The organism is Streptomyces sp. JLSY215, from assembly GCF_059682825.1.
Genome location: NZ_CM185022.1, coordinates 6,817,891 through 6,875,561, shown reverse-complemented (window position 1 = coordinate 6,875,561; position 57,671 = coordinate 6,817,891). Strand labels below are relative to the sequence as shown.

Below are 57,671 nucleotides of genomic sequence, written 5' to 3'. Positions count from 1 at the left end.
CTGCGCTCCGCCTTCGCTCTCTGATTCTTCCTCGGATGCGAAGCCGGCGCCGATTTCCAGGGTCGTGGTGCGCCCGGCGTCCAGCAGGGCGCGGGCTTCCTCGACCACCGTGTGGTCGAGGGCGGGGTGGCCGCCGAAGGTGCCGGTGTGGCTGCCGTCGGGGCGTACGAGCAGGGCACGGCCGACCAGTTCGGCCGGGCCCTCGATGATCCGCGCGACCGCCGCCGCCTCCCCACGGGCGGCGACGGCCAGCGCGGCGGCGAGCGTCTCGGCGGTGCTGTCCACCGGGGTGCCGCTCCGCTGCGCTCCGCCTTCGCTCCTTGATTCTTCCTCGGATGCGAAGCCGAATCCGCTGTCAGGGGCGGATCCTCGGCCGCTCGTCCGTACCGGGGTGATGAGGATGTCGATGATGCCGCCGCAGGTCAGGCCGACGGCAAAGGCATCCTCATCGCTGTAGCCGAAGCGTTCGAGGACCGGCTTGCCGGTCTCCAGCGCCTCCTGGCACAGCTCGTAGACGGCGCCCTCCACACATCCGCCGGAGACCGACCCGATCGCCGTGCCGTCGGTGTCGACGGCAAGGGCGGCGCCGGGCTGGCGGGGAGCGCTTCCGTTGGTGGCCACGACGGTGGCCACCGCGAAATCGCGTCCCTGCTCGACCCACCGGTGCAGCTCTTCGGCGATGTCCAGCATGTCGGTCTCCTAACGGATGACGGATTATTGGGAGGGCGGATCAGTGATGCACGCCCAGGAACTGCTCGATCGGGCTGAGCGCGAAGTAGGCCAGGAACACCGCGGAGAGCACCCACATCAGCCAGCCGGGCTCGCGCCACTTGCCCTGGACGGCCTTGATGAGGACGTAAGCGATGCAACCGGCGGCGATACCGGCGGTGATGGAGTAGGTGAACGGCATCAGGACGGTCGTCAGGAAGACCGGGATGGAGGTCGCCGGGTCGTCCCAGTTGATGTGCTTGGCGTTGGTCAGCATCATCGAGCCGATCACCACCAGGGCGGCGGCCGCGACCTGGGTCGGGATGACCTGCGCCAGCGGGGTGAAGAAGAGGCACAGGGCGAAGCCGAGGCCGGTGATGACGCTGGCGAAGCCGGTGCGTGCACCGTCGCCGACGCCCGCGGTCGACTCGACGAACACGGTCTGGCCGGAGGCTCCGGCGAGACCGCCGACGATGCCGCCGGCACCGTCGATGGCCAGGGCCTTGTTCAGGCCCGGCATCTTGCCGTCCTTGTCGGCGAGACCGGCCTGCTGGCCGATGCCGATGATGGTGCCCATGGCGTCGAAGAAGCCCGCCAGGACGAGGGTGAAGACGATGACGCCGATGGTGATGCCACCGACGTTGCCCAGGCCGCTGAAGGACACATGGCCGAGCAGGCCGAAGTCGGGGGTGGAGACTACGGAGCCGGAGAGCACCGGGGCGTTGGTGCCGCCCCAGTCCTTGGGAGTCAGGCCGGCCAGCTGGTGGACGATCGCGGCGACGACGGTGCCGCCGACGATGCCGATGAGGATGGCGCCGGGGACCTTGCGGATCTGGAGGAGGAAGATCAGCAGGACGGTGAAGCAGAAGCAGGCGACGGGCCAGCCGGTGAGCATGTCGGTGGTGCCGAGCTGGATCGGCTTGGCACCCGCTATGCCGCCGGGGCCGGGCATGGAGGTGACGAAGCCCGCCTGGACCAGGCCGATAAGGCAGACGAACAGACCGATGCCCATGGTGATCGCGTGCTTGAGGGGCAACGGAATGGCGTTCATGATCAGTTCACGAAGGCCGGTGACGACGAGGAGGACGATCACGGCACCGTAAATGATGCACATCGCCCAGGCGTTGTCCCAGGTCATCGTGGGAGCGACCTGGAAGGCCATCACGGCGGAAACGCTCAGCCCCGCAGCCAGGGCGAGGGGAACGTTGCCGAGGAAGCCCATGGCGATGGTGGTGACTGCGGCGGCCAGTGCCGTCGCGGTGGTCACCTGGCCGGCGTCCAGGTGGGCCTTGGTGATGTCCTGGGCGCTGGTGAGGATCACCGGGTTCAGGAGGACGATGTAGACCATCGCCATGAAGGTGGTGACGCCGCCACGCACCTCCCGGCCGATCGTCGATCCGCGGTCGGAGATGTGGAAGTACCGGTCGAGCCAAGAGCGGCCGGCGGGCTGACGCGAGCCGGTGCCCGCGTCTTCCGCCACCGTCTTCGGCTCAGTGGACTGCTGGGTCATGGTGCCTGAACTCCCAAGGTTCAAAGGGGCCCTCGCATCGACTGCGAGATTTGGGACAACATCGGCTGCACGACCCGGGGGACGGCCCGAGACGAACGCACTGGGGTACTGATTCCGGCCTGGCGCCGGAACAGCGACTGCGTGGTGCGGGGGTTCTACGAGGTGATGCGGGATCCGGGCAGCACGCGGAGGAGGACGGACAGGGACACCCCTTGTCGCGTACTGCCCGGAACCGGTTGTCCGGGGGTCACGCCCCGGACGGCTCAGGTGCCGGTGAGGTGCTCGGGGCGCACCGGCGTCTTGTTGAGCTCCAGCCCGGTCGCGTTCCGGATCGCCGCGAGGACGGCCGGAGTGGACGACAGGGTCGGGGCCTCGCCGAGACCGCGCAGACCGTACGGCGCGTTCGGGTCGGCGAGTTCGAGCACATCGACCGGGATGGTCGGGGTGTCGAGAATCGTGGGGATCAGGTAGTCCGTGAAGGAGGGGTTGCGCACCTTCGCGGTCTTCGGGTCGACGATGATCTCCTCCATGACCGCCACGCCCAGGCCCTGGGTGGTACCACCCTGGATCTGGCCGACGACGGACAGCGGGTTGAGCGCCTTGCCGACGTCCTGGGCGACGGCCAGCTCGATGACCTTGACCAGGCCGAGTTCGGTGTCCACCTCCACGACCGCGCGGTGCGCGGCGAAGGAGTACTGGACGTGGCCGAAGCCCTGGCCGGTCTTCAGGTCGAACGCCTCGGTGGGCCGGTGCCGGAACTCCAGCTCCAGGTCGACCGCCTCGCCCTCCAGGACGTCCGCGATCTCCGCGAGGACCTCGCCGCCGTCGGTGACGACCTTGCCGCCCTCCAGCAGCAGTTCGGCGGTGGCCCACGCGGGGTGGTACGTACCGAACTTGGCGCGGCCGATCTCCAGGACCTTCTCGCGCACGGCCTCGCAGGTGTTCTTCACCGCGCCGCCGGTCATGTAGGTCTGCCGGGAGGCGGACGTCGAGCCGGCCGAGCCGACCTGGGTGTCGGCGGGGTGGATGGTGACCTGCTCGACGCCGAGTTCGGTGCGGGCGATCTGGGCGTGGACGGTGATACCGCCCTGGCCGACCTCCGCCATCGCGGTGTGGACGGTGGCGACCGGCTCGCCGGCGATGACCTCCATCCGCACCCGGGCGGTGGAGTAGTCGTCGAAGCCCTCGGAGAAGCCGACGTTCTTGATGCCGACGGCGTAGCCGATACCGCGGACGACGCCCTCACCGTGCGTGGTGTTGGACAGACCGCCGGGCAGGGCACGGACGTCCGCGCCCTCGCCGGCCGCCAGCCACTGCTGCTCCGGGGGAAGCGGCATCGCCTTGATGCGCCGGAGCAGTTCGGCGACCGGGGCCGGCGAGTCCACGGGCTGGCCGGTGGGCATGAGCGTGCCCTGTTCCATGGCGTTGAGCTGCCGGAACTCGACCGGGTCCATGCCCAGCTTCTTGGCGAGCTTGTCCATCTGCGCCTCGTAGGCGAAGCACGCCTGGACCGCGCCGAAGCCGCGCATCGCGCCGCAGGGCGGGTTGTTCGAGTAGAGCGCGATGGCCTCGATCTCGACGTCGTCGACGACGTACGGGCCGACCGAGAGGGACGAGGCGTTGCCGACGACGGCCGGGGAGGCGGAGGCGTAGGCGCCGCCGTCCAGCACGATCCGGCACTTCATGTGGGTGAGCTTGCCGTCCTTGGTGGCGCCGTGCTCGTACCAGAGCTTGGCCGGGTGCCGGTGGACGTGTCCGAAGAAGGACTCGAACCGGTTGTAGACGATCTTGACGGGCTTGTTGGTGCGCATCGCCAGGAGGCAGGCGTGGATCTGCATCGAGATGTCCTCGCGGCCGCCGAAGGCACCGCCGACGCCGGAGAGCGTCATGCGGACCTTCTCCTCGGGCAGGCCGACGACCGGGGCGATCTGCTTGAGGTCCGAGTGCAGCCACTGGGTGGCGACGTAGAGGTCGACGCCGCCGTCCTCGCCGGGCACCGCGAGGCCGGACTCCGGGCCGAGGAAGGCCTGGTCCTGCATGCCGAAGACGTACTCGCCGGAGACGATGACGTCGGCCTTCTTGGCGGCCTCGTCGGCGTTGCCGCGGATGATCGGCTGGCGGTGGACGATGTTGGGGTGCGGGACGTGCCCGGAGTGGTGGTCGTCGCGGCCCTCGTGGACCAGGATCGCGTCCTCGGCGAGGGCGGACGCCTCGTCGGTGATGACCGGGAGTTCCTTGTACTCGATCTTGATCTTGGCGGCGGCGCGGCGCGCGGTCTCCGGGTGGTCGGCGGCGACCAGCGCCACCGGCTCGCCGTGGTGACGTACCTTGCCGTGCGCGAGAACCGGCGTGTCCTGGATCTCCAGGCCGTAGTTCTTCACGTCGGTGGGCAGGTCGTCGTAGGTGAGAACCGCATAGACACCGGAGGTCTTCAGCGCCTCGGAGGTGTCGATGGAGACGATCTCGGCGTGCGCGGTGGTGGAGCGGAGCGTGAAGCCCCACAGCATGTCCTCGTGCCACATGTCCGAGGAGTACGCGAACTCGCCGGTCACCTTGAGGGTGCCGTCGGGGCGGAGCGTGGAGGCGCCGATACCGGCGTCCGTCTTGCCGCCCTGGGTGAGGTTGGTGGGTGTACGGGTGGCACCAGCCATGGCGTTCAGGCCCCCTGTCCGGCGGTCTGGTTCTCGCCGCGGGCGGCCGCCAGCCGGACCGCGTCGAGGATCTTCTCGTAGCCCGTGCAGCGGCACAGGTTGCCCGACAGGGCCTCACGGATGTCGGCGTCCGACGGGGAGTCGTTGCGCTCCAGCAGCTCGTCGGCGGCGACCAGCAGGCCCGGGGTGCAGAAGCCGCACTGGACCGCGCCGGCGTCGATGAACGCCTGCTGGATCGGGGAGAGTTCGGTGTTCTCGCCGGTCTGGGAGTCGGCGGGCCTGGACTGCCACTGCTGGGCGTCCTGCAGGCTCGTCCCGCAGGCCCCCGTGGCGCAGCCGCCCTTCTCGGCGCGCTGCTTGGCGAAGTCCGCCAGTCCCTCGACGGTCACCACCTCGCGGCCCTCGACCTGGCCGGCCGCGACCAGGCAGGAACACACCGGGATGCCGTCCAGACGGACCGTGCAGGAACCGCATTCGCCCTGCTCACAGGCGTTCTTCGAACCAGGCAGGCCCATCCGCTCGCGGAGGACGTACAGCAGGCTCTCGCCTTCCCAGACATCGTCGGCCTCCTGTTGGCGGCCGTTGACGGTGAATGTCACGCGCACTGTGCGCTCCTCTCGTTTCCGCGGTAGGACTCCCAGGTCCAGCCGAGGGTGCGGCGCGCCATGATCCCGACCGCGTGGCGGCGGTACTTGGCGCTGCCGCGCACATCGTCAATGGGGTTGCAGGCGCCGGAGGCGAGCTGCGCGAACTGCTTGGCGACGGACGGCGGGATCGGGGCGCCCGACTCCCAGAAGCCGCCCTCTTCCAGGGCCGCGGCGAGGAAGATCTCGGCGTCCTTGGCGCGGATCGGGGTGGGCGCGGCCGAGCCGATGCCGGTGCGGACCGTACGGGTCTCGGGGTGCAGCGCGATACCGAACGCGCAGACCGCGATGACCATGGCGTTACGGGTGCCGACCTTGGAGAACTGCTGCGGGCCGTCGGCCTTGGGCAGGTGCACCGAGCGGATCAGCTCGTCGGGCTTCAGGGCGTTGCGCTTGACGCCGAGGTAGAACTCGTCGATCGGGATCATGCGGACGCCGCGCTCGGCGGACTCGACCTCGACCTCGCAGCCGGAGGCGAGCAGCGCGGGGTGCGCGTCGCCGGCCGGGGAGGCGCAGCCCAGGTTGCCGCCGACGCCGCCGCGGTTGCGGATCTGCGGGGAGGCGACGGTGTGCGACGCCAGCGCCAGGCCCGGGAGTTCGCCCCGCAGGTTCTCCATGATCCTGGTGTAGGAAACGGAGGCGCCCAGCCGTACGGTCTTCTCTCCGACCTCCCACTCGCTCAGGTCACCGATGCGGTTCAGGTCGAGCAGGTACTCGGGGCGGCGGTGGTCGAAGTTGATCTCGACCATCACGTCCGTGCCGCCCGCGATGGGCACAGCGGTGGGGTGCTCGGCCTTAGCGGCGAGCGCCTCCTCCCAGCTGGCGGGGCGAAGGAAGTCCATGGGTGGCCTCTTCTACGAAATCGGGTCGTCCGCAGCTCATGGTGAGGACCTCGGGCCCTGGTCGCCATGGAGCTTGTTCACGTCTTGTTAACGGGTTGGAGCAAGTGAACGCGCCTAGGGCCCACCGGGTGCAGTCACCGAAACCATGAAGCGGTTGGCTGGCCAAGCCACCTGTCTTGTAGATTCGAACGAAAGACGAGGCTCTGAAACCTCGCGGCATTCCACCGGCCACACAAGACAGCAAAGAACGGCGGGCGAGGTCATGCGGCTCCGCGCACTCCTGGAAACCGACACTCTGGGCCTACGGCTGCTCGGAGACGAGGACGAGCTGGACCGAACGGTACGGGGTGTGATGACCACCGACCTCCGCGACCCCAGCCGGTATCTCTCCGGCGGCGAACTGGTCCTGACCGGCCTCGCCTGGCGCCGCGAGGCGGAGGACTCCGAGCGGTTCGTACGGATCCTGGCCTCGGCCGGTGTCGCCGGTCTCGCGGCCGGCGAGGCAGAGCTGGGCGCGGTGCCCGATGACCTCGTACAGGCCTGTCGCCGGCACCGGCTCCCGCTGTTCTCCGTGGTCGAGGACGTGTCGTTCGCCTCCATTACCGAGTATGTCGTACGCCAGGTCTCCAGTGAGCGGGCCGGCGACCTGGCTGCCGTGGTGGACCGACACCGGCGCCTGATGACGTCCGGGCCCACCGGCGGCGGCCCGGAGGTCGTCCTGGACCTGCTGGGATCGGATCTGGACCTGCGGGCCTGGGTCCTGTCCCCCACCGGGCGCCAGATCGCCGGATCCACGCTGGCGGACTCCGGCCCCGAGCTGCCCGCCGAGCTCGGCGCCCGGCTCGCCGGCGAGCATCTCGCCGCCTCCCGCACCGGCCGCCGCGGCCCGCACCGCGTCACCCTCGGCGGCGTGACGTACTCCCTCTTCCCGATCCGTTACGACGGCCGTGACCTGCGCGAAACGCTGCTCTCCGACTGGCTGCTGGCCGTCGAGGCGGACGCCGGCGACTGGCCCGAGGAGCGCCTCGACCTGCTCAACGGCGTCACCCAGCTGATCGCCGTGGAACGCGACCGGCGCGATGCGGCCCGTACGGTGCGCCGGCGCCTCGCCCAGGAGGTGCTGGAGCTCGTCCAGACGGGTGCCCCGCCCGCCGAGATCGCGGCCCGGCTGCGGGTGGCGGCCCCGGTGCTGCTGCCGGGCCTGGGCAGCGCCCCGCACTGGCAGATCGTGGTGGCCCGGGTCGAGTGGGAGTCCGGCGAGGTCCCCGGCGGCCAGGTGGCGCAGACGCTGCTGGAGGAAGTGCTGATCGATCCGGGCACGTTCGGGCCCGAACCGTCGGACCGGATCGCGGTGGCGCACACCGGCGACGAGGCGGTGGCGCTGGTGCCGCTGCCCGCCACGCCGGACGAGTCCGGGGACACCACGGCCACCGGCCTGCACGCCGACGACCTGCTCGCCGTCGTCCAGGAGCCGCTCGGCCGGGGCCTGGACAACGACGGCCGGCTCACCGTCGGCGTCAGCGCGTCGGTGCACTCCGCCGAGGGGCTGCGCGGCGCCCTGGAGGAGGCCCGGCACGCCCGCCGGGTCGCCGCCGCCCGTCCGGGCCGGGTCTGCGCCGCCGGGCACGAGGAGCTGGCCTCGCACGTCCTGCTGCTGCCGTTCGTCCCCGACGACGTCCGGCGCGCCTTCACCGCCCGCCTCCTGGACCCGCTGCGCGACTACGACCGCCGGCACCGCGCCGAGCTGATCCCCACCCTGGAGGCGTTCCTGGACTGCGACGGCTCCTGGACCCGCTGCGCCACCCGTCTGCACCTGCATGTGAACACGCTCCGCTACCGGGTGGGCCGGATCGAGCAGCTCACCGGCCGCGATCTGTCCCGGCTGGAGGACAAGCTCGACTTCTTCCTCGCGCTGCGGATGAGCTGACCCGGCCGAGCCGCACAGAAGCGGTGCCACCCTGCGGATCCCGTCGCCGAGCGACGGGATCCGCGTCATTTCCCGGCGCCCCCGCCCCGCGGACCGCTCTTCGGGTGAACGCACCGCGTTACGCCCTTCGAGGTACCCCGATCGGGCGACGTGACGTCAACGGCGCTTGCCCGTACGGCGGCCGCGCCCCGCGCAGCGCGGCCGATCAGGGCCGGGACGCCGGGGCCGACCGCCCTCCCGGCGATTGTGAAATCATTCACCCACCCCCTTGGCCCGGCGACGGAATTCGTGCTGAGATTCGCCCACGGCACGGCTTCCAGCTCAATGGCGCGCTCGGGGAGGGCAATGTGGCGGATACCGCCATGTCAGGTTCCGCGGAATCCGCGGATGCCGTTAGGTCAGCGGAATCGGCTCCGAAATCCACATCAGCACCGACATCCACCCCGGTATCGAAATCCATCTCGGTATCGGATTCCTCATCGGCATCGGCTTTCCCCTCGGCATCGGTCCCGGCACCCCGTGTGCCGGCCCTCGGACCGGGCGCGAACGACGATCCCCTCGACCGCGCCGTGTGGCGGCTGCGCTCCCGCGGCTGCTGGGACGACGCGGCCGCGCTGCTGGAGCCGCACGCCGCCCGGCACGCCCCCGCCGCGCTGCGCCGCGCCGCGCTCCTCGTCGAGCGCTGCATGTTCACCGCCACCGGGTGGGCCGCGGCCGAGGACGCGCTGCGCGCCGCCGAGGCGCTGGCGGGCGACGACGACGAGCGGGGCGGCGCGGCCTGCGAGCGCGGCCACCTCGCGTACGCGGCCACGGTGCTGGGCGTCCGCGACCGGGCCGACGAGGCGCGTTCGGCGCTGGGCCGGGCCGCCGCGCTGCTCGCCCCCACGGCGGCCGGCCGGCCGCTGCTGGACTTCCGCCGCGGGCTGATGGCCGAGCACGTCGCCGACAGTCCGGACTCGGCACGCGCCGCCTACCGCCGCGCGCATGCGGGCGCCACCGCCCAGGGCGACATTCTGCTGCTGTCCTTCACCTGGCGTCATCTGGCCGGACTCGCCCTGCGCGACGGGGAGTTGACCGAGGCCCGGCACGGCTTCGCCGAGTCGCTGCGGATCCGGGAGGAGCTGGGCTTCCTGGTCGGTACGGCGCCCGCGCTGGCGGCGCTGGCCGACGCGGCGCCGGAGGAGGACGCGCCCCGGCTGCGCGCCGAGGCCGCCCGGCTGTTCCGCCTCATGGGCGGGGTTCCGACATGGCTCGCCGATCACCTCACGCCGGATCCGGCGGCGACGTGAGGCGGCACGGGCGGCAGGGGCGGCACAGGGGGCGTAGGGCGGCGTAGGGCGGCGTAGGGCGGCGTAGGGCGCCACGCATCGGGACGCAGGACAGCGGGCCCGGGAACAGCGGGCCGCAGGACGTCCCACGCCCCGCACGGGGCCGGCGGGCCGGTCGTACGGACCGGGCCCGTCGGCCGGGCGCCGAGGGCCCGCCCACCCGTCAACCCCCCGCCCTCAGCCATGCGGGTCGGCGAGCCGATTGGCCGAAAGCGTGCGGTCACCGCGGCGGATCGGCCGGGGTGCGGTGGCTGTTCCCCTGTGCGAGGCTCGGACACGGGTGCCCCGCCCCCGCCCCACGGGCCCCGAGAATGGCCGCAAGTCGCAGTGCAAGGCGACGGCCGGGCCTGAATGCTGTTCCGGGACCCGCTCCCTTTAGGGGCGCCTTTTCAGGAGGTCCACGTGGCAGCAGGAGTGTCCAATACCAGCGCGTCAACCGACTGGGGCAAGGCGGATTTCGAGGCGATCTACAACTGCCCTGATCCGCGCAGGTACTTCACCACTCTGCAACCGTTCGAATATCAGATACCGCACCACGGCCAGGCGGTCTTCCGCGCCGTGACCGAGGTCCTGCAACGGCGCCGCAGTGACCGTCCGCCGCTGAACGTCGTCGACCTGTGCTGCTCGTACGGGGTCAATGCCGCGCTGCTCAACCACCGGCTGTCCCTGTCCGACCTCTACCGCCGCTACGCCGGGCCCGGCCACGGCGGCCCCGCGACGCCCCGGCTCGCCCAGGAGGACCGGACGTTCTTCGCCACCCGGCGACGCCCCGAGGCGGCCCGGGTGATCGGCCTCGACGCGGCGGAACAGGCGGTCGGCTACGCCCAGTCGGTCGGCCTCCTCGACCGGGGGTTCTCCGAGAACCTGGAACTCGACGACCCGAGCCCCCAACTGCGCGCCTCCCTCGCCGGCATCGACCTGATCACCGTCACCGGCGGCGTCGGCTACATCTCCGAGCGCACCTTCGGCCGTCTCCTCGACTGTGTGTCCGCGCCACCGTGGATCGCGGCGTTCGTGCTCCGTACGGTGTCCTACGAACCGGTCTCCGCGCTGCTGACCCAGGCCGGGCTGGTGACCGAGAAGCTGACCACGCGGACGTTCCGGCAGCGCCGGTTCACCGACGGCGAGGAGCGGCGGGCGACGTTCGCCGCGCTGGCCGCGCGCGGGCTGTCCACCGTCGGCAAGGAGGCCGACGGCTTCTACCACGCCGATCTGTATCTCTCCCGGCCCGCCGCCGATGCCGCGGCGCTGCCGCTGACGGAGCTGCTGCCCGGCTGAGCCCGCGGGCCCACCCCGCTCAGTGCGGGTGCCGGGCCGCCGACAGATGCTCGCGGGCGATGCGCTCGGCGACCGCATGTTCCTGCGCGATCAGCGCGTCCAGCAACGCCGTGTGCTCGGAGGCGTCCGCCAGCAGGTCGGCGGTACGCAGCCGGGAGCCGCCGGCCGGCCACTGGGTGCCGCGCAGCAGATCGTCGCTGACCTGGGTCAGCCGGCGGTTGCCGGTGAGGGACATCAGCGCGTGGTGGAAGGCACGGTCCGCCTCGGCGTAGCCGACCCGGTCGCCGTGCGCCGCGGCGCTCACCCCCGCGTCGGCGAGCGGACGCAGCTCCTCCCAGCGCTCCGGTGGCAACGCCCTGGCCAGCCGGATGATCGCGGGGACCTCCAGCATGGCGCGCACCTCGGCCAGCTCGGCCAGGTCGCGGGAGCTGTGTTCGCAGACCCGGAAGCCCCGGTTGGGCACGACCTCGACGGCGCCCTCGCCCGCGAGCTGCTGCATGGCCTCGCGTACCGGGGTCGCCGAGACGCCGTAGCGCTCGGCGAGCGCGGGCGCGGAGTAGACCTCGCCCGCGACCAGCTCCCCGCCGACCAGCGCCTCGCGCAGCGCGGCCAGCACCTGACCGCGTACGGAGTGCCGCTGGGGCCGGGCCAGCTGCCGGGGCACGATCGGCTGCGGCACGGGGGAACCGGCGTGCGCCGGCGTACGCGTGCGTGCGCGCGGCTCCGGTTCCGCTGTGCCCTGCTCCATTGGGATTCCTCCTGACGGTTCCCAGCACCATAGGCGCACGCAGCGCCGGTTCACACCTCAGCGGGCCCGGGTAGAGTCTGCCGATAAGGTAAGGCTTACCTGCCAACGATCGCGATTCGGTGGTCTCCCGGATGACTTCTGCCCCCGCCGCCCCGCCCCGCACACAGCCGGTGGCCGCCGCGTACGACCGGCTCTTCGAGGTGTTCCCCGGCCTGCAGGTGACCGGATGGGAAACGGCACCACCGAGCGACGACGGCTGGGTGCCCGCGGCCGGTCTCGCGGCCGGCGGTGAGATCCTGGACACGTTCCTCGCCTGGGACGACGCGCAGATCCTCCGCGACTACGGACAGCGCGCCCGCCCCGACGTCATCGCCGGCTTCGCGCTGCACCGCTACGCCTGGCCGGCCTGTCTGCTGATCACCATCCCCTGGTTCCTGCACCGCCGGGTGCCGCGGCTGCCCCTGGCGGACGTCGCCTTCCAGCGGGAGCTGGGCCGGATGGCGGTGCGGGTCCGCTCGTTCGCGTGCCTTCCGGGAGATCCGGCGGCGGCGCTGCCCGGCGCCCGGGTCGTGCCGGACGAGGAGGCGCTACGGGCCGAGGTGCGGGCGGCGGTGGCCGAGCATCTGGAGCCCGTGCTGCACGGTTTCCGGAGCCGGATGCGGCGCGGCCCGCGGGCGCTGTGGGGCATGGCGTCCGACGAGATCGTCGAGGGCCTGTGGTACCTCGGGCATCTGCTGGGCGAGGAGTCGCGCGCGGTCGCCGAACTGGAGCTGCTGCTGCCGGGGGCCACCGCCCCGTACGTCGGCAGCGCGGCATTCCGCACCCTCACCGGCCCGAACGGCGAGGCGCTGCCCACCCGCGACCGCGCCAGCTGCTGCATGTTCTACACGCTGCGGCCCGAGGACACCTGCGTCACCTGCCCCCGCACCTGCGACACGGACCGCATCACCCGCCTCACCGCAACCACCTGACCCACACCCCCCTTTCGGGTCGCCGAAATCGGACTCAACTCCGCGCCCCCGCAAGGGAGTTCATTCGAGGACCAATCACTCATCTGCCGCCACCGGCACCCCCTTGGCGTTCTCTTGCCACGAAACCCCTGGGGGGAGGGACCGATTCCGCCAGGATGTCGTGCGGCCACGTGGCCCGGCACCGCCGGACAACTGCCGTCACCGAGAGTCACCGCCATCGGATAGCACCGTCCGGCAGAAATGTCCGCGAGACGAGACCACAGACTGTGTGTCGTCCGGGGTCGTGCCGGTCTCCGCCGAACAGGACGATCTCGCAGGGGGGGCAGCAGTGCCGCAGGGACCGCGGCTATTTTTCGGCCGGCGCCCGGCCGCCCGGCACCGAGGGAACGCTCCCAGTGCGATGGTCAGGCTTCTGCGAGACGCTGAAACCAGGAGAGCGCGCCTGGCAACGGTGACACGTCTCCGGCGTGACACCGCACCCAGGGAGGAGGGCGAGCGGTGGTGAGCGATACAGAGGCAGAGACAGGCACTGCGGGGCGGAGCGAGGGTGAGACCCGCCTCTCGGCGATCGCGTTGCGCATCAACGGCCAGATGCGGCGGCTCGAGGTGGATCCGCGGACCACGCTGCTCGACGCGCTGCGTGAGCAGCTTCGTCTGAGCGGAACCAAGAAGGGGTGCGACCACGGGCAGTGCGGCGCCTGCACCGTATTGATCAACGGCCGGCGCGTCAACCCCTGTCTGACGCTCGCCGTCATGCACGAGGGCGACGAGGTGGTGACGATCGAGGGCCTGGGCGATCCCGGTGACCTGCACCCCATGCAACGCGCCTTCGTCGAATGTGACGGCTTCCAATGTGGCTACTGCACTCCCGGCCAGATCTGTTCGGCGGTCGGCATGCTCACCGAGGTGGCGGCGGGCTGGCCCAGCCACGCCACCAGTGACGTCGCCTCGCCGCGGATCGCGTTGACCGATGAGGAGATCCGCGAGCGGATGAGCGGCAACATCTGTCGGTGCGCCGCCTATCCGAACATCGTCGCGGCCATCCGCGGTATCGCGAGCGGAGGCCCGGAATGAGGCCTTTCACCTACGAGCGGGCGACGGACGCACAGGCCGCCGTCGCCGCGGCGTCCAGATCCGGCGCGAAGTTCATCAGCGGCGGCACCAATCTGCTCGACCTGATGAAGCTCGACATCGAGCATCCCAGCCATCTGGTCGACATCAGTCGGCTTCCGTTGCAGGACATCGAGGAGCTGCCGGACGGCGGACTGCGCATCGGCGCCCAGGCGGTGAATTCCGATGTGGCCGCCGATGCCCGGGTACGCACCCGCTATCCGGTGCTGTCACAGGCCCTGGTGTCCGGCGCCTCGGGCCAGTTGCGCAACAAGGCGTCCACCGGTGGAAACCTGTTGCAGCGCACTCGCTGCCCCTACTTCTACGACACGGCCGCGGGCTGCAACAAGCGGAATCCCGGATCCGGGTGTTCGGCGATCGGCGGGTTCAACCGGATCCACGCGATCCTCGGCGCCAGCGACTCCTGCATCGCCACCCACCCCTCGGACATGGCCGTCGCGATGACCGCGCTGGAGGCGGAGATCGAGCTGCTCGACGCCGACGAGACGGTACGCCGCGTCGTCATCACGGACTTCTACCGGCTGCCGGGCGATACGCCGCACCGCGAAACGGTGCTGCGTCCGGGAGAGATGATCACGAGCGTCGTCCTGCCACCGCCCCCGCCGGGCCGGCAGCTCTACCGCAAGGTGCGCGACCGGGCATCTTATGAGTTCGCGCTCGTCTCCGTGGCGGCTGTCGTCGCCACCGATCAGGGCACGATCAGCCAGGCGCGGGTTGCGTTCGGCGGTGTGGCGCACAAGCCGTGGCGGTCCATCGAGGCGGAGGCCGCATTGGCCGGCCGCCCCGCCACGATGGCCACGTATCACGCCGCCGCCGAGGCCGCGATGCGCGACGCCGTGGGCCAGGGTCACAACGACTTCAAGATCGAGCTGGCCCGGCGCACGCTGTGCCGCACACTGGCACAGGCGGCCCGGTCGAGCTGAGGAGACGAGATGATCGGGCAAGCAGTCAACCGCGTTGACGGCCCGTTGAAGGTCACCGGCCGGGCCACGTACGCCTACGAGCAGTGGGTGGCCGGCCAACCCCTCTACGGGTTCATCGTCGGCGCGACGATCGGCAAGGGCCGCATCACCCGGATCGACACCGAGAGCGCAGAACGCGCGCCCGGCGTAAAGATGGTGATGACCCATTACAGTGCTCCCGCGCAGGGCGTCCGTGATGAGTCCATTCCCTTCGAATACTGGCGCGCCCAGCCGGTGCTGACCGGCCCCGACATCCACTATTACGGCGAGCCGGTGGCATTCGTCGTCGCCACGTCCCTCGAGCAGGCCCGAGCGGCGGCCGACCTGGTCGAAGTCGAGTACACCGGCGGGCGGGGACGTTTCAACTTTGCCGAGCAGGAAGACGAGGTGTACATCCCGAAGGTGGTCAACGCCGGTCTCCCCACCGACACCGCGGTCGGCGAATTCGATGCCGGGTTCGACGGCGCGGCGGTCACGGTCGACCAGCAGTACACGACGCCGTACGAGCTCTCGATGCCGATGGAACCGCACGCGTGCCTCGTGGAACCGCGCGACGGGGACCTGACCGTCTACGTCAGCTGCCAGATCGTCGACGCGGCGCGGGCCTCGGTCGCGGCCACGCTTCGGCTCGACCCGGAGCGGGTTCATATCGTCACCCCCTTCGTCGGCGGGGGGTTCGGCTCCAAGCTGGGCATCCATTCCGAGACGATCCTGGCGGCGCTCGCCGCTCGCGAGTTGCGCCAACCGGTCAAGGTCGCGATGACCAGGCAGCAGATCTTCCAGCTCGTCGGCAACCGTGCCACCACCAGCCAGCGGGTCCGACTGGGCGCGGAGCAGGACGGACGGCTGAGCGCGATGGCCCATGACGTCACCATGCACACCAACCCCGACCTGGAGTACGCCGAGCAGACCGCCGCCACGACCCGCAGTCTCTACGCCGCGCCCCACCGGTTGACCAGCCACCGGCTGGCGCCGCTCGACCTGCCGCCCGGGACGGACGTCCGCGCGCCGGGCGAAGCGCCGGGCATGCTGGCGGTCGAGTCGGCGATGGACGAGCTGGCCCATGCGCTCGGGATGGACCCCGTCGAGCTGCGGATCCTCAACGAGCCCACCGTCGATCCCGAGCGAGCCGTGCCGTACAGCGACCGGCACCTGGTCGACTGCCTGCGCGAAGGCGCGCGCCGGTTCGGCTGGGAGCACCGCCCCGCCACCCCGGCGAGCATGCGCGACGATCGCCGGCTGGTCGGCTACGGCATGTCGGCCGCCATCCGCGGACACTTCCAAGGGCCGACAGCGGTGCGGGTGCGGTTGGAGGCCGACGGCACCGCCGTCGTCCGGACGGACATGACCGACCTCGGCACGGGCACGTACACCGTCCTGACCCAGGTCGCGGCCGACGGGCTCGGACTGCCGCCGGATCGGGTGCGGATCGAGCTCGGGCGTTCCGACTTTCCCACCAGCTGGGGGTCCGGCGGCTCGTGGGGCGCCGCCAACTCGTGCAATGCGGTGCATGGTGCGTGTATGACCCTGCGCGAGCAGCTCCTGGCCGCGGCGCGCGGCGACACGTGCTCCCCGCTGCACGGCCTGGACCCGGCGGACGCCGTCTTCTCCGATGGCAACGTGGCTGTCGGCGGCGCGTCCGAAGCGCTGAGCGAGATCGTCGCGCGCCACCATCCGGAAGGTGTCGAGGCGGAAGGCGGTACCCGCTTCATGGGCGATGATCCGAACTACACGGACTACTCGATCAACACCTACGGGGCCCATTTCGCTGAAGTGGGAGTCGACGCGGACACCGCCGAGATCCGTCTGCGGCGGATGCTCGGCGTGTTCTCGGTGGGCCGCGTGCTCAACGCGAAGACGGCTCGCTCGCAGCTGATCGGCGGCATGATCTGGGGAGCCGGCGCGGCCCTCGAAGAAGAGGCCGTGGTCGACCTGCGATCCGGCGCCTTCGTCAACCGGGACTTCGCGCAATACCTGGTGCCGGTCCACGCCGACGTCCCCGACGTCGACGCGGTCGTCCTTGACGGGTACGACGACAAGGCCAACGTCCTGGGCGCGAAGGGCGTAGGCGAGCTGGGCATCTGCGGGGCAGGCGCGGCGGTCGCGAACGCGGTGTTCAACGCCACCGGGATACGCGTGCGGGACTTCCCCATCACGCTTGAGAAGGTGCTGCCCGGGCTGCCACCTCTGGACGGGTGAGGAGATCGCCGCGGTCGCACTGCGGCACGGGGACCCCCGGAATCTGCCGGCCGGGATTGGCAGCGGGCCGTGATGAGCGCCGAGCGGAGGAGAACATGACCGCCCCGTACGAGACCATCGGCACCAGGCTGGACGGGAACGTTCTGTTCGCCACCTTCAACGCCCCGCCGATCAACCTCATCGGTCCCGAGGTCGTGCGAGACCTGGTCGGACTGCTCGAGGAGGTTTCCCAACCGGCGAGCGCGCGGGTGGTGGTCTTCGACAGCGCGGATCCCGACTTCTTCTTCCCGCACGTGGATCTGACCAAAGTGCCCGAATACACCGCTGAAGCCGGGAAGGCAGGGGGCCCGGGCGAGGCGTCCCTGGGGATGCTGTTCCGCAAGCTCAGCGAGGTCCCGGCCGTCACGATCGCCAAGCTGCGCGGCCGTGCACGGGGGGCGGGCAGCGAGTTCCTCCTCGCCTGCGACATGCGCTTCGCCTCCCGCGAGAACGCCGTCGTGGGCCAGCCGGAAGTCGGCATCGGTACCCTGCCCGGCGCGGGAGCGATCCAGCACCTCACCCGGCTGCTGGGCCGGGGGCGAGCGCTCGAAGCCGTACTGACATCGGCCGACTTCGATGCCGAACTCGCCGAACGCTACGGATGGATCAACCGCGCGGTGCCCGACACCGAACTGAACGAGCTCGTAGCCGGCCTCGCCGCGCGCATAGGGGACTTCCCCCGCGATGCGCTGATCGCGGCCAAAGCAGCCATCAACGCCATCAGCCTGCCGACTCCAGCGGACGTACGCGCGGATGCCGCCCTGTTCCAGCAGCTCGTGCGGGGTGAGGCAGCGCGGCAACGTACGGCAGAGCTGTTCGAGCGGGGCTTCCAGACCCGTGGCCGTACCGAAATCAACCTCGGTGACGCGCTGGGCAACTTGAAGGCCGTCGACTGAGATCGACGACCAACCATGCATCCGCCCAGGGCCTGCACGTTCGGACTCTTGCCGACTTCGCCCGTTCTCCGGGTACTTCACAAGCCACCGGCTGAGCCTGTCATCAGCCCGTCGGGGGAGCTCCGTCCCGGACTCCGTGATCGAGACCCTCGGGACCTCGCCCTGCTCGCAGGCCTGATCTTTTGAGACGGGACACCCGGCCTGGGCGCCGCGCGGAGGGAACCGGTGAGCCCCTGGGACGTAGGGGAAAGCCCCTAGGGCTCCAGCAGTGGGGCGATCTTCCAGCAGTGGAGATCTTTTGAAGGCTGCGCGCGGCGCGTATCGGGCAGGCCGTGGGCGGCGACCGTTTGCAGTGCTTCGGGGCTGTTGGAGGTCTCGGCGTCCGAGGCGATGATTCCGGGCCAGTCGCCGCATGACCAGTACAGCCGATGCCGTCCGGGCGCCAGGGGGAGGACCCCCACCAGATTCGCCCTGTCCGTCGAGTGCATCGTCTCTGGGGGCAGGACAGCCGGTTCCTGCTGTTCCTGGTCTCCTCGGATGTCGAGGAGGTCAAGGGTCAGGGACGGCATCTGCGACAGGTCGTCTTCGTCGTCGCGGTAGAAGGTCCGGTAGAAGGGGTCTGCGGTCTGGGCGGCCCGCGCGATCTGGAGGACTTCGCCGGCGGCGATGACGATCTCGTCTTGGATCAGGGGGATTTCGTAGACATTCAGGTCCGGTGCACACGCGTCCTTCGTGCCGACGGCAATGCAGACGGCTTCCTCCCCGCCCTGTGGTGGGAGTACTCCCCGCACGTAGGTGTTCCCGTGCAACGGGCGGGACAGGTGGCGCAGGACCAGGTGGACCACCTGTGTCTGTATGCGGGTGCTGTAGAGAGAGGAGGAAGGCGTCAACGTCGACTCCGATCAGCAGATCAGACGGATTCGGTCACACCCCGCATGTGACGCGGCGGACCTGGGTTACGGCCTTCTCCGGGGTGTCGGCGACGCCGATGATGTCAGTGTCGATGACGCTGCGCCATTCGCGTACCCGGCGGTTGGCGCGCTTCTTGCGGGCGTTGGCTTGCCATGTGCTGGGAGCCTTGTTGAGTTTCTTGCTCGGCTTTATGGTCTTGGCCCCCTTCCTGCAGGAGCCTCACCGGGGGGCCGGCGAGGTACCCGAGGTAGTCGTCCGGGTGCCGTGTGGCGTGTGGCGGGTAGCCGCTCATTCGTCTGCGTCACGGACCAGGAGTGCGATCTGCACCCGGTTCTCAACCATCAGCTTGGCGAACAGGTTGCCTGTGTGCGCCTTGACGGTCGCGGTACTGATGTGCAGCCGCTCGGCGATCTCCGGGTTGCCCAGACCGTCCGCGATGGCCCGGGCAGTGTCGAGTTCTCGTTCGGTGAGCGCGGACAGCTTTTTCCGCGCGGCTTCGCGGGACGAGCGGCGAGCCTCGGAGGACTGCGGCCCGGTGGCTGCGGCGATCACCCGTGCCGTGGCCGCCGGGGACAGCACGGGGTTCCCGTCCGCGACCGTCCGCACCGCGTCGAGAATCCGCGCCGGCGGGGTGTCCTTCAGGACGAACCCGAGGGCTCCGGCGCGCAGCGCACCGAGCACCAGATCGTCGGAGTCGAACGTGGTCAGCATGAGCACCCGGGGCGGCGCCGGCCGGGTGAGGAGTTCCCGGGTCGCGCTGAGACCGTCACGGCCGGGCATCCGGATGTCCATCAGCACGACGTCCGGCCGCTGCTCGTCCACCACGGTGATCGCGGCGTCCCCGTCGGCCGCCTCCGCGACGACGGTCAGGTCCGGTTCGCCGTCGATGACGAGGCGTAGCGCCAGCCGCACGAGTTGGTCGTCGTCGACGATGACGACACGCACCGGCTCCCGCTCGCTGTCCACTCAGCTTCTCTTTTCGTGGTCGTGGTCGTGGTCGTGGTCATCGTTCGGCCAGGGTAGGTGCGCGGTGAGGACGTATCCGCCGTCGGGTGTCGGGTGGTGGCTGAGTTTTCCGCCGGCGAGGGTGATGCGTTCGGCGAGGCCGAGCAGGCCGAATCCTGATGCCGGCGGTTGAGCGGTCGTCGTGGTGGCCGGGGAGTTGTGGACGCTTACGCGCAGGTCGTCGCCGGCTGTTCCTTCGACGGTGATGTGTACGGGGGCGCCTGGGGCGTGTTTGGCGGCGTTGGTCAGGCCTTCCTGGATGACCCGGTAGCAGGTTCGTCCCACGACGTCGGACGGTTCTCCCGTCACCGTGGTGGTGAGCGTGACGTCCAGTCCGGAAGCGCGGGCGTCGGCCACCAGGTCCGGGATGCGGTCGAGGGAGGGCTGTGGCGGTTCCGGGCGGCCCGGGTCGGCGCGCAGCACACCGAGGACGTCTCGTAGTTCTTCCAGCGCTTGGTGGGAGCCGTCGGCGATGCCACGGATCAGCGTGCGGTTCTCCTCAGTACTGAGGTCACCGCGGTGGTCCAGCACTCCGGCCTGCATGGCGACCAGGGAGATCCGGTGCGCGAGCACGTCGTGCATCTCCCGGGCGATGCGGTTGCGTTCCAGGGCCCGTGCCTGCGCCGCCCGTGCGGTCTGTTCCCGTTCCGCGCTCTCTGCCCGCTCTCGCAAGGACCGCACCTCGACGCGCCGTGCGCCGATGGCCACGCCCATGGCCACCGCGATGCCCGCGCTCAGTGTCGGGAGTGCGAGTTGGAGCCATAGCGAGCCGGGCGGTGTCTCGATCGGGTACAGCACGAGGGCGAGTTGCGACGCGGCCACGTAGACGAGCGCGACAACTCCGATCTCCACCGGACGGCGACGAGTGGAGATCGAGCACAGCGCCAGAAGCGCGGCACCGATGGCGAGTGACGACGCGCCCGAGGCGATGGCGACCGCCATGGCGACGGCGAGCGGGAACCGTCGCCGCCACAGGAGCGCCGTCAGGCAGCCGAGAGCCACCAGCGGATCACCGGTGACGATCCAGGAGCACGTGTCGGTCGCGCACCCCCGCGGCAGCGCCGCACCGGTGGAGAGCCAGAAGGGAATGCCCAGTGCCGCGGCCGCCACCAGCCGCCAGGTCTGCTGCCACCCCCCGAGCCGTGGCACGACGTCCGTGTTCATCCGGTCATTGTCGCGAAACCGTGCGGCCGGCGCAGCAGCCCCTGGGACACTCCCGCCCTCGCCCGGAGTCGTATCACCGCCTCTCACCGCCTCGACTTTGGTCGAAGGTGACTCGAGCCGCCGGGCCGATGTGCCGGTGACGCCGGATGAACAGACTCGTATCCGTCACCCGAACGTTCCGGCGCGCGACCTCGTGCGCCCCCTCAGGAGGACACCAGATGCGCAAAACCCTGTCCCTCGCCCTCGCCGCCACCGCGGTCGCGGCGGCCGCGATTTCGGGAGCGTCGGCGGCGGCGACTCCGGCCACGGTGACGGCCACGCCGGACTCCCCGCAGTGGGGCCCGTGTCCGCAGAAGGCCGCATCACAGAAGGCCGAATCGCAGAACGCCGACGCGCCCCGTCTTGAGTGCGCGACGCTCGACGTCCCGCTGGACTACCGCGATCCCGACGGCCGGCAGATCGAGATCGCCGTCTCCCGCCTGACGAGCAAGGACCCTTCGAAGCGCCGCGGTGTGTTGCTGACCAACCCGGGCGGCCCCGGTGTCACCGGACTCGACTACCCGGCTCTCCTCGCCGGCGCCGGGCTGCCGAAGGACGTCCTCGACTCCTACGACATCATCGGCTTCGACCCGCGCGGCGTCGGCCGCAGCACACCGGTCACCTGCGACCTGACACCGCAGCAGCAGGCACGCGGCAACTTCCCGCCGTACGCGCACACCGCGGCCGATGTCGCCAAGGAGGCGCCGTACGCGCGGACCATCGCCGAACAGTGCGCCACGTCGCGAACGGCCTGGATGCTGCCGTACACCACCACCGCGAACACCGCGCGCGACATGGACCGGATCCGGGCGGCGCTGGGCCAGCCGAAGGCCTCCTACCTCGGCGCCTCCTACGGCAGCTACCTCGGCGCGGTGTACACCACGCTGTTCCCCGAGCGCAGCGACCGGATCGTGCTCGACAGCAACCTGGGTCCGGGCGGCTACGACCTGGCGAGCTTCCGCCTGCTCGGCCGCGGAATGGAGGACCGGTTCCCGGACTTCGCGGCGTACGCGGCCGCGCACCCCGAGTACGGCCTGGGCACCACACCGAAGCAGGTGACCGCCAAGTTCTTCGAACTCGCGAAGCGACTGGACGCCGAACCGGTCGACGGCATCGACGGCACACTGTTCCGCGGGATGACCTTCGACCGCCTCTACATCGAGGGCCTCATGCCCCAACTGGCCAAGGAGTGGCGGGCGTTGGACCAGGGCAAACCGCTGCCGACCTCGCCGCCGCAGATCTCGGAGAACTTCCTGGCCGGCCACTTCTACGTGACGTGCGGTGACTCGCGTTGGCCCGGCAAGGTCCGCGACTACCAGCGCAATGCGGCGATCGACCGGCTGACGTACCCGATGCTGGGCGGGACCACCGGAAACATCAAGCCCTGCGCGTACTGGCCGGACAACCGGGTCGAGCCGCCGGTGAAGATCGGTGACCGCGGCCCGTCGAACGTACTGATGGTGCAGAACGAGCGCGACCCGGGGACACCCCTGGTCGGCGCCATGAAGCTGCGGCGGGCATTCGGCGACCGGGCCACGATGGTGACCGCCGACCAGGGCGGGCACGGTGTCTACCCGTTCGGCCGCAACACGTGCGCGAACAACACGGTGACAGCGTTCCTGACCAACGGACAGCGCCCGGCCGAGGACCTCGCCTGCGCGGCGGAGCCGAACAAGTAACGGGAGCGAACGCATGATCAAGGAGTGGCGGCACCGTCGTGCCGTACAGCGGGTCATGCCCGGGGACGGGCGGGAGTTGAAGCATTTCCGTTGGTGGCAGTTGCCTTTCCGCGCCCTGTTCCATCTGCGGCTGACGGGCGACGACGGCCGCAGGACGGTCTACACCGTCGACGTCAGACACTGGCAGAACCAGTCGTCCGGCAACGTCAAGGCCCACCTGTATCTCGACGGCAGGCTGCACGCCGTGTCCAAGCTCCCTGCCGTCTTCCCCGTCCCGGGCGGCACCGTCGAAGTGAAGATGAGCGGATTCGGCCTCAAACGCTGCCACTACGTCACCGACGAAGGCGGCGAGTTCCAGCTGGTCCCGGACCCCGACTCCGCCGAGGGGCGACGGGCGCGCCTCGACCGCGCGCACCCCGCGCTCAGCCGCACCATCGGTCTCCTCTCGCTGTGCGTGCTCGTCACCGCCCTGGCCGTCCTCGTCCCACAACTTGCCGAACAGCTCACCAAGTCCGAGGACATCGCCCAGTACACCGGGATCTTCACCTCACCCATCGACGTGCCGAAGTGGGGCAACATCGCGATCGGCGTCGCCACCTTGGCGGCCAGCACAGAGCGGGCACTGCGACTGCGCCACAGCCACCTGTTGGACGGCGCCGCGGGCTGATCCGCCCAACCACCCGAGGCGTCGCAGCGGCGCGCCGGCGGCCCGCGAACTGAAGACACCCCTGGGCCTGGACCACTTCGAGGGCCGCCCGCTCGCCGGCCGGCACCGCCACGTCACCCTCGTCACCGCCGCCCACCTGTTCCTGACCGAACAGCGGAGCGGCCCAAAAGCCCCTGCCAGGGCGTGTCCGATGGGTCCCGTGACGGGTCTGGCGGCGGATCCGTTGGTGAGAACGAGGAGGGAGAACAAGCTCAGCGCGTGATCACGCACCCAGCCGCGACACCGAGGCAGAGCATGGCTCCGAAGAACAGGCCGACGATCCGATGTAGGCGGTACTTCCGGGTGAACACCCGTGCGCTTTCCGGCCTTTCGGGCCTTTCGGGCAGGGGCGACCGGTACATGGGTTCCGAGGGCCAGCCCCGTCCCCGTCGCGGGGGGCCGGAACCTGACGGGTCGGCCCTGCCGGTCGGTGAACTCGATGACGGGCGTCGAACAATCGTCCGCCGACGTGTTCTCCTGGTCCACCACCACCCCCTCGGCGTGCAGCCCGTGGCGGCTCAGCCGCATCTGCAGCCGTGCCTCCCGGGCACCGGCCCACAGACTCACCAGGCCCGCCAAAGCGGCCAGCCCGATACCGATCGTTTCACCCGTCATCCGTCCGCTGCTCTCCCTCGCACAGCGCCCGTCCGCCACGGCCGCGCATCTGGGGGACGCGGCACGCAGCTCGATGGTTCACGAAGGTGCGCGGGCACACCGGCTCCTCGGGCTTCCGTGGCCGTGGCGGGGGGCCGCGAAAGGCCGGTAGCCGCCTTCGCCGTCGGGCACGCGACTGCCGCCCCTGATCAGCCTTCCGATTGGAGACGCTCTGTGATTGCACCAATACCGCGGGGCGTATCGAGAACTCCCAGGTCGCCGACCACCGCCCCGCCTCCACCGCTGCGAAGGTTTACCCGCGGATGAGCCCGCTCAGGGGCGTCCGCCACGACTCGGCCAACGGTGCCGGTTTCGAGTCAGGAACGCGCCAAATACCAAGCACAGCAACTGAGTCGTGCTCACCCCGCCCATCTTCCCCTGAGTATCGTCCTTGCATGAACCTTCTGAGCCCGGACGATCCGCGTGCGATAGGGCCCTATCGACTTCTCGGGGTGCTCGGAGAAGGGGGTATGGGCCGGGTGTACCTCGCGCGGTCCGAAGGGGGACGGACCGTCGCCGTGAAGGTTGTGCGGGCCGAGTTCGCCAGGCAGGACGACTTCCAGCAGCGGTTCGCGCGGGAGGTCGACGCCGCGCGGCGCGTGGGTGGTGACTGGACCGCGCCGGTCCTGGACTTCGACACGAGTGCCGCGACACCCTGGGTCGCCACCGGCTACGTACCGGGCCCCGACCTCCAGACCGTCGTCGCCGACGACTACGGCCCGCTGCCCGAGCGCTCGCTGCGCACCCTCGCGAACCGGCTCGCGCTCGCCCTGGAGGCCATCCACGACGCCGGTCTCGTGCACCGGGACCTGAAGCCGTCCAACGTCCTGGTCACCGTCGACGGCCCCCGCGTCATCGACTTCGGCATCGCCCGCGCCGTGCATGCCGTTTCCGGCAACGACTTCCGTACCCGCACCGGCGTTGTCATCGGCTCGCCCGGCTTCATGTCGCCCGAGCAGGCGCGGGGGCTCGAAGTCGGCCCGCAGAGCGACGTGTTCAGCCTCGGTGCCGTCCTCGCGTACGCGGCGACCGGGCGGCCCCCGTTCGGCAGCCCCTCCATCGGGCTGCACGCGCAGTTGTTCCGGGTGGCCGAGGAGGAGCCGGACCTGGAGGGCGTGCCGGAGGATGTGCTCGGGCTCGTACGCCAGTGCCTGGAGAAGGCGCCCGAGGAACGGCCCACGCCTGAGGAGATTGTGGCCCGCACCGCCGCCGGGCAGGTGCGGCCGTGGCTGCCGGGAGAGGTGCTTGAGCAACTGGGAAGGCATGCGGCGTGGTTGCTGGATCTGGATCCGCAGGGACGTACGCCGGGTGTGCCTGTGGCTACGCAGCCGGACGTGCCGGTGGAGGCTCCGCTGGATGCGCGGGCGGACATGCAGCCGGACATTCCGGTGGATGCACACAAGAAGGTACGGCCCGACGTGCCGGTGGTTGTTGCGGTGGGCACCCCGACGTCCGGCGGCCGCCCGACACAGCCGAGTGCCCCGCCCGCGCAGTCACGGTTCAAACGGGCCCGATTCCTCGGTGCTGCCGTCGGAGTGCTGGTTCTCGCCGTCGGCGTGCCGATCGCGGCGAACTCCTGGGACGGCAACGGCGCGGACCCCGGCCGAAGCGGCGGTACGAACGGTGGTGGTGACGGCAGCGCGGAGGCCACCCCGGCGGCGATGGCCGTGCCGAAGAATTTCCTCGGGGCGTGGGAGGGCGTGCCGTTGAGCGACACACGCGTACGTGTCGAATTCAAGAAGGACGAGCAGCACCGCACGGTCGCCAGGTCCTTCTTCCTGACCGGCACCTCGCTCTGCGTGGTGAACAAGGAACCGAAGAAGGCGTCCAAGGGCTCGGTTTCCCTGGGGGACGCCCGTAGCGAGAACGCCTTCGGCGGCGGCACGTGCAAGTTCCTGCCGTCGTACACCCTGAAGACCCGTAAGGACGGCAACCTCGACTTTGCCACCGACAACGGCCAGTACAAGGCCGTCCTTTTCAAGGCCAGGGCCGGCAAAGCGGCCGTGCCCGAGAAGTACGTGGGGCAGTGGGTGCCCAAGGGCGAGAAGGACGACCCGACGGCCCAGGTCACCATCGAGCAGGCGAAGACCGGGGACATCTTCATCAAGGGCTGGGACAACTCCCATAAAAAACGCTGCGCTTGGAAAGAGGTCCTGGTGTTCGTGAACGACACCGGCCTCATCTCCAGACCGCTCTACCGGCGCGGGTCGGCGCATCCCTGCGGCATGGCTCCCACCGGCGCCCGTGGGTACACCCTCGCCGACTCCGGCATCCTGTCCATGGGCCATGCGGCGCAGAAGTTGGAGTTCGTCCGCAAGCCCGGCGCGTAACGCATATGAACGCATATGTACGGGGACACCGCAGGCGCACGACGTTTTCGCGCGTCAGTGCCGCCAATGGTGCGCTAGCGCGACGCGAGCACCTGGAAGGCACGAAGTTTGAGCCTGACGCACCGTCACTAGCGTCAGCATTGGGTCAGCATCAGGGCTACTAAAGACGCCTAGAGGCAGCCATGCATGGGACGCACGACCTCTCTCGAAAAGACCACCGCAGGCGGACACGAATCGGCGCTCGGCCTCGCACCCGGGCCGCCACGCCACCCAAAAGGGTGACTTCAATCGAACTCAACTTCCCTGCTATGTACGTAGTTCGATATTGAGTTGGCCTCATCGCACCCCTTGGCGTTGTCTTGTTTCGAATGCCTCGGTTACGGCGGCGGCTTCCGTCAGGATGTCGCGCGAAACCGCGTACGCGAGGCAAGGAATCCCAGAATGAGAATGACCGACATATCGCTGAATTGGCTGGTCCCGGCGGTTCTGCTGCTCGCCGCTGTCCTGACGGCCGGGGTGCTGGTCCTGCGCGGCAAACGCGCGGCCGACCGGCCCGCCGACGACTCGTGGGAGCGCAGCGAGGAGCGCCGACGGCGCAAGGAGGCCGTGTTCGCCTCCGCCTCCTATCTGTTGCTGTTCTGCTGCGCGGCGGTCGCCGCCGCGCTGTCCTTCCACGGCCTGGTCGGGTTCGGCGTGCAGAACCTCAGCCTCTCCGGGGGCTGGGAATACCTGGTGCCGTTCGGGCTCGACGGTGCCGCGATGTTCTGCTCCGTACTGGCGGTGCGCGAGGCCAGTCACGGCGATGCGGCGCTCGGCTCCCGGATGCTGGTGTGGACGTTCGCGGGCGCCGCGGCCTGGTTCAACTGGGTGCATGCGCCGCGCGGCCTGGACCACGCGGGCGCACCGCAGTTCTTCGCCGGGATGTCGCTGTCGGCGGCCGTCCTCTTCGACCGGGCGCTCAAGCAGACCCGCCGGGCGGCGCTGCGCGAACAGGGACTCGTGCCCCGTCCGCTGCCGCAGATCCGGGTCGTGCGCTGGCTGCGGGCGCCCCGCGAGACCTTCGGGGCCTGGTCGCTGATGCTGCTGGAGGGCGTACGGTCGCTGGACGAGGCGGTCGAGGAGGTACGGGAGGACCGCCGGGCCAAGGAGCAGCGCCGGCTGCGCCGTCGCGAGCAGGGCAAGCTCGACCGGGCCCGGATCAAGGCCATCAACCGGCAGCACCGTTCGTGGGGCATCGGCAGGGGCGGCGGCCGGCTGACCGTCACCCAGGCCACCGCGGGGCCCGCGGAGATGGGCGACCGGGATTCCGCCATACCCACCGACCATCCAGGACCGTTGCCCGCATCAGATTCGCCGCTGCGCTACCGCCCGGCCCTCAAGGCCGTGACCGGCACTGATCTCGGCGCCACCGCCCTCGCGGCCGAGCCGCGCCGGACCGTGGACCTCACCGCCGAGGACGACACCCAGTCGCTGCCGCGGCTGGACTCCCTGGAGGAGAAGCTCGCCGCGATCGAGCAACGCTTCGCCTGACCGGTGGCGGACCGCGCCGACCCCACACCCCCGATGCCGGCTCAGGCCGGTCCGCCGCCCAGCTCGAACCACACGCTTTTGCCCACTCCGTGGGACCGTATGCCCCACGCGTCCGCTAAGGAGCGGACCAGCACCAGGCCCCGGCCGGATGTCCCCTCGGTGGTCGGTGCCTTCGGCTCGGGGCGGCCCGAGACGAAGTCGCGTACCTCCACCCGCAGCCGGTCGCCGACCGTGGCGGTGACGACGGCGCCGCCCTCCGCGTGTATCAGGGCATTGGTGACCAGCTCGCTGGTCAGCAGCGTGGCGACCTCCGCGACCTCGCCGGTGCCCGGACCTGCCCAGCAGCTCAGCAGCAGCCGGAGCTCCCGGCGCACCTCGCCGACCGCCCGAAGATCCGCATGCCGGACCTTGCGTCTGAGCACCCCCGGCGTCCGCGCGGCGATTCCCCCGCCCCTGCCCCGCTCGGTCACGTCGTGATGTGTGTCCCGTTCCTCGCGCCGCACAGGCTGACGCATGCTCTCCCCCGCCCCCGGACAACGATCGGCGCTCTCCCTCGAACAGCCTCACGGTGATGCATTCCCATCGGGCCAGGCGCCATGCTTCGTCAGACGCCTTACCGCACCATGCGGAGCCACGTTCTCCCCTGGGTATGCCTCCGGTAACCGCACGGACCGAACCCGGACACATGCCGTACGCGCGAGAGGAGCTGCTGTGCACGACGACCGACTGCTGGTGGAGGGGCGTCTGGAGCGGGCGCTGGGGCAGTTCATCCGGCCCGCGCAGTACGCGGCGCGGGTGCCGCTGGAGCTGGCCGTATGGCATGCGCCGGGCGAGCCGAAGCCGGTGGCGGAGGCGTTGCGGGCCGCCTACGAGCCGTTCGCGGTGGGTGCGGCCTGGGGGCCGCCGTGGTCGACCAGCTGGTTCCGGCTGACGGGTGAGGTGCCCGCGGAGTGGGCGGGCCGGCGGGTGGAGGCGGTCATCGATCCCGGGTTCAGCGGCGACGGGCCCGGCTTCCAGGCCGAGGGGCTGGTCCACGACGCCGACGGCGTGCCGCTCAAGGGCATCCACCCGTTCAACCGCCACGTCCCGGTCGCCGCCCCCGCACAGGGCGGCGAGCGGGTGCGGCTGCTGCTGGAGGCGGCCGCGAATCCGGCGGTGCTGCGCGACTTCCGCCCGACCGACCTCGGGGACGTCCGCACCGCGCCCGCCCGCCCCCTGTACCGCTTCGCCTCCGCCGACCTCGCCGTCCTCGACGAGACGGTCTGGCATCTCGTCCTGGACATCGAGGTGCTGACGGAGCTGATGCACGAGCTGCCCCAGGACCGCACCCACCGGCACGAAATCCTCTGCGCCCTGGAGGACATGCTGGACGCGCTGGATCTGCACGATGTGGCGGGAACGGCCGCCGCGGCCCGGTCCGAACTCGCGGACGTCCTGAGCCGCCCGGCCGCCGCCGGCAGCCACCGCATCTCGGCCGTCGGGCACGCCCATATCGACTCCGCCTGGCTGTGGCCGCTGCGCGAGACCGTCCGCAAGGCCTCCCGCACCTTCGCCAATGTCACCCAACTCGCCACGGAATACCCGGAGTTGGTGTTCGCCTGCTCCCAGGCGCAGCAGTACGCCTGGGTCAAGGAGCACCAGCCGCACATCTGGGCGCGCATCAAGAAGGCCGTACGGGAGGGGAACTGGGCGCCGGTCGGCTCGATGTGGGTGGAGTCCGACGCCAATATGCCCGGCGGCGAGGCGCTGGCCCGCCAGATCGTGCACGGCAAGCGCTTCTTCCTGGAGGAGCTGGGGGTGGAGACCGAGGAGATCTGGCTGCCCGACTCCTTCGGCTACACCGCGGCCTTTCCGCAGCTGGCGCGGCTGGCCGGGGTGCGGTGGTTCCTGACGCAGAAGCTGTCGTGGAACCAGAGCGACAAGATGCCGCACCACACCTTCTGGTGGGAGGGCATCGACGGCACCCGTGTCTTCACCCACTTCCCGCCCGTCGACACGTACAACTCCCGGTTGCACGGCCTCGAACTCGCCCATGCGGAACGGAACTTCGCCGAGAAGGGGCGGGCCACCCGCTCGCTGGTCCCGTTCGGCTGGGGCGACGGCGGGGGCGGCCCGACCCGCGAGATGCTGGAGCGGGCGCGCCGGCTCCGCTCCCTGGAGGGCTCACCGCGCGTCGAGGTCGAGCCGCCGGCCCGGTTCTTCGAGGCGGCGCACGCGGAGTACGGGGCGGCGGCGCCGGTCTGGTCGGGCGAGCTGTACCTGCAGTACCACCGCGGCACGTACACCTCTCAGGCCAAGACCAAGCAGGGCAACCGGCGCAGTGAACACCTGCTGCGGGAGGCGGAGTTGTGGGCGGCCGCGGCGGCGGTGCGGACCGGCCACCCGTATCCGTACGAGGCCCTGGACCGGATCTGGAAGACGGTCCTGCTCCATCAGTTCCACGACATCCTGCCGGGCTCGTCCATCGCCTGGGTGCACCGGGAGGCGCGGGCCACGTACCAGGAGGTGGCGGCGGAGCTGACGGAGATCATCGAGGCGGCGATCGGGGCGCTGGGCGGTGCGGGGGCCGGAGCGGCCGGGGTGCCGACGGTGTTCAACGCCTCGCCGTACGACCGGGACGAGATCGTCGGGCTGACGGAGGACACCACGGTCGCCGTCCATGTGCCCGCGCTGGGCTCGGCGACCGTCCGCCCGCCCGGCCCGCACTCCCCCACCCCGTCGCCCGCGCCGGTACGGTCGAGCGCCGGCGCCGGGGGCGCCGTCACCCTCGACAACGGCCTCCTCCGCGTCCGTATCGACGCCGACGGTCTGCTGGCCTCCGTACTGGATCTGCACGCCGGCCGCGAGGTCCTGGCCCCCGGCGCCCGCGGCAATCTGCTCCAGCTGCACCCGGACCACCCCAACAAGTACGACGCCTGGGACCTCGACCGGCACTACCGCAACCGGCACACCGATCTGACCGACGCCGAGTCCGTCGAGCTGGTGACGTCCGGACGGCTGACCGCGACGGTGCGGGTGCGCAGGGCCTTCGGGGCGTCCCGGATCACCCAGGACCTGACGCTGCGCGCGGGCTCGCGGCGCCTGGACATCACCACCGACATCGACTGGCACGAGTCGGAGAAGGTCCTCAAGGCCGCCTTCCCGCTGGATGTGCACGCCGAACGGTCCACCGCCGAGGTGCAGTTCGGGCATGTGCACCGCCCCACGCACACCAACACCAGTTGGGACGCGGCCCGTTTCGAGATCCCCGCGCACCGTTGGCTGCAGGTCGCCGAGCCCGGTTATGGCGTGGCGCTGCTCAACGACTCGACGTACGGCCATGACGTCACCCGTACGCCGCAGGCGCAGGGCCGGGGCACGACCGTGCGGCTGACCCTGCTGCGGGCCCCGCACAGCCCGGATCCGGAGACCGACCAGGGCGCGCACCGTTTCACGTACGCGCTGCTGCCGGGCGCCGGGGTGGGCGACGCGGTCGCCGAGGGGCTGGCGCTCAACCTCCCCCTGCGGACCGCCGCCGTACCGCCCGTGCCGCCGCTGATCCGCATCGACCACCCGGCCGTCACCGTCGAGTCGGTCAAGCTCGCCGAGGACCGCAGCGGCGATGTGGTGGTGCGGCTGTACGAGTCCCGGGGCGGCCGGGCGACCGGCACCCTGTCTTCCGGGTTCGCGGTCGAACGGGCCCTCGTCACCGATCTGCTGGAGCGGCCCCTCCGGGAGGAGGAGGAAGGTCCGACGTCCGACATCACCGTGGAGCTCCGCCCGTTCCAGATCCTGACGCTGCGGCTGCGGCCCCTGAGTCGGCCCCGCATCTGACCTGTCCGGCCGCCGGGGCTACACCCGGGGAATGTTGCGCAGGTTGGACCGGGCCATCTGGAGCATCCGGCCAACCCCGCCCGCCAGCACGACCTTCCCGGCGGACAGCGCGAAGCCGGACACCATCTCCGCGCTGATCTTCGGCGGGATCGACAGGGCGTTGGGGTCGGTGACGATGTCCACCAGCGCCGGGCCGGGGTGCCGGAACGCGTCGCGCAGGGCGCCGCGCAGCTGCTTGGGCTTCTCCACCCGGACGCCGTGTGCCCCGGCCGCGCGGGCGATGGCCGCGAAGTCCGGGTTGTGGTTGGTGGTGCCGTAGGAGGGCAGGCCCGAGACCATCATCTCCAGCTCCACCATGCCCAGGGAGGAGTTGTTGAACAGCACGACCTTCACCGGCAGGTCGTACTGGACCAGGGTGAGGAAGTCGCCCATCAGCATGGTGAACCCGCCGTCGCCCGACATCGACACGACCTGCCGCCGGCGGTCGAGGAACTGCGCGCCGATCGCCTGCGGCAGCGCGTTGGCCATCGAGCCGTGGCTGAACGAACCGATCACCCTGCGGCGGCCGTTGGGGCTGAGGTAGCGGGCCGCCCAGACATTGCACATGCCGGTGTCGACGGTGAAGACCGCGTCCTCGGCCGCCTCCTCGTCCAGGACGGCGGCGACGTACTCGGGGTGGATCGGGGTGTGCTTCTCCACCTTGCGGGTGTAGGCGCCGACCACACCCTCCAGAGCGTCGGCGTGCTTCTTGAGCATCCGGTCCAGGAACCTGCGGTCCGTCTTCGGCCGGACCCTGGGGATCAGGGCGCGCAGCGTCTCGCGGACATCGCCCCACACCGCGAGGTCCAGCTTGGTGCGGCGGCCGAGGTGTTCGGGGCGGACATCGACCTGGATCTTCGTGACATCGTCGGGGAGGAAGGCGTTGTAGGGGAAGTCGGTGCCGAGCAGGATCAGCAGATCGCACTCGTGGGTGGCCTCGTAGGCCGCGCCGTACCCGAGGAGCCCGCTCATGCCGACGTCGTAGGGGTTGTCGTACTGGATCCATTCCTTGCCCCTGAGCGCGTGCCCGACCGGGGACTTCACCCGTTCCGCGAACTCCATCACCTCGGCGTGCGCGCCGGCCGTGCCGCTGCCGCAGAACAGCGTGACCTTGTCCGCCTCGTCGATCATCCGGGCCAGCTTGTCGATCTCGGTGTCCCCGGGGCGTACGGAGGGGCGCGAGGTGACCAAGGCGTGCTCGGCGGCGCGCTCGGGGGCCGGTTCGGCGGCGATGTCGCCGGGCAGTGAGACGACCGCGACGCCGCTCCGGCCGATGGCGTGCTGGATGGCGGTCTGCAGGACGCGGGGCATCTGGCGGGTGCTGGAGATCAGCTCGCTGTAGTGGCTGCACTCGGCGAACAGCCGGTCGGGATGGGTCTCCTGGAAGTACGTGGTGCCGATCTCGCCGGCGGGGATGTGGGAGGCGAGGGCGAGCACCGGCGCCATCGAGCGGTGCGCGTCGTAGAGGCCGTTGATCAGGTGCAGATTCCCGGGCCCGCAGGAGCCGGCGCAGGCGGCGAGCCTGCCGGTGAGCTGCGCCTCCGCCCCGGCGGCGAAGGCCGCCACCTCCTCGTGCCGGACCTGGATCCAGTCGATGCCGGAGTTGCGGCGGATGGCGTCCACGACCGGGTTCAGGCTGTCGCCGACGACTCCGTAGAGCCGCTGCACCCCCGCCCGCACCAGGATGTCGACAAACTGCTCGGCGACGGTCTGCTTGGGCATGGCGGCCGGCTCCTCCCGACGTGCTGCGCCTCAGGTGGCTCTCAGCCCGCCTACCCGCCCGGCCGCGGCTGCCACACCCCCACGGCCGTCCGGTCCGTCGCATGGCCCAGGCGGGGCGGCGCGGCCGGGTACCTCCGCGGCGGCGTCCGGCTGCGTCGCCGGGCCGCGCGGCGTACCGTGCCGTGGCCGGTGGGCCGCCGGGGCGCGCGTTGGTGCCGCTTCCGGCAGGCTTGGGCCATGAGAGAGCGCAGGAGGGGGGTTCCCCCGGTCGAAGTGCCCCGGCTGCCGCCGGGTGGTACCCCCAGGGGCAGAGCCGTCACATGAGTGTGTGGCAGCTGGTCGGGGTCGGCCTGGTCCTGCTGCTCGGGCTGCTCGGGGTGCTGCTGCCCGGCATCCCCGGGCCGCCGATCGTCTGGGCCGGGGTGCTGTGGTGGGCGATGACCGAGCAGAGCGGCGTCGCCTGGGCGGTGCTGATCGGGGCCACCGTTCTGCTGCTCCTCAACCAGGCACTCAAATGGCTGCTCCCGGCCCGCAGTCTCCGCACCGCCGGCGCGTCGTACCGCACGCTGTTCCTGGCGGGGCTGGCCGGGATCGCCGGGTTCTTCCTGATCCCGGTCATCGGCGGCCCGCTGGGCGCCGTGGGCGGCCTCTACTTCCTCGAACGGGTGCGGCTCGGCAGCCATGGCGACGCCTGGGCCTCCACCCGTACGGCCATGCGGGCGATCGGCCTGAGCGTGCTGATCGAACTGTTCGCCTGTCTGCTGGTGGTGGGGGCCTGGATGGGTGCCGTGCTCGCGAAGTGAGCGGCGTACGGGATCGTCGCGCTCACGCGGCCGCCCCGGCCGCCTCCGGGATCTCCCCGTCCGCCCGGAGCCCGGCGCGCCACAGATGATGCAGTGCATACGCTCCCCAGGGGCGCCAGGCGTCCGCCACCCCGGCCGCGGCTCCCACGTCCGGGTCCCCCATCCCCCGCATCCGGATGTACGCCGCCGCGGCCGGCCCGACGCCGGGCAGGGCGGCCAGCGCCCGTTCGGCGGCGGTGCGGTCGGCGCCCGCGTCCAGCGCGAGGTCCCCGGCGGCGAGCGCGGCGCACAGTGCGCGTACCGGCGCCGCGACCTCCGGGCCGGTCAGCTGGGCGGGAGCGGGAAAGAGGTGGGTGAGCCCGCCGTCGGGTGCATCCAGCGGCTTCCCGTACGTCCGCACCAGCTCCGCGGCGCGCTCCGGCGGCCCGCCCAGGACCGTCCGTACGGCCAGCTCCTCCGGGTCCACGGTGCCGGGCGACCGCAGCCCGGGGAGCTGCGCCACCAGGGGGCCGAGCTGCGGATCGGCGCCCAGCCGCTCGGCGACGGCGTAGGGGTCGGCGTCCAGATCGAAGAGGCGGCGCAGCCGCTGGACGGCCGTCGCCAGGTCCCGCAGGTCCGTCAGCCGCAGCCGGCACTCCAGCCAGCCGCCGTCCGCGCCCCGTGCGGCCGGGCACACCAGCCCGGCGGGCGGGATGCGCCGCGGCCGCGCGGCGCCGCGTTCGTCGACCTCGGCGATGCCGGTGCCGTAGTCGAGCCGCAGCGTCCGACGGTAGGTGCGGGCGCCGCGCGCGCCCCGGATCTCCTCGACGCCCGGCACCGCCCGTACCTGCAGGAAGTCGAACATCTCGGCCTCGGCGCACGGGCCGCGGTAGGCCAGCCGCACCGGAATCCCGCCGGCCGCGCTCCGCGCCGCGCCCCTGAGGGCCGCCGCCCGCAGTTCGCTGGGCGTCCCGGCGTAGATCTCCCGCATCGTGTCGTTGAACTGCCGGATGCTGGCGAACCCGGCCGCGAAGGCCAGCTCGGTGACCGGCAGCTCGGTGGTCTGCAGCAGCATCCGGGCGGTCTGCGCCCGGCGGGCCCGCGCCAGCGCCACCGGGCCGGCGCCGAGCTCCGCGGTCAGCTGCCGCTGTACCTGACGCGCGCTGTACCCCAGCCGCCGCGCCAGCCCGCCGACGCCCTCCCGGTCGACCACGCCGTCCCCGATGAACCGCATGGCGCGGCCGACCAGATCGGCCCGTACGTTCCATTCCGCCGACCCCGGCACGGCGTCCGGCCGGCACCGCCGGCAGGCCCGGAACCCGGCGGCCTGCGCGGCGGCGGCCGACGGGAAGAACCGCACATTGATCCGCTTGGGGGTGACCGCGGGGCAGCTCGGCCGGCAGTAGATCCCGGTGGTCCGCACCGCGAAGAAGAACTCCCCGTCGAACCGCGCATCCCGGCTGGACACCGCTTCGTACCGGGCTTCGTCATTCATCACGTCGTTGCGCACGGCCCCAGTCTGCGCCGCCCGCACCGCCACCACTGGCGGAATCCGGACACGGTGCTGACACGCATCCCGGCGGCTGCGCGGGGCCCGGCGCGCGTGCCGGGCCCCGCGGCTCGGCCGCCGCTACCTGCGCGAACCCCGCTTGCGTTCGCCCATGTGCCGGCCCAGCGCCTGCTTCTGCTTCCAGTCCCGCCGGATCTCGGCCCGCACCCGGGCGTCCGTCTTCGCCACGATGCGCAGGTTCTCGCGCCGCAGCTTCCGGAAGCTCTCCAGCCGGCGCTCGGGCAGCGCGCCGTCCTCGATGGCCGCCAGCACCGCGCAGCCGGGCTCCGTCTCATGCGCGCAGTCGGGGAAACGGCACTCCTCGGCCAGCTCCTCGACCTCCGCGAACGTCCGCGCGAGCCCGGTCCCGGCGTCCCACATTCCGACGCCGCGCAGCCCGGGGGTGTCGATCAGCGCCCCGCCCCACGGCAGCGCCAGCAGATCCCGTGTGGTGGTGGTGTGCCGCCCCTTGCCGTCCCGGTCGCGGATCGCCTGCACCTCCTGGACGTACGCCCCGACCAGGGCGTTGGCCAGCGTGGACTTCCCCGCGCCGGACTGGCCCAGCAACGCCGACGTACCGCCCGCGAGCACCGTGGTCAGCGCCTCGATCCCGTCGCCGGTCGCGGCGCTCACCGCCAGCACCTGCACGCCGGGAGCCGCGGCCGCCGCATCCGCGACCAGATGCGCCAGCACGGCCGGATCCGGGACCAGATCCGCCTTGGTCAGCACCACCATGGGCTGCGGCCCGCCCTCCTGGGACGGCGCGGACCCGGGCAGCGGTCGCTGATCGCCCGCGCCGGACATCGCCAGCGCGAGGAACCGCTCGATCCGCCCGAGGTCCAACGGGTCCGCGAGCGAGACACAGATGACGATGGTGTCGATGTTCGTGGCCAGTACCTGGCCCTCGGAGCGCTTCGACGACGTGGAGCGCACGAAGGCCGTGCGGCGGGGCAGCAACGCCCGTACGACACCGTCGACATGGTCGCCGCCGCGGCCGTTCGCCAGGTCGATCACGGCCCAGTCGCCGGTGCACGGCACCCGCATCGGGTCGCTGGTCGCCACCAGCGCCGTATCGGCCAGAACGGTCCGGATGCCGTCGCCGTCCGGTACGACGACGTCCACCCGGCCGCGGTCGACGCGGACGATCCGGCCGGGCACGAACCCCTGCCCGGTGAAGGGGAGAAAACTCTCCGCGAATGCGTCGTCCCAGCCATAGGCGGTCAGCGGATGCGCAGCGGAGGAACTGAGGTCGAACAACGGGATGACCCTTCAGGAAGAAGCGGTCCCGGCCGTGCGCAGCGCGCGCACCCGCGCACCACGCGCGGGAAGGGAGCAGGAAAGTCGAGTCAGCCGGAGACCACGGGGAGGTTGATGAACTTCTGGATGCGGGCAACGCCCCTCACTGCGACAGTCATCAGGCTCACCTCCCGGTTTCTCACAAACGGCCGACGACGACGGCGGTTCGATGCCGTCCTCTGCAATGTCGCCGACCCTAGAACAGCCCGTGCGGCGGCGCCAGCGATTTTCCGCGTCGCCCTCGGGTGCCGCCGTGGGCGGGCGGCGGCGCGGGCGCACGTCAGCGGTACCGGGCTCGTCCCCACGCGGCCGCGAGGGTCAGCGGGACCGTCAGGACGGCGGCGATCAGGAAGAGGAGGCCGTACCGGTGGTCACCGGCGGCGCCGGCCGTCAGGCTGCCCGCGAGCGCGCTGCCCCCGTAGAGGCTCACGCCGAACATCGCGACGCCGGTGGCCCTGGCCGTAGGGGCCAGCACCGTCGCCCACGACTGGATGGTGGTGTGCAGGAACGACCAGCCGCCGCCGAGCAGCAGCGCGCTGACCGCCAGCGCCGGGAGGGACTGGCTCACCGCCGCGACCGCGTAGGCCGCGGCGGCCTGTACCCCGCCCACGACGATCAGCATGGCCGGACTCCACCGCCCCACCAGCTTCTTGACCAGCTGGGCGAAGCCCATGGCACCGACGCCGTACAGCGCCGACACCGCGCCGGCGGGTGCGGCCGGCACCCCCCGGGCCTCCAGTGCGGGCGCCAGATACGTCAAGAAGCCCAGCAGCACGGCCCCTTCGACCAGGGCGACGCCCATGACGTACCACTGCCACCGCGATGCCAGCACGATGCGGAACGGGGCCAGGAGGGCGCCGGAAGGTTGCCGCGCCGGCTCGGCGAGGCGGCGCAGCGCCCAGGTGAGGTAGGCGGCGAGCAGCCCCGGCAGCAGGAAGACCAGACGCCAGCTGACATAGTGCGCCAGCGCTCCGGCGACGACCGTGCCGAGCGCCGTGCCGAGGGAGAAGGCGGTCATCAGGTCGCTGAGCGGACGCTGGCGGACCGCGGCGGGCACGACGTCGCCGACGTAACTGAGCGCTGCGGGAACGCAGGCGGCGAAGCAGGCCCCGGAGACGGCGCGGGCCCCGATCAGGACCGCGGCATTCGGCGCGAGCGTCGAGACCACCGACGCGACCGTCCCTGCCGCGAGGGAGAGCCGCATCACGCGGACCCGGCCCAGCCGGTCGCTGGCCAGTCCCCACACCGGCTGCATCAGGCCGTAGCACAGGAAGTAGACGCTGGCCGCGAGGACCACCGTCGGCATATCGGTGCCGAGCCGGGCCGCGATGATCACCAGCATCGGCGATATGCAGAAGCGGTCGAAGTTGCTGACGAGCCCGGCCGAGCGCAGCAGCCAGAGCGAACGGCGCGCGAGGGCGGGCGGGTCGGGCGGGGCGGACATGGTGGAGGTGGTGGACGAGATGGATGAGGTGGACGACGCGGATGAGGTGGACACGAGGGTGTCGCTCCTTTCGGCGCCCGGGAGGTCCCCGGGCCCTTCCAAGATCACCACTCGGGCCGTCCGGATTTCCCCCTCAGCCGGTGACAATCGCTCACACCTTGCCGATCGCCCACACTGTGTTCGGCGGCGCAGATATGCGCTGCTGCCGAACAGCCGAGGAGCGAGGAGGGGCGGACGAGATGAGCGCCGTGCGGCCGGTGGCCGGCCAGGGGAGTACGGCGGGTGCGCTGCGCAAGGAACTGGGCGCCTTTCTGCGCTCCCGCCGGGAGCGGCTGGCCCCCGCCGAGCTGGGCCTGACGGTGTCGCGGCGCCGGCGCACCCCGGGGCTGCGCCGCGACGAGGTGGCCGAGCTGGCCGGGATCAGCAGCTCTTGGTACGCATGGCTGGAGCAGGGGCGGGTGCGTACCTCGGAGCAGGTGCTGCGTTCGGTGGCGCGGGCGCTCCGGCTGGACGCGGCGGAGACCGCGCATGTCCTCTCCTTCGTCGAGGACGCCACGGCGGCCGGTGAGCCGCCCGGCTGGGTCTCGCGGAACCTGCTGACGCTGGTGGAGTCGGTCGCGCCGAACCCGGCCGCCGTCATCGACCCGCACTGGGACCTGCTGGCCTGGAACACCGGCTACGCGGCGCTGCTCACCGACCCCGCGCGCCTGCCTCCCAAGCGGCGCAATCTGCCCTGGCTGGTGTTCCGCTGGGCACCGGCCCGCGAGCTGATGGTGAACTGGGAGGCGGAGGCGCGCTACCTGCTGGGGCAGTTCCGTGCCAACGCTGCCCGGCATCCCGACGACCGCCGGTACACCGAGATCGTCGACGAGATCACCCAGGACCCGGACGCGGCCCGCTGGTACGCGCGACGGGAGACGGCCGTCTACCAGCCGGCGGTACGGCACTTCCGGCATCCGGTCGCGGGTGAACTACGGCTGCGTTACGTGAAGTTGGCCGCCGTCGACGAGCCCGGCCATCACTTCCTGTGCTATCTCCCCGATGACCAGGACGCCGAGGCGGCGGTGCGCAGGCTCACCGCCGACGGGTGAACGCGGCGCGCCGTCACCGCGCCGGCGTCGGCCTCGGGATCGGCCTCGGCGTCAGGGAAGGCCGGGAGTTGAGGAGGTCGACATCGCTCCCGGTCGCGGACCGGTAGGTGTCGGTGATGCGGGCGAGTTCCGGTGTGCTCCACCCGCCTGCCAGGCTCATCTCCCGGTTCGCGCGCACCACCGTCGCGGTCGTCTCCCGTCGCGCGATCTCGTACTGCGTGAGGCCGGTCGTCACCTCACCGCCGGCGCGCGCGAGTTCGTACGCGAGGACGCGGGCGTCGACGATGGCCTGGGAGCCGCCGTTAGCCCCTACCGGATACATGGGGTGCGCGGCGTCGCCGAGCAGGGTCACCCGGCCGCGCCCCCAGGCGGGCAGCGGGGCCCGGTCGACCATCGGGTACTCCAGGATCTCGCCGCTGCCCTCCAGCAGGGCGGGCACATCGAGCCAGCCGAGCTCCCAGTCCCGGACGTACGGCAGCACATCCCCCAGGCGGCCGCGGCGGTTCCAGCCGGCGTCCTCGGCGAGCGGCCGGGGCTCGGAGACCCGTACCAGGCACACCCAGTTGATCCTGCCGCCGCCGATCGGATACGCGACCAGCTCCACGTTTCCGTCCCGTACGAGGGCCGCCGAACGGCCGGTGCGGAACGGCTCGGCCTCGGTCGTGCCCCGCCACATCCGGATGCCCGACCACAGCAGCGGTCCGCCGGCCGGATGCAGCCGGGCACGGACCACCGAGTGCAGCCCGTCCGCGCCGATCAGGGCCTCGGCGTCGATCTCTTCGAAGGTCCCCTTCGCCCGGTCGAGGACGCGGGCACCGACGGTGTCCGCGCCCGCGGCCCCTTCGAAGTCCATCAGCCGGGCTCCGGTCCGGACCGCGCGGGGGCCGAGCCGTTCCCTGACCGCCGCGAGCAGCAGCATCTGCAGTTCCCCGCGGTGGACCGAGTACTGCGGCCAGCGATAGCCCATCGCCGTACCGCGTGGCTCGGCGAAGAGTTCGTTGCCGAACCGGTCGCTGTACACGTTCTCGGCGGTGGCCACGCCGAGGGCGGCGAGGCCGTCGCCGAGGCCGAGTTCGGTCAGTTCCCGCACGGCGTGCGGCAGCAGGTTGATGCCGACGCCGAGCGGCCGTATCTCGCGGGCGCTTTCCAGCACGAGCGCGTCGATTCCCGCGGCGTTCAGGCTGAGTGCGGCGGTCAGCCCGCCGATCCCCGCCCCGGCGATGAGCACGGTCATCGGTCCCCCTGGAACTCGGGCACGGACAGCCGGGGCAGGTCCCCGGAGGCGGCGGCGCGTTCACGGATTGCGTACATGAACGACTCCCTTCTCTCGCCTTCCACCCTGGGTCCGCGCATGCCAGAAGTCCAAGAGATGATGAGTCTGGTTGCTAGTATCGATGGTTATGGAACTGCGCCAGCTCGAGTACTTTCTGGCCGTGGCCGAAGAGGGGAATTTCACCCGGGCCGCCGAGAAACTCCATGTGTCCCAGCCCGGCGTCAGCGCCCAAGTGCGTCGCCTGGAGCGCGAGTTCGGGCAGGAGCTGCTCGACCGCTCGGGGCGTACGGTCACGCTGACCGAGGCGGGCGACACCGCCCTCCCCTATGTGCGGGCCGCGCTCGCCGCGGTGGAGGGGGCCCGGCTCGCCGTCGACGAACTGACCGGACTCCTGCGCGGGCGGGTCGCCCTCGGCTCCGTGGTCTCGCACAACGCCCATCTGCCCGGCCTCCTGGCGGGCTTCCACCGGGACCATCCGGCGGTGGAGATCACCCTGACCGAGGCGAACACCGCCCCGCTCGTCGATGATCTGCGGACCGGAAAGCTCGACGCGGCCGTCATCAGTGTGGGCGGCACGCCCCCGGACGGCATCGAGATCCAGGTCATCGACGACCAGCCGATCGTCGTCGCGGTCGGCGAGTCCCATGAACTCGCCGACCAGCGGGCCGTCCCCCTCGGCGCCCTGCGCGACCGTGCCCTGATCTGCCTGCCCCGCGGTACGGGCCTGCGCGCCCGGCTCGACGAGGCGTGCGCGGAGGCCGGATTCACGCCGCGGATCGCCTTCGAGGCCAGCGATCCCGATGTCCTCGCCCAGCTCGCCGCCCTCGGGCTGGGTGCGGCGATCCTGCCGGGCGCGTTCGCGAAGGCGCGGCCGGAGCCGCTTCGGGTGCTCACCCTCGACCCACCCGCGCTGCGCGGCCGCCTGGCCTTCGCCTGGCGCGCCGGCGGTCCGAGCGGCCCGGCGGGCCGCGCCCTGGTCAGCCGCGCCCGTAAAGAGCTGCGCTGACCGTCGGTCAAGTCCTGCGCGCGTCCGCCGCCAGGGGGACGCGCGCCGGCACGGTCGGTATCAGGCGGCCTGCCGCAGCCGCAGCAGCGACGCCACCAGGTGGTCCACCTCCTCCGGTGTGTTGTACAGCGCGAGGGAGGCGCGCGCCGCGCTCTGCAGTCCGTAGTGGGCCAGGGCCGGCTGGGCGCAGTGGTGGCCGGCGCGGATGGCGATGCCGTCGCGGTCCAGCCAGTCGGCGATCTCTGCGGGGTCGTGGCCCGCGAGGGTGAAGGTCAGTACGGCGATCCGGTCGGGGGCGGCGCCCAGGAGTTCGAGCCCCGGCACCGCGGTCAGGGCCTGTTGTGCGTAGGCCATCAGGGAGGTCTCGTAGGCGGCGATGGCGTTGCGGTCGAAGGAGGTCAGCCAGTTGAGCGCGGCCAGCAGGCCGACCACGCCGGCGATGTGCCCGGTGCCGGCTTCCAGCCGGTGCGGGACGGGGGCATAGGTGGTGCGGGTGAAGTCCACCGACTCGATCATGTTGCCGCCGCCCTGCCACGGCGCCATCTCCCGCAGGATCTCCGGTCTGGCGTACAGGGCGCCGATGCCCGTGGGGGCGAACAGCTTGTGCCCGGAGAAGACGTAGAAGTCGGCGTCCAGGGCCTGCACGTCGACGGGGAAGTGCGCGACCGCCTGTGCGCCGTCGACCAGGACCTTGGCCCCGTAGCGGTGCGCGAGTGCGGTCATCTCCGCGACCGGCGGAACGGTGCCGAGCACATTCGACGCCTGGCTGACCGCGACGAGTTGGGTGCGCACCGACAGCAGGTCGGCGTAGGCGTCGAGGTCGATCCCGCCGTCCGGTCGCAGGGGTACAGGGACCACCCTGGCCCGGGTTTCCCCGGCGATCAGCTGCCAGGGAACGATGTTGGAGTGGTGTTCCAGCACCGGCACCAGGATGTCGTCGCCGGGGCCGAGGTTGTCGCGTCCCCAGCTCCGGGCGACGAGGTTGATCGCCTCGGTGGTGCCGCGTACGAAGACGATGTCGTCCGGGGACGGGGCGCCCAGGAACTGCGCGACGGCCGACCTGCCCGCCTCGTACGCCTCGGTGGCCTCCCGCGCCATGGTGTGCGCGCCGCGGTGGATGTTGGAGTTGGCCGCGCCGTAGAAGCCGGTGAGCGCCTCGATGACCTGGCGTGGTTTGTGGGTGGTGGCGCCGTTGTCCAGCCAGACCAGGGGGTGGCCGTTCACGGTGCGCTGGAGGGCCGGGATGTCGCGGCGGGCCGCCTCGGGGGCGAAGGCGCCGGGCCGGCGGGCCGGGCCGGGGGCGGGGTCCGCCGGGACGGTCACCCCCGCCGGCGGCCGGTGCGGATCCGTCGCCGACCGGGCGGCCCGCTCAACGTCAGGCGTAGTCATGGTAGTTGGACACCTCGACGTTCTGGAGCACGGCCAGCGCGTCCTCCACGAGCACCGCGCTGTTGAAGTAGGCCGTCATCAGGTACGAGGTGATGCCCTTCTGGTCGACGCCCATGTTCTTCATCGCCAGGCCGGGTTCGACCTCGTCCGCGATCTTCGCGGGGCGCAGCCCCACGACGCCCTGTTCGGCCTCGCCGACGCGCATCAGCAGGATCTCGGTCGTCCCGACGCCCGCCCCGCCGGAGAAGCGCACCTTGTCGGAGGGGAGCAGCGGGACGCCGCGCCAGCTCAGCAGGGGGCTGCCGAACCGGGTGTCGATCACCGGGGGCACGCCCCGGCGGGTACATTCCCGGCCGAACGCGGCGATGGCCCTGGGGTGTGCGAGGAAGTAGCCGGGCTGCTTCCAGACGCGGGACAGCAGCTCGTCGAGGTCGTCGGGGGTGGGCGAGCCGGTGCGCGCCTGGACGCGCTGGCCGGGTGCGACATTGTGGAAGAGGCCGAATTCCGGGTGGTTGAGCAGCGAGGCCTCCTGGCGCTCGCGCAGCGCTTGGACGGTGAGCCGGGACTGCGCCCGGGTCTGGTCGATGGGTCCGTTGTAGAGGTCGGAGACCCTGGTGTGCACGCGCAGCACGGTCTGGGCGAGGGTCATGTGGTACTCGCGGGGCGTGTCCTCGTAGTCGACGAAGGTCCCGGGGAGGTCGGGTTCGCCGACGTGGCCGGCGGCGAGGTCCACGGGCACCTCGGCGCCCGGCAGCACGCCGTCCGCGGCGAGGTAGGCGTCCATCGCACCGCGTAAACGCTCGTCGCGGTCGCACAGGCCCAAGAGCACGCCGCGTTCGACGCACAGCGCCACGCCGGGGGTGAGCGCCCGGACGCGGTAGGGCATCGGCTCGGCGCGGGTCCAGGCGTCGAGGTCGAAGAACTGGCCGTCGCCGATCACTTCGAGGATCGCGTCCTCGCCGTACCGGCCGCTGGCCCGCTTCTCGGCGCGGCCCTGGACGAGCACCCACAGCCGGTCGTGCGCGTCGCCGTCCTGGGCCAGCAGCTGTCCGGGCTCGAAGGCGACCTCGGTGAAGGCGGCCGCGAGTTCGGCGAGCAGCTCGTCGTCGGCCTCCCGCAGATACGGCACCTCCCGCAGGTCTCCGGGGATGATGCGGGGCGAGCCCTGGTCGGTGTGGGTGCTGATGCGGTCGTCGCCGAGGACGTAGGTGCGGCGGCGGTTGACGCGGAAGACGCCGGATTCGACGTCCACCCAGGGCAGGGCGCGCAGCAGATACCGCGGGGTGATGCCGCGCATCTGGGGGGTGGTCTTGGTGGTGGTGGCGAGCTGCCGTGCGGCATCCGGGCCGAGACTCATCCGATCGTTCACGGGGACCTCCTGGGAGAAGGAGCTGCTGGAACGGGCATGCCGGACGGCCGGCGCGCGGCCGTCGACGGCAAGGGAACGCCTGCGATCGTGCGGTCGGAACGTGCCGCCCGCAAGCGACCGTTCGCCGGGCTCCGGCCGGAAACCCCCGGTGCCCCGGGCCGGCGATTCCGCATATGCGTGCGACTACTGTGCGTGGCACGCCCGCCACCACGAGCGGAGGTACCGGAACCGCCCTTCCGGTACCTCCGGAGGCGCCCTTCCGCATACGGCAAGCGACCTGATTCACCCTCATAAAGCCCCTTCGGTCTTCACAAAGGGGTACTTATGCGCTTCCTTGCGTGCACCCTGACGCCCCCCGCGCGCCCCACCTCACGTCGGTGGTCGCCTCGGGGCGGCGGGCAGTGCTAGACATGGGGCATGACCGGACATATCGGGCGATCGGGCGCCGGGCGGGAAGGCGCCGGGGCCCCGGCTCCGCCGCCTCCCTCACCAGGGCGGCGCCCTCGCTCCCCCGGCCGCTTTCTGCGCTCCCTGCTGAGCGTGCACACCGTCGCGGGCCAGGTGTTCGTGCTGGAGCTGGGGCTCGTGGTGCTGCTGGTCGCCGCGGCCGTCGTCGCCCTCGTCGTCCAGGCGCGGGGCGGGAGCGTGAACGAGGCCCGGCAGCGGTCCCTCGTCGGCGCCGAGACCTTCGCCCATGCACCGGGGACGCTGGCCGCCATGCGGTCCGACCGTCCCAGCGCGCTGCTGCAGCCCCAGGCCGAGGCGGCCCGCAAGGCGTCCGGGGTGGACCTCATCGTCGCGTACAGCCCGCAGGGGATCCGCTGGACGCACCGGGACCCGCGCCTGATCGGCAAACGCGTCCCCGGCCATATCACGCTGCCCCTGGGCCGGACCCGCACCGAAACGTTCACCACCGCCCTCGGCCCCGCCGTGAACACCACCGTCCCCGTCAAGGACGCGAGCGGCAAGGTCGTCGGGCTGGTCACCGTCTCGATCACGGTCCGCCACACGAACCAGCGGGTGATGGGCCAATTCCCGCTGCTGCTCGGCTCGGCCGCCGGGGCGCTGGTGCTGGGCGTGGGCGGAGTGGCGCTGGTCAGCCGCCGGCTGCGGCGGCAGACCCGCGGGCTGGACCCGGCCGAGATGACGCGGATGTACGACCACCACGACGCGGTGCTGCATGCCGTACGGGAGGGCGTGCTCATCATCGGGAGCGACGGGCGGCTGCTGCTGTGCAACGACGAGGCGCGGCGGCTGCTGGACCTGCCCGCGGACGCCGAGGGGCACCACGTCGCCGACCTGGGCCTGGAGCCGCAGATGGCCGCGCTGCTGGAGTCCGGGCGGACGGTCACCGACGAGGTGCACCGGGCCGGTGACCGGCTGCTGGCGGTGAATGTGCGCGCGACCGCCCCGTACGGCGGGCCGGCCGGGACCGCCGTCACGCTGCGGGACTCCACCGAACTGCGGGCGCTGGCGGGCAAGGCGGAGGTGGCCCAGGAGCGGCTCAAGCTGCTCTACGACACCGGGATGCGCATCGGCACCACGCTGGATGTGACGCGGACCGCCGAGGAGCTGGCCGATGTCGCGGTGCCCCGGTTCGCCGATGTCGTCACCGTGGAACTGCTGGACCCGGTGCTGCGGGGCGCCGAGCCGCCATGGGGGACCGCCGCATTGCGGCGCATGGCCGTCAGCGGGGCGGACCGGCCGGATGTGCCGCGCCATCCGGCGACCGAGCCGATCACTTCGCTGCCGACCGCGTCCATGGCGGCCGAGGAGGCGAGCGACCCCTCGCTCCCCCATGACCAGCGCCCGGCCGGCCCCGGCACCGACGAACCGGACCACTGGGCCCCCGGCCTCGCCCCCGCCGCCTCCCGGATCAACCGCTCCGTCCTCGAACGCGACCTCCGCACGGCCGGCGCCTGGCAGGCGCAGGACCCCGAGCGGACCCGGCAGATCCTCGACCACGGCATCCGCTCCCTGATCACCGTCCCGCTACGGGCCCGGGGCGTCGCCCTCGGCCTGGCCACCTTCTGGCGCGGCGCGGCGCTGGGGCCGTTCGAGGCGGAGGACCTGACCTTCGCCGAGGAGCTGGCCGCACGGGCCGCGGTCTCCATCGACAACGCCCGCCGCTACACCCGCGAGCACAACACCGCCGTCACCCTGCAGCGCCGGCTGCTGCCGCAGACGCTGCCCGAGCAGACCGCCCTGGACGTGGCGTTCCGCTATCTGCCGGCGCGGGCCGGGGTCGGCGGCGACTGGTTCGACCTCATCCCGCTGCCCGGCGCCCGGGTCGCCCTGGTCGTCGGCGATGTCGTCGGGCACGGACTGCACGCCGCCGCCACGATGGGCCGGCTGCGCACCGCCGTCCACAACTTCTCCGCCCTCGACCTGCCGCCCGACGAACTCCTCGGCCACCTCGACGAGCTGGTCACCCATATCGACACCGACGAGGCCCGGCGCACCACCGGCCCGGCCCGCGAGAGTGCCGACAACGGCGCCGGCATCACCATCACCGGAGCCACCTGCCTGTACGCCATCTACGACCCGGCCACCGGCCGGGCCACCCTGGCACGGGCCGGCCACCCCGGTCCCGCGCTGGTGCTCCCCGACGGAACCGTCTCCTTCCCCGACGTCCCCGTCTCGCCGCCGCTGGGTCTGGGCGGCAGCGTGCCCGTGGAGACCGCGGAACTGGTCCTGCCCGAGGGCTCCCGGCTGGTGCTCTACACCGACGGCCTCATCGAGGACCGGGAACGCGATATCGACACGGGCCTGGCGCTGCTGCGCGGCGCCCTGGCCACCGGCGCGGACCGCACCCCGGAGGAGACCTGCGCGGCCGTCTTCGACGCCGTGCTGCCCGAGCACCCCAGCGACGACATCGCCCTGCTGGTGGCCCGCACCCGGCTGCTGCCCGCCGACCGGGTCGCCGAGTGGGACGTCCCCTCCGACCCCGCCGCGGTCTCCCCCGTACGCTCCGAGTGCACCCGCACCCTGGAGTCCTGGGGGCTGTCGGACATCGGCTTCACCACCGAACTGATCCTCAGCGAACTGATCACCAACGCCATCCGCTACGGCACCCAGCCCATCCGGGTCCGCCTCCTCCACGACCGGTCCCTGATCTGCGAGGTCTCCGACGGCACCAACGCCTCCCCGCATCTGCGCCGCGCCGCCACCACCGACGAGGGCGGCCGCGGACTGTTCCTCGTCGCGCAGTTCGCCGAGCGCTGGGGCACCCGCTACACGCCCGGCGGGAAGGTCATCTGGACCGAACAGTCCCTGGACAACGGCCACCAGGAGCCGGCGGTGGACCTCACCGACGCCCTGCTGGACCAATGGGACGAGCCGGCCCTGTGACATGGCGGCGGGCGGCGCGTACGACGCCCGCGCAGCCGGCGCCCGCGAGTCCCGCGGCGGCAAGCACCAACAGGCCCGTCCGGTCGGCCGGTTGCCAGCCCAGCCGCGCCTGCCCGTTCACCAGGAAGCCGTCGAAGAACATCCAGCAGACGAGGACGACGGCCGGCACCAGCAGTGGCCGCGCCAGCGCCGTCACCGCCAGGGTCAGCAGGGCGAAGCAGCCCAGGGCGAGCGCGCCACGGGCGTGCGCACCGGCCGACATCAGGACCGCCACCAGCAGGGCCGCTCCGACCGCGCCGACCGGGAGGGCGAGGTCGCGGGCGAGGCTGGGTACCGGCCCCGTCCGGGGCGCACCGTGCGGGCGAAGCAGCGGCACGCCGGACGGGGCGCGGCGGGCGGAGGGGCGGATCGGCGGCGTCAAGTGGTGCACGGCGGTCATCGGAAACCTCCTGCATGCGGCGCTGTCGTACGGCCCCCGGATGCCATGCTGCCGCCTGCGGCGGGGGTGCGGCGGGGGTCGTTGACGCCGTCGATACGGGCGGCGGCCGCTTCCTGATGCGGCCCTGACGCGCTGCGCGGAGAGCGCCGGGCAGCGTCGTCACACCTTCATCCACGTAACGCTCTGATCACGTCCCGCCGTCTTACCGGTCTCGATGAGCGCTACCGTCCGGTACGCACCACTCCATCGGCTATACACGGTAAGGAAGTTGATGAGCGATATCGGACGATACGACGCAATTACTCCCTCCACCGCCACAAGCGCCCCGGCACCTTCAGACCGAAGGGGAACTGTAGGTTCGTACTTCTGAACCATCTGTTAATCTGCCCGCTCCTGGAGGTTCCTCCATCTCCCGCTCCCCAAGCACCCCTCCGCTCACCGGGTGCAGCGAGGTGTCCCGCACGTGTACAGCACACCGTTTTCCCCCTCCGAAGCCCGCTCCGCACGGGCGCGGGTGGGCCTGACCACCGCTCAGGTCGCCCAGTCCATGACGGCGTGCGGCGCCCCGGCCCGCCCCGAGCTGATCGAGGCCTGGGAGTACGGCTCCCAGGTGCCGACGGAGCCGCAGCTCTTCGCCCTGGCCGATGTCCTGTGGTGCTCGCCCACGGTCCTGATGGGCGTCGAGCCCCGGACACTGGCTCAGCACCGGATGGCCCGCCAACTGAGCGCGGAGCGGCTGGCGCAGCTCATCGGCATGGACCCGGACACCTACCGGCTGGCGGAGTCGGCGCAGCGCTGGACCGGCGACTACCGGCAGACCAAGGCGCTGGTGGACGCCCTGGGGCTGTCGCTGCGGAAGCTGATCGGGGTGATGGGCCAGGTCGACGAGCTGGCCGGGCATCTGCGCGCGGCCATCGAAGGACGCTGGAAGTCGCACGTCTCTCCGATCATGGAGATCACCACGCTGAACAAGACCCGGGTGAGCGATGCGCTGCGCACGATGCATGCGGAGTTCGCGGAGTTCGCCGAGCGCTACATGGGGCATGTGGTGGCCCGTAACGACGACGCCCGGCTCAAGGAGGTGGCGGCCGAGCGTTCGGCGTATCTGCGCCGCCTCGTCGACCACTTCTGGGAGCTGATCGGCGAGGCCGGCGAGGCGCCGCCGTTCAACTCGGTGACGCACTGAACGCGACGTACTGAACGCGACGTACTGAACGCGACGTACTGAGCGCCGCTCACTGAACGCGTCGGACGCGGGCCCGCCGTGCGGCCCGCGTCCGACGGCGTGGCTCAGAACGCGGGGGCGCCCATGGGCGGTCCCTGCGGGTCCGCCGTCTCGTCGTCCTCGTCGTTCTCGATGTCGTCCCAGTCGATGTCCATCGACTTGCGGCTGGTGAGGACGTTGAAGAAGAGGTTGAGCAGGATGGCGGTCAGACCGCCCAGCGTGATCCCGCTGTCGAGGATCGCCTTCACATCGGCCGGCATCCGGTCGAAGAACGGCGCGACCGCGGAGGGCAGCAGTCCGGCACCCAGACTGACGGCCAGGATCAGGGCGTTGCGCTCCTCGCGCAGATCCACCTTGCCCAGGATCTGGATGCCGACGGTGGCGACCATGCCGAACATCGAGATGGCCGCGCCGCCGAGCACCGGGTGCGGGATCACGGCGACCACGCTGCCGACCTTGGGCAGCAGCCCCAGGGCGATCATGAAGACGCCGGCCGCGACCACCACGAAGCGGCTCATCACCCGGGACATCCGCACCAGGCCGATGTTCTCCGCGAAGGCCACGTACGGGAAGGAGTTGAGCACCCCGCCGAGAACGGTGGCGACGCCGTCCGCGCGCAGGGCGTTGGCGACGGTGGTGTTGTCGACCCTTTTGCGGGTGATCTCCCCGATCGCGTAAACGTCTCCGGTGGTTTCCACCATCGTGATCAGCATGACGATGGCCATGGCGACGATCGGGAGCAGTTCGAACTTCGGCAATCCGTAATGGAACGGCGTGCTGACGCCGAACCAGTCGGCATTCCCCACCGCGCTGAAATCGACATCGCCGAAGAACCAGGCGACCGCGGTGCCACCGATCAGACCGAGCAGTACGGCCAGGCTGCTCAGATACGGCTTTCCGAGGCGGACCACGGCGAGAATGAACAGCAGGGTACCCAGGGCGTAGGCGAGATTCTTGCCGGAGCCGAATTCGGGGTGGCCGATCAACTGCGCACCGCCGGCCGCGTCCTGGAGTCCCTGGGGTATCAGCGTGAGGCCGATGATGGTGAGGATCGTGCCGATGACGACCGGCGGGAAATACTTCACCAGCTTGCTGAAGAACGGCGCGAACAGGAATGTCGCGATGCCCGCGGTGATGACCGCGCCATAGACGACGAGAAGTCCGGCGACGCCGCCGCCCGCACCCAGGCCGATGGCGATCATCGGGGAGACCGCGGTGAAGGTGACGCCCTGTACGAGCGGCAGCCGGGCGCCGATCTTCCAGATGCCGAAGGCCTGGATGATGGAGGCGATACCGCAGGTCAGCAGGTCCGCGTTGATCAGGTAGACGAGTTGCTCGTGAGTCAGCCCCAGGGCATTGCCGACGAGAATGGGGACGATGACGGCCGCGGCATAGAAGGCGAGGACGTGCTGGAAACCGTAGAGCGCGAGTTTGCCGACGGGGAGCACCTCGTCGACGGGGTGGGTCCGCTGTCCGGGGAACTGCGGGGAGGAATGTCGGGAGGATCGTGCCATCTCTGCCTTGCCTTCACGAGGTAGGTGAATAAGAAGCGAACCGGGCCCCGCATGTCCGGATGGCATGACGGAGCCGGCTGGGTCCTACAAAGCCGACGTTGAGCGGTGTTGCCGACACCACGTAGCCCTGCACTGCGCATTGTGTCCCGGTTCGACAGGACTTCCTTCGATCGGCCGGGCAATTTCCGGTATTTCCATGGAATTTGCGGGTGCGGCCAATCGGAGCGCTCACCTTAGTTGACCTGGGGTATTTCTCGCGAGTAACCGGCGGTCACCGCCGCCGCCGGCCCGCCCACCGCGCCGTTCCCCGACCCCCGCCGCACCGCTCTCCCCCGCCCTGACCTGCGGTTTCCTGCGGCCGACGGGCCCTTGCGAACAGGCGGGGACGGGCCCCTCGCCGTAAAATCCAGGTATGGCCAAGCGCCCGGATGCCACCGCGCCGGAACTCCTCGTCGAGGCCGACGGCGGCACGGTGATGATGGATCCGCACCGGACCTACCACGTGGGCCGCGACCCCGCCGGCGAAGTCGTCCTCACGGACGCGCGGGTCTCCTGGCACCACGCGGTGCTGCGGACCACCGACGGCCACTGGATGGTCGAGGACGAGCACAGCACCAACGGCACCTACACCGACGGGCGGCGGGTGGACCACTGCGACATCGGGCCGGGAAGCGTGATCCGGTTCGGCAATCCGACCGACGGGCCGTGCGCGGTGCTCAGCGGGGCGCCGCCACACGAGGAGCCGCCGCACGGCACCGGCCGCCCATCCGCCGTCGCGCACCCCGCCGGCACCCACACCTTCCGCCGGCCCAGTTCCGTACGGCCGCTGCCCGCCGCCAGGACCACCCGGATCGGCCGCGCGCCCGGCAACGACCTGATGGTCGACGACCTCGCCGTCTCCCGGCAGCACGCGGAACTGCGGGCCGGACCCGACGGCTACGAGATCGTCGACCTGGACAGCCACAACGGCACCTACCTCAACGGCCAGCCGGTCCACCGCGCCACGGTCGTCCCCGGCGACATCATCGGCATCGGCCACTCCGCCTTCGCGCTCGTCGGCGAGGAACTGCAGGAGTTCATCGACACCGGCGAGGTCTCGCTGGACGTCCAGGACCTGGCCGTGGTGGTGGGCAAGGGCGGCCGGGGCGGCACGGGCAGGACGCTGCTCGACCATGTGTCCTTCCCCGTCGGCGAGAAGTCGCTGCTGGCGGTGGTCGGGCCGAGCGGGGCGGGCAAGTCGACGCTGCTCAACGCGCTGACCGGACTGCGGCCCGCGGACGACGGCTCGGTCCTCTACGACGGCCGGGACCTCTACCGCGACTACGCCGAGCTGCGCCAGCGCATCGGGCTCGTACCGCAGGACGACATCCTGCACTCCCAGCTCACCGTGCGCCGGGCCCTCGGGTACGCCGCCAGGCTGCGCTTCCCGGAGGACACCGCGAAGGCCGAGCGGCTGGCCCGGGTCGACGAGGTCATCCATGAACTGGGCCTCGACCAGCGGGCCGACCAGCCCATCCACAGCCTCTCCGGCGGCCAGCGCAAGCGGGTGAGCGTCGCCCTGGAGCTGCTGACCAAGCCGTCGCTGCTCTTCCTCGACGAGCCGACCTCGGGGCTCGATCCCGGTATGGACCGCTCGGTGATGCATATGCTGCGCGGCCTGGCCGACGACGGCCGCACGGTCATCGTCGTCACCCACAGCGTGCTGAGCCTGGACGTCTGCGACCGGCTGCTGGTCCTCGCACCGGGCGGCAAGATCGCGTATTACGGGCCGCCGGCCGAGGCGCTGCCGTTCTTCGGATTCGCGCAGTGGCCGGAGGCGTTCGAGGCCTTCGAGGCGGACACCGCGCGGGACTGGGCGGGGCAGTACCGTGCCTCGCCGCTGCACCGGCGCTACATCTCCGCCGACTCCCGGCAGCCGCGGCACGCGCCAGAGGCCGCGCCCCTTGAACGCCGCCCGGTGACCGCGCACAAGGCGCAGAGCTGGGGCAGCCAGCTGCGCACCCTGGTGCGGCGGTATGCGGCGGTGCTGAGCGCCGACCGGACGTTCCTGATCATCATGGTCGCGCTGCCGTTCGTGATGGGCGCGCTGGCGCATGCCCTGGCCGGCAGCAGCTTCACCCGGGAATCGGCGCTCAACGGGCTGCTGATCCTGTGTGTCGGCGCAGTGCTGACCGGCGCCGCCAATGCCGTCCGTGAGCTGGTCAAGGAACGGACGATCTATCAGCGGGAGCGGGCCGTCGGCCTGTCCCGCTCGGCGTATCTGATGTCCAAGGTGCTGGTGCTGGGCGCCATCACGGTCGTGCAGGCCGTGGTGCTGACCCTGGTGGGGCTGTTCGGCGTCAGGCTCAACGCACCCGGCGGCAAAGGGGTGCTGATGCCGCCCCTTGTCGAAATCATCCTTGCCGTGGCGCTGTTGGCGTTCACTGCGATGATGCTCGGCCTCTTCGTGTCCGCGCTGGTGCGCAAGGAGGAGGTCACCATGCCGCTGCTGGTGCTCCTTGCGATCGTGCAGGTCGTGCTCTGCGGTGCGCTGCTGAAACTGCACGGGGTGCCGGGGCTGGAGCAGGTGGCCTGGCTGGTGCCGTCCCGGTGGGCGCTCGGCGCGATGGGCGGCACGGTCGATCTGCACCGGCTGCTGCCGACGCCGGTCACCGCGGATCCGCTGTTCCAGCACCGGCCGGGGATCTGGCTGCTCAACATGGGCATGATGATCGTGCTGTGCCTCGTCCTCGGATTCCTGGTCACCAAGCTGCTGCGGCGGCGTGAGCCCGAGATCATGCGCAAGTAGCGTCGAGGAGGAGCCGCCCGTGACCACGCCCGAATTCCTCCCGAGCCATATCGTCCCGCCGGACGGCATGGCGACCTGGTCCGCACCCGACGCCACCCGGCCGACGGTGCCGCTCGACCCGCTGCTGCCCGTCCAGGTCGTCGACCGGCGGGGCGACTGGGCGCTGGCGCTGTGCTCCAACGGCTGGTCGGCCTGGGTCGACGGCCGGCTGCTGCTGTCGATCCCGCACCGGCCGCCCGCCGCCGGGCAGCCGCCCGCCCGCACCGCGGACCCCCGGCCGCTGCTGGGCGCGGCCGAGAGCGAACTCGGCCGCTACCGGCGGCTGGTCGAGGAGCTGGCCGCGGGGCGGCTGGACGGCGAGTCGTTCGGTTCGCGGACCCGGGGCATGCGGGTGGGGATGGTCGTGGACGGCGCGGCGGTGTGGCTGTACGACGCGCGGCACGAGCGGTGGTGCTACTGCGACGGGGTGTCGTTGGAGACGTATGCGGTGACGGCGGGGCCCTCGGCGCGGAGCGGGGAAGGGGACGCCCCGGGGAGCCCGGAGTCCGGCCCGCAGACCCCGGACTCCCCGGGCTCCTCCGCCGAGCCGCACGAGCCGCACGAGCCGCACGAGCGGGACGAGCAGCACGAGCGGGACGAGCGGGACGAGGCGTACGGGGCGGCGCCGGTGGACGGTGCGCCGACGGAGGGCCCGCCGCCCTCCCCCACCCGCCTGGGTGACGCCCGGTGAACGCCGCCGTGCCGGAGCCCGGCGACCGCGACACCGCCACCGGCTCCTCCGGACTGCGCGGCCGCCGGATCGCCGGGTACCGGCTGCGGGACGAGATCGGCCGGGGCGGTATGGCGGTCGTCTACAAGGCGGAGGACCTGCGGCTGGGCCGCACGGTCGCGGTCAAGCTGCTGGCGCCCGAGCTGGCCCGTAACGACACCTTCCGGCAGCGCTTCGTCCATGAGTCGCGGGTGGCGGCGGCCATCGACCATCCGCACATCGTGCCGGTTTTCGAGGCGGGCGAGGCCGAGGGCGTGCTGTACATCGCGATGCGGTACGTCGAGGGACGGGACCTGCGGGCGCTGCTCGACCGCGAGGGGCCGCTGTCCCTGGAGGTCGCCTGCCGGATCGCCCTCCAGGTGGCCTCCGCCCTGGACGCCGCCCATGACCACGAACTCGTGCACCGGGACGTCAAACCGGGCAACGTCCTGATCGCCGAGGGCACCGACAGCGACCGCCCCGAGCATGCGTATCTCACCGACTTCGGGCTGACGAAGAAGTCGCTGTCGCTGACCGGCTTCACCAGCGTCGGGCAGTTCGTCGGCACCCTGGACTACGTGGCGCCCGAGCAGATCTCGGGCCGCCCGGTGGACGGCCGCTGCGATGTCTACAGCCTGGCCTGTGTGCTGTTCGAAATGCTGACCGGTGCGCCGCCGTTCCGCCGCGACGACGATATGGCGCTGCTCTGGGCCCATCAGTTCGACCCGCCGCCGCCTCTGACCGAACGACGCCCGGATCTGCCGCCGGCCGTCGACGCGGTGTTCGCCCGGTCGCTGGCGAAGTCCCCCGAGGAACGGCACGGCACCTGCCGGGAGTTCGTGACGGCGCTGCGCACGGCGGGCCGGGACACCTCGGCCGGACGGCCCCGGGCACACCCCCCGACGAAGGTCGACACGTCCCCCGCACCCTCGGGTCCGTCCGCGCCGCCACCGCCGCCGAGTTGGGCCACGCCGGTGTTTCCGGGGCGCTAGGTCACTACGGCCGGAGCGCATCCGAAGCCGGCTGCCCCACCGCGCGGCCCACGGTCGCCGCCCGGCGGCCCGGCCGGGCGGGGCGAGAATCCAAAACCCTTCGCACCCACTGGCCTCGCCAGGTACGGTCTCGACGTGTTCCCCCTGCGGGCAGCCCATGAGTTCCGCGCGCGGCCGCCCCGGCAGTTCCCCACGCTTCCCCACGCTGAGAGCAGGTTTCGTCGATGGCATGTCGTATCAGTGAGCTCGTGCTCGGTTGTCGTGACCCCGAGGTGCTGGCGCGGTTCTGGTGCGAGGTCCTGGACTTCGTGGTGCTCGATCGCGAAGGGGACGACATGTTCGAGATCGGGCCGCGCGAAGGGTTCGGCGGCCCGCAGCCGACGATCATCCTCAGCCGCAGGGACGAGCCGGAGCCGGGAAAGACCCGGCTGCACATCGACGTCAACCCCACCGACCGCGATCAGGACGCCGAGCTCGAACGCCTCCTGAAGCTCGGGGCGCGCCCGGCCGACATCGGCCAGACCGGCGAGGAGCAGTGGCACGTCCTCGCCGACCCCGAGGGCAATGAGTTCTGCCTGCTCAAGGCCCGCCTCAACCCGCTCTGACGGCTCTGCGCCCCGGGTGCGGCCCTGGGCGTGGCGTTTCCCTGGCCCCGGGTATGGCGTTTCCCGGCCCTGGCACCGGTGTTTCCGGTGCCGGGGCCGCGGACAGCCTCAGGCTGGGGGCCTGCGCCCCGGCGCCTCCCCCGGATGCCGTACCCGCCGCGCCGCCACGCCCCCGAGGAACCCGGTGACCAGCCCCCATACGGCGCCCACCAGCACCAGGCGCAGGAGTTGCGGCTGCAGGACGACCTCGCCGCCCAGGTTGCCGCTGAGGTCCCCGACGCCCATCACGGACAGCCCGTAATGGGCGTGGATCCGGGTGAGCAGTCCGACGACGAGCAGGGTGACGGCGAGCGCCACGGCCAGCTCCACCGCCTGCCGCCAGGCGGGCATGGTGGCCGGGGAGCGGACCGCGGCGGCGAAGGCGGCGCCGAGCAGCACCACGGCCGCCACCGCCACCAGCAGCCAGGCGCGGCCGTCGTGCTGGGCGAGGGACCCCAGGTCGAGGGTGCGCTGTCCGTGCCGGGTGCGCAGGACGTCGTCGAGCAGCTGCGGAAGGGGCAGGCCGATGGCCTTGTCGACATGGCCGGTCCAGGCGCCGCCGGTGCCGATGCCCAGCGCCATCCAGGCCAGGTTCGGCAGCCCCAGGAAGATCACGGCGAGGGTCTCGGCCGGATGGCCCTTGACGATCAGCACGATCACGCCGGTGACCAGCCCGAGCGCCGCGTAGGCGAGCAGTACCAGCAGCATCGCGAAGGCGGGCGGCCGTACGGAGTTCTGCAGATGCAGCAGCCGGGAGGAGAGCGGCGCCCGGCGGGAGACGACGAAGGTGAGCGCGAGCAGCGCCAGCACCCACAGCAGCCCGACGCCGAGGGTGGCGGGCACATCGGCGCGGAAGCCGACCGTGGGGGTCGCGCCGAGTTCCGCGCCGATCTGGTCGGCGAGGTCGTTGCCCACGGTGATCTTGAAGCTGTGGCGTGCGACCAGGGCGAGGATCAGCAGGAACAGCAGCCACAAGGCGGCGGTACGGGCGACCCTGGCGAGCAGTTCATGGCCGGTGGCCACCGCCCGGTGCCGTAGCGGACGCAGGAAGAGCGCGGCGGTCACCAGGGCGCCGGCCAGCGTCACCGACAGCGGTACGGCATCGAGGGCGGCGTCCGCCTTCGCGATCACGCCGGCATCGCCCGTCACGTCGACCGAACCGCCCGCCGCGACGACGACGGCGGCCGCCACGACATGGGGGAACGCGCCGCCGGGCAGGTCACCGGCGCCCGCGGCCCACAGTCCGAGCGCGGCGACCACGTACATGGTGACGACGCCCGCCGCCGCGGCGGCCAGGGCTTCCCGCCAGACCCGGAGGGGGCCACTGCTTGCGGGGCCTCGCGG

General features: G+C 71.5%; 42 protein-coding genes and 1 pseudogene (2 of these 43 only partly in view). 23 read left to right on the top strand and 20 right to left on the bottom strand.

The window, feature by feature from the left end:
* From AC5677_RS30555 to AC5677_RS30535, 5 genes are all read right to left on the bottom strand, one after another.
* A protein-coding gene (locus tag AC5677_RS30555) for an XdhC family protein (RefSeq protein WP_497191097.1) crosses the window boundary here: on the bottom strand, nt 1–690 show its 5' portion. Its footprint begins 600 nt before the window's first position; 690 of the gene's 1,290 nt are visible here — the first part of the coding sequence; it begins with the start codon at nt 688–690; its stop codon lies off the left edge, out of view.
* Nucleotides 691–730: 40 nt separating this feature from the next.
* Entirely contained in the window at nt 731–2,218 is a 1,488-nt protein-coding gene (locus tag AC5677_RS30550; RefSeq protein WP_497191096.1) for an NCS2 family permease, read from the bottom strand.
* A gap of 263 nt (nt 2,219–2,481) precedes the next feature.
* Nucleotides 2,482–4,869, bottom strand: a complete 2,388-nt coding sequence (locus AC5677_RS30545; RefSeq protein ID WP_497191095.1) for a xanthine dehydrogenase family protein molybdopterin-binding subunit — start codon at nt 4,867–4,869, stop codon at nt 2,482–2,484.
* A 5-nt stretch (nt 4,870–4,874) separates the two neighbouring features.
* Nucleotides 4,875–5,474: a (2Fe-2S)-binding protein gene (locus AC5677_RS30540; protein ID WP_497191094.1), complete on the bottom strand. Its 600-nt coding sequence runs from the start codon at nt 5,472–5,474 to the stop codon at nt 4,875–4,877.
* On the bottom strand, nt 5,465–6,355 hold the full coding sequence (locus AC5677_RS30535) for an FAD binding domain-containing protein (protein WP_497191093.1): 891 nt from the start codon (nt 6,353–6,355) through the stop codon (nt 5,465–5,467). The genes AC5677_RS30540 and AC5677_RS30535 overlap by 10 nt, the downstream gene beginning before the upstream one ends.
* Before the next feature lie 262 nt (nt 6,356–6,617).
* Between AC5677_RS30535 and AC5677_RS30530 the strand changes: the two genes are divergently transcribed.
* The 3 genes from AC5677_RS30530 to AC5677_RS30520 all read left to right on the top strand — a co-directional run bounded on the left by AC5677_RS30530 (nt 6,618) and on the right by AC5677_RS30520 (nt 10,888).
* Nucleotides 6,618–8,282, top strand: a complete 1,665-nt coding sequence (locus AC5677_RS30530) for a PucR family transcriptional regulator (RefSeq protein ID WP_497191092.1) — start codon at nt 6,618–6,620, stop codon at nt 8,280–8,282.
* Between the two features lie 521 nt (nt 8,283–8,803).
* Complete coding sequence (locus AC5677_RS30525; RefSeq protein WP_497191091.1) at nt 8,804–9,571, top strand: hypothetical protein; 768 nt, start codon at nt 8,804–8,806, stop codon at nt 9,569–9,571.
* Nucleotides 9,572–10,012: 441 nt separating this feature from the next.
* Nucleotides 10,013–10,888, top strand: a complete 876-nt coding sequence (locus tag AC5677_RS30520; protein WP_497191090.1) for a hypothetical protein — start codon at nt 10,013–10,015, stop codon at nt 10,886–10,888.
* A 19-nt stretch (nt 10,889–10,907) separates the two neighbouring features.
* Here the strand turns inward: AC5677_RS30520 and AC5677_RS30515 are convergent, their stop codons facing one another.
* Nucleotides 10,908–11,636, bottom strand: a complete 729-nt coding sequence (locus AC5677_RS30515; RefSeq protein WP_497191089.1) for a GntR family transcriptional regulator — start codon at nt 11,634–11,636, stop codon at nt 10,908–10,910.
* A gap of 131 nt (nt 11,637–11,767) precedes the next feature.
* Here AC5677_RS30515 and AC5677_RS30510 point away from each other — a divergent pair, with 131 nt between their 5' ends.
* From AC5677_RS30510 to AC5677_RS30490, 5 genes are all read left to right on the top strand, one after another.
* Nucleotides 11,768–12,607, top strand: coding sequence for a (2Fe-2S)-binding protein (locus AC5677_RS30510; RefSeq protein WP_497191088.1), 840 nt, complete (start codon nt 11,768–11,770; stop codon nt 12,605–12,607).
* Between the two features lie 567 nt (nt 12,608–13,174).
* Nucleotides 13,175–13,681, top strand: a complete 507-nt coding sequence (locus AC5677_RS30505) for a 2Fe-2S iron-sulfur cluster-binding protein (RefSeq protein WP_497196820.1) — start codon at nt 13,175–13,177, stop codon at nt 13,679–13,681.
* Entirely contained in the window at nt 13,678–14,661 is a 984-nt protein-coding gene (locus AC5677_RS30500) for an FAD binding domain-containing protein (protein WP_497191087.1), read from the top strand. Before AC5677_RS30505 ends, AC5677_RS30500 begins: the two co-directional genes overlap by 4 nt.
* A gap of 45 nt (nt 14,662–14,706) precedes the next feature.
* Complete coding sequence (locus AC5677_RS30495) at nt 14,707–16,899, top strand: xanthine dehydrogenase family protein molybdopterin-binding subunit (protein WP_497191086.1); 2,193 nt, start codon at nt 14,707–14,709, stop codon at nt 16,897–16,899.
* A 95-nt stretch (nt 16,900–16,994) separates the two neighbouring features.
* The gene (locus AC5677_RS30490; RefSeq protein ID WP_497191085.1) at nt 16,995–17,834 is read left to right on the top strand and encodes an enoyl-CoA hydratase/isomerase family protein; all 840 of its coding nucleotides are present in this window, start codon (nt 16,995–16,997) and stop codon (nt 17,832–17,834) included.
* Between the two features lie 254 nt (nt 17,835–18,088).
* Here the strand turns inward: AC5677_RS30490 and AC5677_RS30485 are convergent, their stop codons facing one another.
* From AC5677_RS30485 to AC5677_RS30475, 3 genes are all read right to left on the bottom strand, one after another.
* Nucleotides 18,089–18,679, bottom strand: a complete 591-nt coding sequence (locus AC5677_RS30485) for a hypothetical protein (RefSeq protein WP_497191084.1) — start codon at nt 18,677–18,679, stop codon at nt 18,089–18,091.
* Nucleotides 18,680–19,034: 355 nt separating this feature from the next.
* Complete coding sequence (locus tag AC5677_RS30480) at nt 19,035–19,712, bottom strand: response regulator transcription factor (protein WP_497191083.1); 678 nt, start codon at nt 19,710–19,712, stop codon at nt 19,035–19,037.
* Nucleotides 19,713–20,915: a sensor histidine kinase gene (locus AC5677_RS30475; RefSeq protein ID WP_497191082.1), complete on the bottom strand. Its 1,203-nt coding sequence runs from the start codon at nt 20,913–20,915 to the stop codon at nt 19,713–19,715.
* A 218-nt stretch (nt 20,916–21,133) separates the two neighbouring features.
* On the opposite strand from AC5677_RS30475, the gene AC5677_RS30470 reads away from it, so the two are divergent.
* The 5 genes and pseudogenes from AC5677_RS30470 to AC5677_RS30450 all read left to right on the top strand — a co-directional run bounded on the left by AC5677_RS30470 (nt 21,134) and on the right by AC5677_RS30450 (nt 27,853).
* The gene (locus tag AC5677_RS30470; RefSeq protein WP_497191081.1) at nt 21,134–22,633 is read left to right on the top strand and encodes an alpha/beta hydrolase; all 1,500 of its coding nucleotides are present in this window, start codon (nt 21,134–21,136) and stop codon (nt 22,631–22,633) included.
* 13 nt (nt 22,634–22,646) lie between these two features.
* The gene (locus AC5677_RS30465; RefSeq protein WP_497191080.1) at nt 22,647–23,300 is read left to right on the top strand and encodes a hypothetical protein; all 654 of its coding nucleotides are present in this window, start codon (nt 22,647–22,649) and stop codon (nt 23,298–23,300) included.
* Nucleotides 23,301–23,343: 43 nt separating this feature from the next.
* A pseudogene (locus AC5677_RS30460) lies at nt 23,344–23,562 on the top strand (hypothetical protein); the annotation flags it as partial.
* A gap of 826 nt (nt 23,563–24,388) precedes the next feature.
* Entirely contained in the window at nt 24,389–26,323 is a 1,935-nt protein-coding gene (locus AC5677_RS30455) for a serine/threonine-protein kinase (RefSeq protein ID WP_497191079.1), read from the top strand.
* 441 nt (nt 26,324–26,764) lie between these two features.
* Nucleotides 26,765–27,853 (top strand): DUF2637 domain-containing protein, encoded by a 1,089-nt coding sequence (locus tag AC5677_RS30450; RefSeq protein ID WP_497191078.1) that lies wholly within the window; start codon nt 26,765–26,767, stop codon nt 27,851–27,853.
* Between the two features lie 41 nt (nt 27,854–27,894).
* On the opposite strand, the gene AC5677_RS30445 is transcribed toward AC5677_RS30450, so the two are convergent.
* Nucleotides 27,895–28,275: an ATP-binding protein gene (locus AC5677_RS30445; protein ID WP_497196819.1), complete on the bottom strand. Its 381-nt coding sequence runs from the start codon at nt 28,273–28,275 to the stop codon at nt 27,895–27,897.
* Between the two features lie 289 nt (nt 28,276–28,564).
* Between AC5677_RS30445 and AC5677_RS30440 the strand changes: the two genes are divergently transcribed.
* Nucleotides 28,565–31,666: an alpha-mannosidase gene (locus AC5677_RS30440; RefSeq protein WP_497191077.1), complete on the top strand. Its 3,102-nt coding sequence runs from the start codon at nt 28,565–28,567 to the stop codon at nt 31,664–31,666.
* Nucleotides 31,667–31,684: 18 nt separating this feature from the next.
* Here the strand turns inward: AC5677_RS30440 and AC5677_RS30435 are convergent, their stop codons facing one another.
* On the bottom strand, nt 31,685–33,427 hold the full coding sequence (locus AC5677_RS30435; RefSeq protein ID WP_497191076.1) for a pyruvate dehydrogenase: 1,743 nt from the start codon (nt 33,425–33,427) through the stop codon (nt 31,685–31,687).
* A 320-nt stretch (nt 33,428–33,747) separates the two neighbouring features.
* On the opposite strand from AC5677_RS30435, the gene AC5677_RS30430 reads away from it, so the two are divergent.
* Nucleotides 33,748–34,230 (top strand): DUF456 domain-containing protein, encoded by a 483-nt coding sequence (locus AC5677_RS30430; RefSeq protein ID WP_497191075.1) that lies wholly within the window; start codon nt 33,748–33,750, stop codon nt 34,228–34,230.
* Between the two features lie 22 nt (nt 34,231–34,252).
* Here the strand turns inward: AC5677_RS30430 and AC5677_RS30425 are convergent, their stop codons facing one another.
* From AC5677_RS30425 to AC5677_RS30415, 3 genes are all read right to left on the bottom strand, one after another.
* Nucleotides 34,253–35,704, bottom strand: a complete 1,452-nt coding sequence (locus AC5677_RS30425; RefSeq protein WP_497196818.1) for an AlkA N-terminal domain-containing protein — start codon at nt 35,702–35,704, stop codon at nt 34,253–34,255.
* A 135-nt stretch (nt 35,705–35,839) separates the two neighbouring features.
* Nucleotides 35,840–37,015 carry a ribosome small subunit-dependent GTPase A gene (gene rsgA / locus AC5677_RS30420; protein WP_497191074.1) on the bottom strand — a complete coding sequence of 392 codons (1,176 nt, stop codon included), beginning with the start codon at nt 37,013–37,015 and terminating at the stop codon, nt 35,840–35,842.
* Nucleotides 37,016–37,334: 319 nt separating this feature from the next.
* Nucleotides 37,335–38,552: an MFS transporter gene (locus AC5677_RS30415; RefSeq protein WP_497191073.1), complete on the bottom strand. Its 1,218-nt coding sequence runs from the start codon at nt 38,550–38,552 to the stop codon at nt 37,335–37,337.
* Between the two features lie 185 nt (nt 38,553–38,737).
* On the opposite strand from AC5677_RS30415, the gene AC5677_RS30410 reads away from it, so the two are divergent.
* The gene (locus AC5677_RS30410) at nt 38,738–39,589 is read left to right on the top strand and encodes a helix-turn-helix domain-containing protein (protein WP_497191072.1); all 852 of its coding nucleotides are present in this window, start codon (nt 38,738–38,740) and stop codon (nt 39,587–39,589) included.
* 13 nt (nt 39,590–39,602) lie between these two features.
* Here the strand turns inward: AC5677_RS30410 and AC5677_RS30405 are convergent, their stop codons facing one another.
* Nucleotides 39,603–40,823 carry an FAD-dependent monooxygenase gene (locus AC5677_RS30405; RefSeq protein ID WP_497191071.1) on the bottom strand — a complete coding sequence of 407 codons (1,221 nt, stop codon included), beginning with the start codon at nt 40,821–40,823 and terminating at the stop codon, nt 39,603–39,605.
* A gap of 166 nt (nt 40,824–40,989) precedes the next feature.
* On the opposite strand from AC5677_RS30405, the gene AC5677_RS30400 reads away from it, so the two are divergent.
* Nucleotides 40,990–41,868 carry a LysR family transcriptional regulator gene (locus AC5677_RS30400; protein WP_497191070.1) on the top strand — a complete coding sequence of 293 codons (879 nt, stop codon included), beginning with the start codon at nt 40,990–40,992 and terminating at the stop codon, nt 41,866–41,868.
* A gap of 60 nt (nt 41,869–41,928) precedes the next feature.
* On the opposite strand, the gene AC5677_RS30395 is transcribed toward AC5677_RS30400, so the two are convergent.
* Nucleotides 41,929–43,257: a SufS family cysteine desulfurase gene (locus AC5677_RS30395; RefSeq protein WP_497191069.1), complete on the bottom strand. Its 1,329-nt coding sequence runs from the start codon at nt 43,255–43,257 to the stop codon at nt 41,929–41,931.
* Nucleotides 43,244–44,626: a family 2B encapsulin nanocompartment shell protein gene (locus AC5677_RS30390; protein WP_497191068.1), complete on the bottom strand. Its 1,383-nt coding sequence runs from the start codon at nt 44,624–44,626 to the stop codon at nt 43,244–43,246. Before AC5677_RS30390 ends, AC5677_RS30395 begins: the two co-directional genes overlap by 14 nt.
* 531 nt (nt 44,627–45,157) lie before the next feature.
* On the opposite strand from AC5677_RS30390, the gene AC5677_RS30385 reads away from it, so the two are divergent.
* Nucleotides 45,158–47,977, top strand: coding sequence for a SpoIIE family protein phosphatase (locus tag AC5677_RS30385; RefSeq protein WP_497196817.1), 2,820 nt, complete (start codon nt 45,158–45,160; stop codon nt 47,975–47,977).
* Here the strand turns inward: AC5677_RS30385 and AC5677_RS30380 are convergent.
* Nucleotides 47,934–48,416, bottom strand: coding sequence for a DUF4118 domain-containing protein (locus AC5677_RS30380; RefSeq protein ID WP_497191067.1), 483 nt, complete (start codon nt 48,414–48,416; stop codon nt 47,934–47,936). The two genes, AC5677_RS30385 and AC5677_RS30380, sit on opposite strands and share 44 nt — an antisense overlap.
* Before the next feature lie 463 nt (nt 48,417–48,879).
* Here AC5677_RS30380 and AC5677_RS30375 point away from each other — a divergent pair, with 463 nt between their 5' ends.
* Entirely contained in the window at nt 48,880–49,602 is a 723-nt protein-coding gene (locus AC5677_RS30375; RefSeq protein ID WP_497191066.1) for a helix-turn-helix domain-containing protein, read from the top strand.
* 104 nt (nt 49,603–49,706) lie between these two features.
* Here the strand turns inward: AC5677_RS30375 and AC5677_RS30370 are convergent, their stop codons facing one another.
* On the bottom strand, nt 49,707–51,155 hold the full coding sequence (locus tag AC5677_RS30370) for a nucleobase:cation symporter-2 family protein (protein WP_497191065.1): 1,449 nt from the start codon (nt 51,153–51,155) through the stop codon (nt 49,707–49,709).
* Between the two features lie 412 nt (nt 51,156–51,567).
* Between AC5677_RS30370 and AC5677_RS30365 the strand changes: the two genes are divergently transcribed.
* The 4 genes from AC5677_RS30365 to AC5677_RS30350 all read left to right on the top strand — a co-directional run bounded on the left by AC5677_RS30365 (nt 51,568) and on the right by AC5677_RS30350 (nt 56,288).
* The gene (locus tag AC5677_RS30365) at nt 51,568–53,943 is read left to right on the top strand and encodes an ABC transporter ATP-binding protein/permease (RefSeq protein ID WP_497191064.1); all 2,376 of its coding nucleotides are present in this window, start codon (nt 51,568–51,570) and stop codon (nt 53,941–53,943) included.
* 19 nt (nt 53,944–53,962) lie between these two features.
* Entirely contained in the window at nt 53,963–54,673 is a 711-nt protein-coding gene (locus tag AC5677_RS30360; RefSeq protein WP_497191063.1) for a hypothetical protein, read from the top strand.
* Nucleotides 54,670–55,683: a serine/threonine-protein kinase gene (locus AC5677_RS30355; RefSeq protein ID WP_497191062.1), complete on the top strand. Its 1,014-nt coding sequence runs from the start codon at nt 54,670–54,672 to the stop codon at nt 55,681–55,683. The genes AC5677_RS30360 and AC5677_RS30355 overlap by 4 nt, the downstream gene beginning before the upstream one ends.
* Nucleotides 55,684–55,907: 224 nt before the next feature.
* Nucleotides 55,908–56,288, top strand: a complete 381-nt coding sequence (locus AC5677_RS30350) for a VOC family protein (protein WP_497191061.1) — start codon at nt 55,908–55,910, stop codon at nt 56,286–56,288.
* A gap of 108 nt (nt 56,289–56,396) precedes the next feature.
* Here AC5677_RS30350 and AC5677_RS30345 read toward each other — a convergent pair whose 3' ends face one another.
* Nucleotides 56,397–57,671 carry the 3' portion of a streptophobe family protein gene (locus AC5677_RS30345; RefSeq protein ID WP_497191060.1) on the bottom strand. It continues 9 nt past the right edge of the window, so the window shows 1,275 of its 1,284 coding nt (coding positions 10–1,284); the start codon falls outside the window, past its right edge; it ends in the stop codon at nt 56,397–56,399.

Bases quoted from the DNA above. Each gene is read 5' to 3' on its own strand.
- AC5677_RS30550 (WP_497191096.1), bottom strand. From the start codon at position 2,218: ATGACCCAGCAGTCCACTGAGCCGAAGACGGTGGCGGAAGACGCGGGC.
- AC5677_RS30545 (WP_497191095.1), bottom strand. From the start codon at position 4,869: ATGGCTGGTGCCACCCGTACACCCACCAACCTCACCCAGGGCGGCAAG.
- AC5677_RS30535 (WP_497191093.1), bottom strand. From the start codon at position 6,355: ATGGACTTCCTTCGCCCCGCCAGCTGGGAGGAGGCGCTCGCCGCTAAG.
- AC5677_RS30530 (WP_497191092.1), top strand. From the start codon at position 6,618: ATGCGGCTCCGCGCACTCCTGGAAACCGACACTCTGGGCCTACGGCTG.
- AC5677_RS30515 (WP_497191089.1), bottom strand. From the start codon at position 11,636: ATGGAGCAGGGCACAGCGGAACCGGAGCCGCGCGCACGCACGCGTACG.
- AC5677_RS30510 (WP_497191088.1), top strand. From the start codon at position 11,768: ATGACTTCTGCCCCCGCCGCCCCGCCCCGCACACAGCCGGTGGCCGCC.
- AC5677_RS30500 (WP_497191087.1), top strand. From the start codon at position 13,678: ATGAGGCCTTTCACCTACGAGCGGGCGACGGACGCACAGGCCGCCGTC.
- AC5677_RS30490 (WP_497191085.1), top strand. From the start codon at position 16,995: ATGACCGCCCCGTACGAGACCATCGGCACCAGGCTGGACGGGAACGTT.
- AC5677_RS30475 (WP_497191082.1), bottom strand. From the start codon at position 20,915: ATGAACACGGACGTCGTGCCACGGCTCGGGGGGTGGCAGCAGACCTGG.
- AC5677_RS30470 (WP_497191081.1), top strand. From the start codon at position 21,134: ATGCGCAAAACCCTGTCCCTCGCCCTCGCCGCCACCGCGGTCGCGGCG.
- AC5677_RS30465 (WP_497191080.1), top strand. From the start codon at position 22,647: ATGATCAAGGAGTGGCGGCACCGTCGTGCCGTACAGCGGGTCATGCCC.
- AC5677_RS30455 (WP_497191079.1), top strand. From the start codon at position 24,389: ATGAACCTTCTGAGCCCGGACGATCCGCGTGCGATAGGGCCCTATCGA.
- AC5677_RS30450 (WP_497191078.1), top strand. From the start codon at position 26,765: ATGAGAATGACCGACATATCGCTGAATTGGCTGGTCCCGGCGGTTCTG.
- AC5677_RS30435 (WP_497191076.1), bottom strand. From the start codon at position 33,427: ATGCCCAAGCAGACCGTCGCCGAGCAGTTTGTCGACATCCTGGTGCGG.
- AC5677_RS30430 (WP_497191075.1), top strand. From the start codon at position 33,748: ATGAGTGTGTGGCAGCTGGTCGGGGTCGGCCTGGTCCTGCTGCTCGGG.
- AC5677_RS30425 (WP_497196818.1), bottom strand. From the start codon at position 35,704: ATGAATGACGAAGCCCGGTACGAAGCGGTGTCCAGCCGGGATGCGCGG.
- AC5677_RS30410 (WP_497191072.1), top strand. From the start codon at position 38,738: ATGAGCGCCGTGCGGCCGGTGGCCGGCCAGGGGAGTACGGCGGGTGCG.
- AC5677_RS30405 (WP_497191071.1), bottom strand. From the start codon at position 40,823: ATGACCGTGCTCATCGCCGGGGCGGGGATCGGCGGGCTGACCGCCGCA.
- AC5677_RS30400 (WP_497191070.1), top strand. From the start codon at position 40,990: ATGGAACTGCGCCAGCTCGAGTACTTTCTGGCCGTGGCCGAAGAGGGG.
- AC5677_RS30395 (WP_497191069.1), bottom strand. From the start codon at position 43,257: ATGACTACGCCTGACGTTGAGCGGGCCGCCCGGTCGGCGACGGATCCG.
- AC5677_RS30380 (WP_497191067.1), bottom strand. From the start codon at position 48,416: ATGACCGCCGTGCACCACTTGACGCCGCCGATCCGCCCCTCCGCCCGC.
- AC5677_RS30370 (WP_497191065.1), bottom strand. From the start codon at position 51,155: ATGGCACGATCCTCCCGACATTCCTCCCCGCAGTTCCCCGGACAGCGG.
- AC5677_RS30365 (WP_497191064.1), top strand. From the start codon at position 51,568: ATGGCCAAGCGCCCGGATGCCACCGCGCCGGAACTCCTCGTCGAGGCC.
- AC5677_RS30350 (WP_497191061.1), top strand. From the start codon at position 55,908: ATGGCATGTCGTATCAGTGAGCTCGTGCTCGGTTGTCGTGACCCCGAG.